Origin of the sequence: Tardiphaga robiniae (genome assembly GCF_013359755.1) — a bacterium.
Classification (GTDB): Bacteria; Pseudomonadota; Alphaproteobacteria; order Rhizobiales; family Xanthobacteraceae; genus Tardiphaga; species Tardiphaga robiniae.
Genome location: NZ_JABMCJ010000085.1, coordinates 1 through 53,841 on the forward strand (window position 1 = coordinate 1; position 53,841 = coordinate 53,841).

Here is a 53,841-nt window from a genome sequence, read left to right on the forward strand (position 1 = left end):
CCTCAGCGCCAATGGTACTATGGCTTAAGCCCTGGGAGAGTAGGTCGCTGCCAGGCCTGCAAAGGACAAAGAACCCTCAACTACGATATCAATACAAAAAACGCCGCTTCCTTCGGGAAGCGGCGTTTTTTGTTGTCTGGACCCACAGGCTAGTCGGCGCAAACTCGTCATCTCGGATCATCGTAACAGCGTCTCCAACGTCGATGCTCATCCCAAGAGCCGAGCGCCGAGAGAGCGCATGCGCGCGCAACGCGAGGGGCGATAGAGGCTTCTGCAGAATATTACCGTTACCGCTGAACCCTTCTTTTCCAATGCGAGACTTAGTCAGGATATCTACCGATAGGAACTCGGCATGCATTTCGTTTTTCGTCCCGTTGTCGCGCTGCCCCTGGTTGGTGCGACTTTTTGTTTTGCGATACCGGCCAGCCAGATCGCCTTGGCGCAGACACCGAAACTGGAAGCGTCCGCCGCCAAGCAGCTAGCTCTCAGTGAAAAGCAGGTGGTGGCGTTGCTCGCAGCGCAGAAAGATCTCGACGGCTTTGTCGCCACTCCCGGAACGAACGCAGCGGTCCTTGCCCAGATCGATGGTGTCGCCAAGAAGCATGGTTTTGCAAATTACGCCGAGTATACGATCTTGTTCGACAATATCGGTCTCGCAATGGCGGGCATCGATCCGAAGACGAAGATCTATGTGGGGCCGGTTGCCGTGATCAAGCAGAAGATCGCCACCGTTCAGGCGGACAAGAGCCTGTCAGCCGAAGACAGGAAGGAGGCGATCGACGATCTCAATGCCAAGATGGCGTCGCCACCGCCAGCTGTTGAAAACAAGGGCAATATCGATCTCGCGATCAAGTATTACGACAAGCTCGCCGTCGCGCTGAAGGACGACTGATCGTCGGAATGGCGGCCTGCGTTGTTGGTCGTACATGCACCATAAGCGGGTAATGGGCGGAAGATCGGCAACCGAGCAGCCGGGGTAAGGGACGACCCGCCGCTGCGATCATTCAGCCACGATTCAGCTGCAGCATTCCATCCTCTGCCAACCGGGCTCGTTGAACCGGTTTCGCTCCGCGATCGACTTTCCCTGGTCGCTCCAATTTGCCGAGGAGATCTTCATGCGTTCCATCCTTCGCCCCGCCATCGCCGCCCTGACCATCGCAGGCCTTGCGACGATTCCCGTCACTGGCGCTGCATATGCGCAGGCGCAGAAACAGCCCGCCGCAAAACAGACGCCGCCCACGCCGGCACCCACCGCAGCTCCCGCGCAAAATGCGCCGGCGCCAAAGCAGATTGCGCTGACTGACAAGCAGATCGAGCAGGTGCTGGCCGCGCAGAAGGATCTCGATGCGGTCACCGCCAAGCTGCCGCAGCAGGCACCTGACAAGCCGGATCCCAAAGTGGTCGCGCAGCTCGATGACGTCGCCAAGAAGAACGGCTTTGCGAACTACGGCGACTACAACGACGTCGTCGAAAACATCATGCTGGTGCTGGGCGGCTTCGATCCGCAAACCAAGAAATATGTCGGCCCCGAAGTGGTGTTCAAGCAGCAGATCGCGGCCGTGCAGGCCGACAAGAAGATGCCGGCCAAGGACAAGAAGGCCGCGCTTGCCGATCTCAACGCCGCGCTCAAATCGCCGCCGCCAGCAGTCGAGAACAAGGGCAATATCGACCTCGTCGGCAAATATTACGACAAGCTGGCCGCAGCGATGCAGAACGACGAGTAAGTCCGCCATTGCCATCGCACGGCTTGGACTTCTGAAGATCGGGGCCGCAGTGCGGTCCCGATTGTCGTTGGAAGGCAGGCCAACGCTACGAAATAACGCCTTGGCGTGCTCCGAATTGTTGTCTAAGCCCTCGTTATTCCGGCTTTCACGAGCCTTTCACTGACGCGGGAGACCGACATGTCGAATCCGAAAGAAGTTCCCGCCCTCCCGCTGAAGGGCTACAGCCTGTTGGACTTCCAGCCCGATCCGACCGTGGTCGGCATCTCCTTCGACACCGAGGCGGGTGTGTTCATGTTCGTGGCCACCAAGGAAATCCTCGACATGCTCGGCCAGGCTTTCATCCACAAGGCAGCCTCAATGCCGTCGCGCGAGCAGAGCTGAGACAAAGCTGTTTGCCGCTCCGGAATCGGGTGGCGAATGGCTGAAGATCGTCGCAAACTCCGGACCTCACCACATCGGATGCTGATGCGATCGATGGAGGCTCATATGACCGACGTTCAGTTCACTCTCTTCGACACCGCCATCGGCCGTTGCGGCATCGCATGGGCCGATCGCGGCATCGTTGCTGTGCAATTGCCGCAGCCGGACGAAAAGCAGACCCGCGTGCGCATCAAGCAGCGCCATGCGGATATCGTAGAAGCTGCACCGCCGCCGGCGGTACAGGCAGCCATCGACGGTATCGTCGAACTGATGACCGGCAAGCCGGTCGATCTTCTCGATATCGATCTCGATCTCACCGACGTCCCCGAATTCAATCGCAACGTCTATGCGATCGCCCGCCAGATCCCGCCGGGCGCGACGCTGACCTATGGCGATATCGCCAAGAAGCTCGGCGGTGTCGAACTTTCACGCAATGTCGGGCAGGCGATGGGGCAGAATCCGTGTCCGGTGATCGTGCCGTGTCACCGGGTGCTGGCTGCCGGCGGCAAGCCAGGCGGATTTTCGGCCAATGGCGGCGTCGAGACGAAGCTCAAGATGCTCGCCATCGAGGGCGCGTATGTGAATCACACGCCCTCGCTGTTCGATTAGACCTGCCGCAGGCCTGACGCAGGATTTTCGCAAGCTGACGTGAAATTGCGTCAGGCCGCTTTTCGACCTTAACCCTTTGGCGGAACGGAGATCTTGACCGATTCCCGCTGCAGCATCTTGTTGTGGAAAGCGTCGAGTTTCGGGAACGCCTTGTGCCATCCGCAATCCGGGAAGCGGAAGTCGGCATAACCGAGCACGCAGACGAGCGCGATCTGCGCCGCATCCAGCGGACGCGTCAGAATGTCCGGATGGTTTTCGAAACGCGTCAGACCCTGCCAGGCGCGATCCCACTGATCGTCATACCAAGCCTGCCACAGAAGCTCTTTCGGGCGCACGCCGACTTCGTAGCGGCAGAGCAACATCGCATCCGTCATGCCCTGCAGCATCGAATGCTCGCTCTTCACCTTCCAGCGCGCCGGACCCGCGGCCGGGATCAGCTTGTTGCCGCCGGCGAGCTCGTCGAGATATTCGGTGATGACATATGAATCCACGATGACATTGCCGTCATCGAGGATCAGCGCCGGCAATTTCCTGACCGGGCTGATGTCATGCGAATAGGTCTCATTCTTCTGCGTCGGTGCGACCGAGGCGGGCGTGAGTTCGATCTTGTCGATCAGGCCGAGTTCGATCGCGGCAATGCGAACCTTGCGTGCGAAGGGCGAGCCCGGAGAAAAAGTCAGCTTCATTTTTGGTCCTTTACTCAGTTCTATTGGTCGTCATTGCGAGCGCAGCGAAGCAATCCAGTCCTTGCTTTGTGGCCTTCTGGATTGCTTCGTCGCTTTCGCTCCTCGCAATGACGAGGAGAGTGATACGCCTTAAGCCGCAACCACTTTCTGTTTCTGCTCGCCGAGCTTCTCGATGCCGAGCGTCATGACGTCGCCGACTTCGAGGAATTTCGGCGGCTTCATGCCGAGGCCGACGCCGGGCGGCGTGCCCGTGGTGATGATGTCACCGGGCATCAGCGTCATCATGCCGGACAGATACGACACGATCTGCGGCACATTGAAGATCATGGTCGCGGTCGAGCCGGTCTGGCAGCGCTTGCCATTGACGTCGAGATACATGCTGAGCTTGTGCACGTCGCCGACTTCATCTGATGTTACCAGCCACGGGCCGAGCGGGCCGAACGTGTCGTGCGACTTGCCCTTGGTCCACTGGCCGCCGCGCTCGATCTGGAAGAAGCGCTCGGAAACGTCATTGCAGACGCTGTAGCCGGCGACATGCTTCAGCGCATCGGCTTCGGTCACATATTTGGCTTTGGTGCCGATGACGATAGCGAGTTCGACTTCCCAGTCGAGCTTGGTCGAGCCACGTGGCTTCTCCACGTCGTCATTGGGGCCGCACAGGCTGTTCAACGCCTTCATGAAGACGATGGGCTCCGACGGAATTGGCATGCCGGATTCCGCCGCATGATCCGCATAGTTCAGGCCGATGGCGATGAATTTCGGCTTGCCGCCAACGGGCGAGCCAATGCGCGGCGAGCCGCTTACGGCAGGCAGCGACGCCGGGTCGAGCGCAGCGAGCTTGGCAAGATTGGCAGGCGCAAATGCATCGTCAGCCAGATCCTTCACTTGGCCGGAGAGGTCACGCAGCTTGCCGTCCTTGTCGATCAGTCCCGGCTTTTCGCTGCCGAACGCGCCGTATCTTACGAGCTTCATTGTCGTCTCCCTTGGGGCTTGCCTGAAAGGTTGTGGAACAGGGCGCGGGGAAATTCAACCGCGCGACAGAAAGGTCAGAGCCGCAAAAATCAGTGCTGCAGCGCGGCAAATCTGAAAGCATCGCCCTCGCGCATGATGTGGCCGGCGCCGAAGTGACCGCCGATCACCAGTGTCGGCGTATCTGTGAAACGTGAGAACAGTGCGCGCCGCGATACGGCGGATTGCAGGGGATCGGCATCCGCCGTGGACGACCAGTCCAGATGCGCCATCTGCACCGGATGATGTGCAGCGTCGCCCGTTAGCAGCGCTTCCTCGCCTGCGGATTTAATGTGCACGCTCATATGGCCGGGACTGTGGCCTGGCGTCGGGATCAGCGAGATCTCGTCCGAGAGCTGTGCGTCACTGGCAACGAGATCCATCAGCCCGGCATCGGCGATCGGCTTTACGGAATCGTTGAACACGGCGAGATGCGACGCCGTATCGCTATGCGCCGCCCAGTAGTTGTATTCGTGCTGCCCGAACACATAGCGTGCATTAGGGAATGTCGGCGTCCATTGGCCAGCGACCAGTTTTGTATTCCAGCCGACGTGATCGACATGCAGATGCGTGCACAGCACCGTGTCGATACTGTCCGGCGCGAAGCCCGCCGCCGTCATGTTTTCGAGGAACGGCGTGTGCAGATTATTCCAGGTCGGCACCGAACGGCCCTGCTTGTCGTTGCCGAGACAGGTATCGACTATGATCCTTTGCGTCGGCGTTTCCACCACCAGCGCATGGATCGACATTTTCAGCCGGCCTTCAGGAGTTGCAAATTCCGGCATCAGCCACGGCAGCGCATGGACCTCATCGGGGCCGACCTGCGGGAGAATGAAGCGCGTGCTGCCAATCGTCTCGCCTTCGATGATCTGCGTGATCCTGACCTTGCCGACCGTCCATTGCATCAGGCGTTCACCCCATTGTTCTTTTTAGGGCTGGAAAGATGCGGGTTTCCGCCTTTGCGTGCAATGGATCATCTCGCGGGGCTGCGCGTTGTCTGGGTGGAACATCAAGCCCTGCAGGGAGGAGCATGCGATGCCAGAACTAGCGATTTCATCCGAGAAAGTGGGCTTCCTGATCGAGAAGGCCCGGCAGTTCGATGCCAAGGATATCGCCTCGGATCCCGATTCCGGTTCGAACGGCGCCGATGACGATATGATCGATGTGCTTGAGGACAATGGCGAAGATCCCGTGGCGCGGGAAATCGCGGGCTTCATCAGCGCGCTCACCGAGGACGAGCAGATCGACCTCGTCGCCCTGATGCGGCTGGGACGCGGCGACGCCACCATCGATGAATGGAGTGACTTGCGCCGCGAGGCCGCAGAGGGCCGCAACGGGCGCACAGCGCGCTATCTGCTAGGCGAGCCATTGCTCGGTGATCTTCTTGCCGAAGGCCTGGAAGAATTCGGCGTCGATTGGTCGAGCGAACGCACCACACCCGTCCACTGATTGCGCAACCCAAAAGAAAAGGCGATCGGCCGTGCAGCCGATCGCCTTTTTGCGTCTTGAGATGCTGGCGACTTACATCGTGCCGGGGAAGGCGCCGCCGTCGAGCACGATGTTCTGGCCGGTGATAAAGCCGGACTTCGAACTGCACAGCCAGGCGCAGGCCTGACCGAATTCATCGGGATGACCGAACCGGCCCGACGGATTTTCGGCGGCGCGCTTGGCCAGGATTTCGTCGACCGAAAGACCTGTGGCCTTGACCTGTCCGGCGGCGACGCCCTTCAGGCGGTCGGTGTAGAACGGGCCTGGCAGCAGGCCGTTGATGGTGACGTTCGCACGTACCGTCTTGCGCGACAGGCCGGCGATGAAGCCGGTGAGGCCGCTGCGTGCGCCGTTGGACAGGCCGAGCACATCGATCGGCGCCTTCACGGCGGCCGAGGTGATGTTGACGATGCGGCCGAACTTGCGCTCCATCATGCCGTCCACCGTCGCCTTGATCAGTTCGATCGGGGTCAGCATGTTGGCGTCGATGGCCTTGATCCAGTCGTCGCGGGTCCAGTTGCGGAAATCGCCGGGCGGCGGGCCGCCGGCATTGTTGATGAGGATGTCGATCTGGCCGGCTGCCTTCAGCGCAGCTTCGCGGCCTTCGACCGTGGTGATGTCACCGACGACTTCAGTGACCTCGACGCCGGGATAGGCCTTGCGGATATCGGCAGCGGCTGCAGCCAGCACGTCGCCGCCGCGTGCAGTCATCGTGACATGCACGCCTTCTGCGGCCAGCGCTTCGGCGCAGCCACGGCCGAGGCCCTTGCTGGATGCGCAGACAAGCGCGCGGCGGCCTTTGATTCCAAGATCCACGATGTCACTCCTGAAGTTCGATAATCCGAAGGCCGCGTTATAGCGGTTCCGGCGGGGTCTGATAAGGGCGCTCCCGTCAGAGCCGGTGCGCGCGTTTCCATTGCTCGATGGTGGCCGTCACGTCCGGCGGCAGCGATTTGACGCCCTTCTGCCCGGCCAGCGACAGCAGGGGCCGCAGCTGTGAGCCGGTCATATAGGCTGGCTGCCTGTCGGCCGGCACCAACTGGTCGAAGATCAGCACCAGCGTCACCGCGATCAGGCCGACGCGAATGGCGCCGAGCAAAGCGCCGCCGAGCCGGTCGCCGATGCCGATCTCGTGGCCGATCACGTCGTTAATTGCCATGCGCAGCAGCGAGCCGAGTACGATGCCTGACACGAGAAAGATCGCGAAGAACAGCAGTGAATTTTGCGTGGTCGAAGCGGCGGCGGCGCCGGACAGTTGCGGCGCGATCAGCCCGGTGATCCAGACGGCGATCGGCATGGCCAGCAGATAGCCCAGGATGGTCACGGCGCTGCGCAAGAGGCCGGCGCGGAAGCCGATGACCATGGCGACGATCAGGCCGACATAAACGACGACATCGAAACTGTTCATCGCGGCTTCGTCCCCATGCGGCAATTCCGCGTCAAAGAAATCGGCGGAGCGCGCCGGTTTGCGATCGCGGCAAGGCCGGGTATCACTAGGGCAAAATCAAAGGGAAATGCCATGTCCGGGATATTCGACGTCAGTAAAGAAACCATCCTCATCACCGGAGCCTCGCAGGGCCTCGGCCGACAATTTGCGCGCGTGCTGTCCGCGCATGGTGCAGCTGTGGTGCTCGCAGCGCGGCAAATGGGCAAGCTAGAGAGCCTGCAGAAGGAAATCACGGTCAAGGGGGGCCGCGCTGTCGCGGTGTCGATGGACGTCACAGACAATGCCTCGATCGCAAACGCGTTCGATGCCGCTGAAGCTGCGCTCGGGCCGGTCCGCGTGCTGATCAACAATGCCGGCATCGCGGTGGAGAAGATGGCCATCGATCAGACTGAGGCGGATTGGGACGCGGTCATCGGGGCCAATCTCAAGGGCGCCTATTTCGCGGCGACCGAAGCCGCGCGCCGCATGATCGCGCATAAAGTGGAGGGCAATATCGTCAATATCGCTTCGGTCCTCGGATTCGGGCTGACCAAGGCGGTGTCGCCTTATGCGATCTCCAAGGCGGGCATCGTGCAGGCGACCAGGGCACTGGCGCTGGAACTCGCCGCGCACCGCATTCGCGTCAATGCGCTGGCGCCGGGCTATATCGATACCGACATCAACCACGCCGCGTGGGACACGCCCGTGGGCGAGAAGCTGATCAAGCGCATCGCGCAGCGCCGGGTCGGTCATGAGAGCGACCTCGACGGTGCCATTCTGCTGCTGGCCTCGCAGGCCTCGCGCTACATGACCGGGAGCACCGTGACTGTGGATGGTGGCTTTCTGCTGAACTAGGCCGCCAAAGGGCGTCCAGCGGGTCTTTGAAGGCTGTTTGGCTCTGTGCGGTTCGTCACTGGGCCGGACTGTGCCGAAACAAAGCAGATTGGTGCGTTTCCGGACCGTCATAAAAGCGCAAAAAGATCGCCGCAGCCCCTTTCCAAAGCAGGCTGGCATTGGTACATACCCCTCGCACCGAGGGCTTTGCCCCGGTTGCCTTCTCAGGAAGCCTCCGGACTGGGATCGATCGACGCCTTGGCGTTGGCCGACTTCGTTTCGTCTCTGGTTTTCCGAAAGGTTTGGCGCGGGGTGGAGCAGCCCGGTAGCTCGTCAGGCTCATAACCTGAAGGTCATAGGTTCAAATCCTATCCCCGCAACCAACTCAAATTGCGAAATCCCGGCCCTGGTGGCCGGGATTTTCGTTTTGAGGGAAATCGCCAGGATTCCAGCTAGATCGCCCCGGACGTCGATCTTCAATTCGCCGGCCTCGGGAGTAAGGATGATCTCCTTCACGAGGGAACGCAGGATCTCGCCAGCCTTCAGCCTAGTTGCCTCGGTATCGTCCTGTAACGCCTCGTGGAGGGCGCCCACCTGTTCGCGGTAGAACGTCGCCATCTCGGGATGAAGAAGGGGCGGCGGCGCCTCTGCATCGTTGAGCTGCTGCTCAAGTTCGGACTTCCGGCCCTCAAGCTGGACCATCTTGGCGTTGATCCTGTCCGCCGCGCCGCCCTTGAGGATCAGATTAAGCAGCGTATCCAGCTCGCGCTCGATCCGCTTCAGCTCCGACCGCGCAGCCTCGATCGACGCCGAGCCTTTCATCCGAAGACGATTCATCTCGCGCGTGAACTCGTCGCAAAACTCCTTGAACAGCGCAGGGGCCATCAGGTGATATCGTAGAGCGTTCAGCACTCGCGCCTCCAGTCGGTCGCGCTGGATGCTCTTCCGATTCTCGCAAGTCCCCTTGTTCCTTGCCGTCGAGCAGCCGATGAGGTCAGCCGAGATCATGGCGTATCCGCCACCGCAGCATGCGCACTTTATCAACCCCGAGAATATGTATTTCGGACGCCGGCGGTCGCGGAAGCTGTTTTGCTCTTCGCGGCCATCCTCCCCGCGCTTTGTCTTGATGGCAACTTGTCGTGCTTTTGCGGCGTTCCAGAGTTCATCGTCGATGATGCGCAACTCCGGTACATCTTGAACTATCCACTCAGCCGACGGATTCGGTCGCGCCTGGCGCCTGCCTGTCTCGGGATCCTTGATGAACCGCTGCCGGTTCCAGACGATCCGACCTATGTACATTTCGTTGTTCAGGACGCCATTGCCGCGCTTGGCGTTGCCGTTGATGGTGCTGAAGCCCCAATCGCTACCGCCAGGCGCCGGGATGCCATCCTTGTTCAGCTCGGCAGCGATGCGCTTCGCCGATTTGCCAACGACATAGTCGCGAAAGATGCGGCGAACCACCTCGGCTTCTGCCAGATTGATGGCGCGATCGCCGCGAATCGGCTCTCCATTTGCTTGGAATTGCTTGACGACGTCATAGCCGTAAGAATTGCCACCGCCTGATTTGCCCAACTCGACGCGGCCGCGCAACCCGCGGCGCGTCTTGTCGGCGAGGTCCTTCAGAAAGAGCGCGTTCATCGTGCCCTTGAGGCCGACATGGAGATGCGTGATCTCGCCTTCGGACAAAGTAACGATCTTCACATTGGCGTAGGCCATTCGCTTGAACAGGCCGGCTATGTCTTCTTGGTCTCGCGAGAGCCGATCCATCGCCTCGGCTAGCACCACCTGGAATCGACCGCGCAGAGCGTCGGCGATCAGCGCCTGAACACCAGCGCGCAGTAGTGACGCGCCCGAAATCGCATGGTCCGAATATTCCTCAACGATTTGCCAGCCTTGTTTCTCGACATAGGTGCGGCAAATGCGAAATTGGTCCGTGATCGAAGCGTCACGCTGATTGTCAGTGGAGTAGCGGGCATAGAGCGCGACCTTCATGAAACGATCTCCTGCAAGCTCAGGAGCATTTCGGACGGTGCTCCTCGGCAATTTGCTCGTACCATTCTTGTGCCGCGCGGCGAGCCAGTAGACGCACGAGTTCGACGAGGCGCGGATCGGGCGCGTTGTCGCTCGCTGGTGCAAGCGTCAACTCCGGCTCGCTGAACCGGGCGATACCCTCGGATTTCTGAGCAACCGTCTCCTTCATCGTAACACTTACTGTCGATTGCACGGTGATGATCCCGAGCAACATCAGCATTACGATGGACAACAACAATGGAAATCAGACTCCAAGATCTGGATAGAGCCGGCGCCTTCGGTCGGAAGACTTCGGGCTCTGGCGTGCCGGGTCGCACTTCATCGTCGCGTGAAAACTTGCGCGCTTCGGTTGGATTGGAGACTGACGATACCCGCGTCGTCGTCATTTGCGCTCTGCCGCGTTCACGTTGGCTTCAAAGTCGGCGACCCGCTCGAGGATTTGCGCCAAAGGTGGAGCTTCGCCGAAGATCATGCCGGCCATGGCGGTGTAGTCGCGCGCCAGATCGGCGGTCATTTGGCGGCTGGGCGACAGCGTGAAGGAACCAGGCGCAGCCGTTGCCAAATTCAGATCCGTGCTGTTGAAGAACATCCGAGCATGCCTCACGCAGTCGGTCGCCAGGTCGAGGTCGCTTGCAGCGCTGCGCCCGGTGTCCGACTCCAATAGTCGATAGATATCGTAGTAGTGGCGGGAGACCCGTTGTCCGCCACCGCGCAGTACGCCGCGCCTTTCGAACCATTGCCGCAGGCCGTGCAAGATCACTGCCTTGTCCCAGAACGTGCGTTCGGCGACGACAGTGGTGACGTTGGCGACGCTGAGGTCCGTGTTGGCCACGTCGTCGGCGACGTAGGGACGGATGACAGCCGGGCGGTTTGGATCGAGCGCGGATTTCGCGCCTGATTCTATCTTCACCGCAGGTCTGATGTAGCCATCAGCGGCTGACGTGACCTGCGGATACCAGATGAGCAGACTTTGCTGGTCAGGATCGTCTGGATCCGGCTCAATACGCGCGGAGGTCTGCGGCAACCCCGCGGCTTGCAACGCATCGTTAAGTTGGGCGGCCAACTGCGCCCGCATCGGCTCCTTCACGTAGATTTGGCTCGCCGCCTTGATTGCGTCGAGCCGCGTGCGCCGCTTTTTCCCGCTGAGTGTTTCAAGCTCCTCGACACTCGCGCCCTGACCCAAATCGTCACGGAAAATCGTGATGTCGATGTCTTCTGAGAATCGGGAGATCAGCCCGAATGCTTTCGAGAGCGATGTCCCACCTTTGAACAATAACCGGGGACCGTTAGCTTCCGCGCCATTAAACAGGGCGTCGAGAGTCCAGCAGACCCAGAAATCCTTCTCGACGTTTTGCTCGGCCGTGCCCAGTCGCCGTGCTGCGCCGAGGAAGGCGTCGCGGCGATCCTCGGCTGCTGCCGAAAGGAAGGTAGTGAAAGCGGGATTCATGGGCGCGTCTCTGTTTGGCGCTTGGAGTGCTTTTCCTGGGAAGGACCTTGGCCTGATTGATCCAGCAATGGCCGCAGAAAGCTCTGCATCCAGCCCGGGAGGGTGGTCAGACCCTCACGCAAATCCGCCGTGATCGCTTGACCATGCTTGGGATCGGCCAAGATAGAGGCGAGGCGGCGTGCGATCCGTTCGTGATCGCTGTTCAGCATGTCGCGAAGCCAGTGAAGCGCCTGAACGACGCGCATACCGGGGCGCCCGGCCCAATACAGTCGGCTGGGGGCGGTTGGTTTGAAGGTGATGGTCTGTGCGCCCAGCTTGATCGCGCGTAGGCGTGCGTCGGTATGCACGGCGATCCTGGCGGGAACAGCGTCAGAGAGACCAAGATCGTTTGCAGCGGTTAGGCCATCCACCAACATGCGTGCTTGGTCGCGGCGGGCTAGCGCATCAATGACCCGACGCGGATCGGGGTTGGTTGGTTTACCGGTAAGCGTGTTGGGGCGTGGCAGATCATATAGACCGCGTGTAATCCGGCGGATATCGCCGCCAATCGTCATGCGCGAAAGCGCTTGGTCCACGGCGTCGCGTGAACCGAGGTCCAGGAAGTCCGTCGGCGTCCAGACGCCGAAAGGGCCCTGTTCCGCCATGCGGCTGCGAATTTCGGACTTGAGATCCAAATTGTTCCCGATCTTTGTCAGAAAAATGTATACGATATTCTGACACCAAATTCAAGTCCTTCTCTGTCAGAAATATGTTGTGACTTTCTGACGCTAGATCGAGAACAACCGGAAGGCGCCGAACAAGGCTTCCTTGACATTCCGGTCCGTAAGATTATCTTACCATCTGTAAGATTGAGGAGACTCAAATGGACCAAGCCGATGTTACGAACAAGCTCATCGCCGTACTTGAGCAAGTTCAAGCCATAAGTGGAGAGGCATGCCCGACTTTGGATGGCTCCCTGAAACCGGCGGAAAGCCTGCCGAAATTCGACAGCAAAGTATGGCCGGTCGCGGCGGGTATGTTGGCGGCTGCAATCGGCGAGCACATTCCCCCAGAAGCCAATATCTTTGTCGATGAGACGACGAAGCAGGCGCTGACGATCAATCAGACCGTCGCCCTTGTCTGCTTCATCATCGAAAATCAGAAGAAAGCATTGGCTGCGGCCGCGGCATGACCGATCAAGCTCCCGACAAACGCACTCAACTCACTGGCCGACTACGTGAAGCCCGCAAGCTTGCCGGTCTCTCACAGGGGCAGGTCGCGAAGTTGCTCGGACTGCATCGCCCTTCCGTGTCGGAGATGGAGGCCGGCAATCGTCGGGTTTCCTCCGAAGAGTTGTCTCAACTTGCCGGACTATATGACGTGAGCGTCGCCTGGCTCGTCGGTGAAGTAGCCGACACGTTGGACGCCGCCGACCCAAAGCTCCAACTTGCCGCCCGCGAACTGAGCAAGCTCAAACCTGAAGACCTTGAGCGCCTGCTGAAGCTACTCGCCGCTATGAGGGACGACGCCCCCGACACGAAGGGAGCCTGACACCAATGATGCTCAGGAGTGTAACCAAAATGCCAGACCGTCGCGCCATGGCGAATCAGGCCATGCTGGCCTCCCTCACCGCGCGCTCAAAGGCGGCCATGGACCTCCAGAGCCCCATCTGCATCTACGCACTCAGCAAGGCGCACCGCGTGCAGGTGCGTTTCAACAACATTAATATGGAAGGCATGTACCAGCGCGGGGCGGCACCTCGCATCCATCTGTCGGCCCGCCGGCCGCTTCCCCGGCGGGCTTTCAACTGTGCCCACGAACTTGGCCATCATGTCTTTGGTCATGGCTCGTCCATTGACGAGCTTCGGGAGGACGCAAAGGCCAAACCATGGGAAGATCCAAAAGAATTCCTCGCCGACACTTTCGCAGGTTTCGTCCTGATGCCCACACTTGGATTGCGCCACGCATTCGCCTCGCGAGGATGGAAGCCGGAGACGGCGACGCCGCGTCAGATCTTTCAGGTCGCTTGTGAATTTGGCGTCGGGTACGCGACATTAATCACGCATCTATCTCAAGCGGTCGGCATGCTCTCGCGTTCGCGAGCCGCAGTACTGCATCGTGCTGCGCCGAAAGCAATTCGAGCTGAGATTCTTAACGCCTTATCGCCCAACCCACTCATCATTGCGGATCAGGCTTGGGCGTCGCCGGTTCTCGACGCCGAAGTCGGTACGCATCTGTTGCTGCCAGCGGATACTCAAACGGCGAACGATGCCATCGTACCCGTGCGGGATCTGCCGGATGGGCGGCTTTTCGAAGCTGTTCGCCCCGGCATCGCCCGCATCACGCAATCTGGCTCATCCTGGGCCGTATTCGCCCGCATCGCGCGGCGAGAATATGTCGGCATGGCCGACTTCCGGCATCTGGAGGATGATCCTGATGAGTAAGTCCAAAAACGTCGTAGCGCCAGAACCGCTGCTCATTTCGGAAACCAGCATCTCTCGAGCCTATGCTCGGATTTTGCTTCGCGTCGTCGAGGAGCCAGGGAAAGAAATCTCTCCCCTCGTCATGACGATCAACGGCTTTGGTCCGAACCGGGAAATTCCAGAAGAACCCGTGCTTCGTGCGGCCCTCGATGCTCTCCTTGTCCGCAAGAGCAAGAGTGATGTCGAAGACGTCGCCTATACCATTTTTCCGCAGCGCCTATGGGACATGGCGCAAGGAGACCGTGCCCAACTGTTTACCTTCTACAAGATGGCGTTTCCTGCCTATAAGGCGATGAACCGAAAGGCGAACGGTCGCGGCCTCTATTTCGAGAGAATGATGATGTACGGCCGCGGTCCGTGCGACGGCAACCAATTGGAGTACGTTTTGTCCCAATACAATTCTCGACCTGGCGTCCGGCGATCGATGTTACAGGCGACCACTTTTGATCCTGAGCGTGACCATACCCCTAGCGCCCAGCTCGGCTTCCCGTGCCTGCAGCAAGTCAGCTTCGTCCCGACTGACACAGGCTTGATCGTCAACGCTTTCTACGCAACGCAGCAGATCTTCGATAAGGCTTATGGCAATTATCTTGGACTTGCGCAGCTTGGTGCGTTCATGGCGCACGAGATGAACATGTCGCTGAACCGACTTAACGTGAACGTGGGCGTTGCCAAGCTTGAGCGTATCACCAAGACCGATAAAAGTCTGGCTCCCGTCATCGTCGCGGCGAAAGCCTGCTTGGCCGCTGTCCCCAACTATCCTGCCGTCTCGGCGCCACCTCTGTTCGCGGAGGCCGCGCTTTGAAAAAGCGCGATCATCCTGCCAAAATCCCCGTTTCTCCGAAGCGCCGTGGACGACCGCTAAAGGACCGCTCCGCTCAGGTGGTTGCACAATTGCCTCTGAATCTTGCCGCTGCCGCGGACGCTCAGCTTTGGAAGGGGCGTGTGGACAAGGACGGCCGTTTGGGCAACTCAGCCGTTGCCTCCCCGACCATGGTCACGCGCCACCTCAGTCCTGCGCAGGTGACGCCCGTTTATGACAGCTATTGGCGATTTGCCGCTGAACGGCAACATGTGTTCTTTAACCGCATTGTCGGCACAGCCCGGCCATGGACCGCGAATGCTGTGCTGGCGACCTACAAATTCACGAATGCCTATAGGGCATCCGATCGCGTTAGCCAGTATCTCATCCGACATGTCATTTATCGTGACGACCTGCCAGCGTCAGAAAAGGAAGTCTTCTTTCGAATTCTTCTGTTCAAACTGTTCAACAAGATCGAAACGTGGGTGTTGCTAGAGTCTGAGCTAGGACCGCTGACTTTTTCTGATTACAGTTTTCGTCGCTATGATGCCGTGCTTGCTCGCGCCATGAAGCGCGGCACGCGCATCTATTCGGCTGCCTACATCATGCCGCCAGGAAGCTCAGCCTTCGGGCATCCCGCGAAGCATCAGAACCATTTGTGCCTTCTGGAACGAATGATGGCGGACGAACTGCCAAAGAAACTTACAGATGCACACAGTATGCAACAAGGCTTCGAGCTCCTCCGCGCCTATCCGACGATCGGCGACTTTCTGGCCTACCAGTTCGTCACCGACGTCAATTACAGCACGATCACCGATTTTTCGGAGATGGATTTCGTCGTGCCTGGTCCCGGTGCGCGCGACGGCCTTCGCAAGTGCTTCGCCGATCCGGGCGGTCTGAACGAGCCCGAGCTGATTAGGTTGATGGCTGACATTCAAGAAGCCGAGTTTGAGCGCCTCGAAATCAGCTTCCCATCGCTCTGGGGCCGCCGGTTGCAGCTAATCGACTGTCAGAACCTCTTCTGCGAGGTCGATAAGTTCGCGCGTGTTGCACATCCGGATATCGCCGGAAGAACAGGGCGAACGCGGATCAAGCAGAAATTTTCACCAACTTCCAAACCTCTCGTCTTCTGGTACCCGCCCAAATGGGGGCTGAACGACCGCATCGCGAGCGGGTTACTTCCGAATGAGATTGCTGTGAGTGAATCTGACAACGAGCCAATCAGCCGTATGCCGGAGGCTCGCAGGGGCTAGCCGCAAGGAGAGCGACCGTCATGGAATTTCGTTCATACCAGCTTGAAGCTCTCCGCACCGATCAGGTACCGAGCGCCGGCGATGGCGATATTGCAGCCTCTTTGGTTGTGCCGATGCTCGGGCTCGCGGGTGAAACTGGTCAGCTTCTCAGCGAATACAAAAAGCACTTGCGCGATGGCGAAGCCCATCGCCTGTTCAAGGAGCGGGTCGCTGAGGAACTGGGAGACCTTCTTTGGTACGTCGCCAACGTCGCCAGCAAGTTCGACTTGAATCTCGATGATATCGCTACACGCAATCTCAGCAAGGTGCAGGAAAGATGGGCCGCTCCTTCGGACGAACCACTCCAATTCGATCAAGGGTTTCCCGAATCCGAGCGCTTTCCCCGACGCATTGAGGTCGAATTGACCGAAGTGCTTGTTGATGGGCGGCCGAAGGTGCGGGTGTCCATGAATGGCGAGCTGCTCGGTTCTCCGCTAGGTGACAATGCTTACGATCCCGATGGCTATCGTTTTCACGATGTCTTCCATCTGGCATATGCAGCAATACTCGGCTGGTCACCGAACCTGCGCGCTTTCCTCAAGTGTAAGCGAAAGAGCAATCCGCTGCTCGACGAGGTTGAGGACGGTGGCCGTGCCCGCGTTCTGGAAGAAGGTGTTTCAGCTCTCGTTTTCGACTATGCCCGCGTTCATGGATTTCTCAATGGTGTCACCGATATCGACTATAGATTGTTGCGCACCATCAAGAGCATGACTACCCATTTGGAGATCGGCAGCTGCACGATTAGTGATTGGCAGCGGGCTATTCTCGATGGCTTTGCCGTGTGGCGTGAGGTCTTACGTGACAAGGGCGGTCGTGTGTTGGGAGGTCGTCGTCATGAGCACCCTTCAGAGCGATGACACTAACAAGCAGCCCGGCGAGCCGAACAGGTCGGAAGAATTGGCGCACGGGTTCCGGTTGCGGGCAGATCATCCACGCGTCACGCGGCTGTCCCGTAAGGTCCTGGCGGGAGGGAGTGCTGTTGCGTTGGTCCTTGTTGGAGGTGCCGTGCTTTGGGCCCTCCAAAACAACCGCTCCCGCGGGCCTGCGCCGGACGAACTCTACAGCACCGATCACCATAACGTCGCGGATGGCCTCGCCGGATTGCCGCGGGACTATGCTGGTGTTCCGCGTCAGGTGCCCTCGCTGGGCCCACCGCTTCCTGGTGACCTCGGCAGGCCAATCCTTGCCGCTCAGGGACAGCCACCAACCACAACCACGACTGGCTTCGATCAGGAGCAGCAGCGCCGTGACCAGGAGATCGAAGCCGCGCGCGTGAGCCGTTTGTTCGCCTCCACCAATGTTCGCGAGACGACGCCCGCCGCAGCCCAGGCCTCAAACGTGGACCGAACCTCTCCATCGTCCATGCCGGGAACTGACGACGGCTTTGCGCAGAACGGGCAGGATCGAAAACTTGCCTTCGTTAATGCATCGGCCGACCGCCGTACCACAAGCTCCGATCGCATCACGAAACCAGCTTCTCCGTATGTGGTTCAGGCAGGAACGGTTATTCCTGGGGCACTCATCACCGGCATCCGCTCAGATCTGCCCGGGCAGATCACGGCGCAGGTGACCGAGAATGTTTTTGACACCCCTTCCGGTCGCTTGCTGCTGATCCCGCAGGGCGCTCGTTTGATCGGAACCTACGACAGCCAGGTCGCATTCGGTCAGTCACGCGTCCTGCTGGTCTGGACGCGCTTGATCATGCCCAACGGCCGTTCGATCGTGCTCGAACGCCAGCCAGGCGCGGATTCGGGCGGCTATGCTGGTCTGGAAGACGACGTCGACAATCACTGGGCCGCTCTCTTCAAGGCGGCACTCCTGTCGACGTTACTCTCAGTCGGCAGCGAAGTGGGAGCCGGCTCCGACACCGGCAACAACGGTGACATCATCCAGGCCTTTCGCCGCGGATCGAGCGATAGCTTCAATCGAACTGGTCAGAAGATCGTTGAACGCAATCTCAACATCCAGCCAACACTAACGATCAGGCCTGGTTTCCCGGTCCGCGTGATCGTCAATCGCGACCTCGTATTAGAGCCTTACAGAGGGTGAGGAATGAAAATGGCCAAGCTTAAGATCGGGGCGCTTCCAAATGACAAGCCCGTCAAGGTCACCGTTGAATTGCCGGCTGCGGTGCATCGAGATCTTGTTGCTTATGCGGGAGCCCTCGCACGTGAAACCGGCCAGCCGGTCGATGATCCGTCAAAGCTGATCGCGCCTATGGTGATGCGATTCATGGCAACGGATCGGGGATTTGCGAAATCACGACGCGCGGCTCATTCGCCAGTCGCTGGCAACGGGTAGCGCTCGGCCAACAGTTTCAGAAAGCCATGAAGGGCGGGGTTCTCGTTGTCGCCTCGCCAATGCGCCGAAAAGCTGATGTAGCTCGGCCGTATCCCGTCGCGCAATTCGCGATAGACCAAACCGGCAAAGGTGGCGCCGATATCCGATTCCATGACCAGGCTGATCCCGAGCCTCATACTGATCAGGCTTTTGATGATGCCCCGACTGACGTCGTGGCGCTCTATTTGAGGCCTGTTCCCAGGCAAGGGGAGCTTTGAAATCAGGACGTCCTCAAGTTCGTGTCCGGGGTCATATTGGCTCAGCAAGACTGTTTGATTCCGAAGCTCGGTCCACAAAACGGGGTCACGCGTCGTCAAGGGATGATCCTCTGGCAAGGCGACCAGGATCCGCTCGCTCCAGAGCGGAAGGGTCTGACTGTCTAAGAGAGGCGTAGCGCCGGTCACGATCAGGATATCGAGTGTTCCATTTTGCAGCGCAGTCGTCAGGCGCGCTCGCGATCGTTCGACGGTGACGAGTTCGATATGCGGAAAATGTACCTTGAAGTCGAGCAGGGTCTCACGCAAGTTCCCCGCCGAAAGAGACGTGCAGAAGCCGACCGCAAGTCTACCGGCCTCGCGGCGCCTGGTTGTTTCTGCGCTCGCAACGAGCGTATCAACCTGCTCCAAGATTATTCTTGCCGTCCTGAGAAACTCGCGGCCGCCGGGTGTAGGCTTCACGCCTCCGCTCGATCGCTCGAACACGACGATGCCAATCGAGTGCTCGAGCTGGCGGACAGATCGGCTCATCTGCGATTGACGAAGCCGCAACACATCCGCAGCTTGCCGAAAGCTACCGATATCCGCCGCGGTCACTGCAAATCGCAACTGCTGTAGATCAACGGCTAGCGGTCGGGCGTCAGGTCGCCGCTTGTCGGTTGCCATGGTTTTCTCCGCCATGTTTTGATGTTCGATAAGTCGTGAAGGAAAGTGCCCGACGCTTGCGTGCAGACGTCGCCAGGGAAACCTCGCGGAGGCTCTATTAATGTGTCTCAAGCAGCCAGAATCGCGACTGGCGCCCACAGCACGGGTCCGTGCAGCCCGCCAGCGGTCTGCACGCGTGCCAAGGCAAGTGACGAAACCTCCAGATAGCCCGCAACGGCCACGGTGCTGCCGAGCGGGCGGGGCTGACCTATCCGCCGCAAAGGCCACCCGGCGCGGCGCAAGATCCGCTCCATCCGGGCATCTGTGACGGTGACGATCTCGGTGAGCTGTCGCGACAGACCGAACTCGATCATGCCCGCGAAAAGTTCGTAGGTCGCGACTGCCAGGCCGTGAGCGCCCTTTCGCGCGTCGGCCGGAATATCGAGCGCGAAGCGGCTGCTTTCCCAGATGGTCGGACTAGCGGGAGCGCATGCGCCGTCCAACAGAACGGGGAAAGTATCGCGAAGCATCGTGGACCCGGTGGAAGGAAGCAAGCGCACGCAGCCCTGGATGCGCCCATCGCCCGCACGCTGGAGCAAGTAGCAGGGCTGAAGGGCGTCGAACGCGTCGATCTCCATATCGCCGCTGACCTGGACGTCCCAATCCAGTCGTTCCCTGAAAACGCGGTAACGCAGCCGGTGCATCTCCGCAATCTCACCAATAAAGCTACCGAAGTAATCGGCCGTTATCAGCTGTATCATGATCGCCTCCTCAATTGCTGACCTTTCAGTATTGGAGACGAATTGTTGCGCCGACACACCCTGTACAGATGTACAGGATGTGCTGGGAGTGAGGTCACTGCATCGTTGACCTTGAAGCGACTAACTGGGCGACTGCTTGACAGATCGAGTGCACGCCGAATTTGGTTTTGGCATTTTCCAAGTGGAAAGCAGCCGTGCGACGTGTAATGCCGAGGATGCGCCCGATCTCCCAAGCAGATTTACCCTGCGCGGCCCATTCGAGGCATTCGAGTTCGCGCGGTGATAGAGCCACGCCGTTGATGAGGCGATTGGGAGCAAGCTTGCGGCGAGCATGTGCATGAAAATACATTGCCATGAGTTGAAGCACTCGTGCATGCACGGTGATGGTTCGTTCGAAGTGCGGTTTGCGCTCGTCGGTAGCAAAGGTCACTGCTGCAAGGGCACCACGATTGTCGTGGATCGGGACAGTGAATCCACAGCGAATACCAAACTCTGCGGCTTCTTCAAATAACTCTCGCTGCGATTCGGATGGCGGAGGCGATCCTGCGCCAATACCCCACTCGAAAGGTTCAGGATGGCTAATCGCCTGGATGATTACAGGATCACAACGCTCGTAGTGGCGTTGCATATAGTGCTCTGTCCAGGCCGACGGGTAATTTGAAATTAGCCCCGCGGAGGCGCTTGGTCGATGCGGTGCAGAGAGGTACGCGAAGCAGGACAGGTCGAGTGCGGCGGCTGCTTCTTCCATAGCATCGCAAAGATCCTCGGACTTCCGAGCGCTCGCTAGACGATCAATAAAATTTTGAAAGATTCGATGCATGATGGCGCTCGAGCAGTTCTGCCTACGAAGGGTCAGAAAGAGACGTGAGCATGGCGGTATCCGTACGCGACGTTGCAGCTCCGTGAAGAGACAAAGTGGGATTCTCCGGGAATTTGGAGTTAAATCGCCGCATTTACGCAAGCGTCGCAGTGGCTGGCTGACGAACCGGTGTCGGCCATGACAATCACCTCTTTGATTCGGCGTGGTGACCTCGTCGCCCCGCTTATCGGATTCAACTACCGCCTCTCTTCAAGGTTTTCGCGCCCGCTGTGCAAGTCGAAATCGCGAACGGGGCCGATAGGGACGATGCCGCTCGGATTGAGCCACGGATGGCTACCGTAGTAATGGCCCTTGACGTGGCGGAGATCGACCGTCGGACGTATGGCCGGATGCTGATAGAGATCGCGCGTATAAGCCCAGAGCGCGGGATAGTCGATCAGCGCACGGCGATTGCACTTGAAGTGTCCGTGATAAACCGGATCAAAGCGCACGAGCGTCGTGAACAGCCGAATGTCGGCCTCGGTTAGGTCTCCGCCGACGAGGTAGCGTTGCCGCGCCAAGCGTTGCTCGAGCCAGTCGAGCGTCTCGAAGACCTCGCCGGCGGCTACCTCGTAAGCGGCCTGTGTCGTGGCGAATCCGGCCCGATAGACACCGTTGTTGAGGGTGGCGTAGACGCGCGCATTGACGGCATCGATCTCGACGCGATGTTCGATTGGGTAGTAATCGGCGACAGCAGCGCCGCAGCCGTCAAAGGCCGTGTTGAACATCCGCAAGATTTCCGAGGACTCGTTCGAGACAATTCGACCGGTGTACTTGTCCCACAGTACTGGCACCGTCGCGCGCGACGTGCAGATCGGATCGGCGATCGTGTAAAGCTCATGCAAAAACTTCGCCCCCTTGACCACGTCGGGGATGACACCCGGACCGGGGGAGAAGGTCCAGCCATCGTCGCCCATCAGCCAATGGACAACTGAAAGGCCGACAAGCTCGGTCAATCCCTTGATGTTTCGCATGATCAGGGTGCGATGCGCCCAGGGGCAGGCGAGCGAGACGTAGAGGTGATAGCGGCCCGGCTCAGCTTTGAACGGACCGTCGCCCTCGGTGGTGATCCAGTTGCGGAAGACGGACGGCGGACGACGCAGCTCTCCGTCGGCCAGCACGCTCTCCAGACCGCTGCGCCGCCAGGCTCCGGCGATCAGCTCACCCATGACGAAGCTCTTTGCTGAGCGCGGCTTTGACCGCAGGGGCAACCTCAGTCCCGAGCAGTTCGATCGAGCGTTGCATTGCCTCGGTCTCCAGCATGGCTGAGCTCATCTGGAAGGTGAGGCGAGAGATGCCGCCGAGCGCTTCGTTGGCCGCGAGGATTTTGTCGCGCACCGTCTGCGGATTTCCGATCAGGAAGGCGCCTTGCGGCCCGCGCATCGCGTTGAACTGGGCACGCGTCGCTTTCGACCAGCCGCGCTCGCGGCCGATCTCGGTGGCCATATACGCCCATCCGGGAAAGAAGGCGTCGGCGGCGGCCTCGTCCGTGTCACCGACGAAGCCCATCGCATGAATGCCGACCTTGAGCGTCTCCGGTGCATGGCCAGCGCGCTGGCCCGCCTCCCGGTACAGGTCCACCAGCGGACGGAACCGATCGAAGCTGCCGCCGATGATGGCGACCATCAGGGGCAGGCCGAGGGTTCCCGCGCGAGCAAAGGATTGCGGTGTTCCGCCAACGCCGAGCCAGATCGGCATCCTGGCCTGCCGCGGGCGCGGATAGACGCCCTGACCGGTGAGCGCCGGCCGGAAGCGGCCCCGCCACGTCACGTTTGTCTCTTCACGCAATTTGAGGAGAAGATCGAGCTTCTCGACGAAGAGGGCGTCGTAATCGTTCATGGCAAAGCCATAGAGAGGATAGGCTTCGCCGAAGGAGCCGCGCCCGACGACGATCTCGGTGCGACCTTTCGAAATCAGGTCGATCGTCGCGAAATCCTGAAACACCCGTACGGGATCTGCCGCGCTGAGCACGGTGACCGCGCTGGTCAGCCGGATGCGCTTCGTGCGGGCTGCCGCTGCCGCGAGAATGATGGCCGGCGCAGCATCGAGGAATTCCTTGCGGTGATGTTCGCCGACGCCGAACACGTCGAGGCCGACGCGATCGGCGGTTTCCACCTCCGCCAGCAACGTCTCCATTCGGTCGGCAGCCGGGACGGTATGACCGGTTGCCGGATTTGGAATGGTTGCCGCAAAACTGTCGATACCGATTTCCATGCTCATACGCTCGCTTCCAGTTGGTCGTTCTTGATCTGGCTCTGTTAAGGTCTTGGCCGCCTGCTGCACGAGGCGACGTCTAAGCCTGAATTGACGTCAACCGGATCAATGCACAGTAAGTTTTGATCACGCGCCCATGTCGCCACGTCGTGATCGCGAATTGACTTGTTAGCCGAACTTCGGGTTCAGGAAGGCATACAACAGCTTGATCTTGCCCTCATGGACGACGACGACGTCAAGGCCCGTGTAAGCCGGTGCTTCGCCTTTCGGTCCCGCGTCCCAGGTCAGGATCCCGCCATCATGCATCACCTGGGCTTCGCCGCGCGGGGTGTAGACGATCTGGGGGTTCATCGCCCGCAGATCCGCGCATAGCTTGTCGAGCGCCTCGTGCCCTACGAAAACACCCGGCATGACTTTGACGATGCAATCTTCGGTATACAGCTCTGCGATGGCGGCGCGTCGACGCGCTGCGTCGTTCTCGCCAAAGACTTCCTGAAGATTGCGGTGAAGCACTTCAATAATGTGGTCGGTCATACTGATCTGTCCTTTCTTTGCGCGCCGCGCTGGCAGCGACAGGCTTCGCAAAGGAGCCCGCGCCACGGACGCTGAAAATCGTCGTCTGGTGCCGGCGTGATGGTCTTGATTACAAGCGCCACGGAACCACGAACTCTTGCCTCAGAGCGGAAACAGCTCGGCCAACGTCGCCAGAAGCCGCTTCACATCGCTGGATTCACATCGATAATAAATCGTCTGTGCATCGCGCCGAAAAACAACCAACTCTGCACCGCGTAGCTTGGAAAGATGTTGGGACAGAGCAGATTGGCTTAACCCTATCCTTTGGCTGAGCACGCCCACCGATATCTCTTCTTCGACCAGGATCGACAGGATTTCCAGGCGCTGAGGATTTGCCATTGCTTCCAGAAGCCCCGAGCTGAATTGGACATAGGGCAGACGAGACTGCAATTCATTCATGTTGCTCCGATCTACCGGCTCATTCGCTATATTGGGCAGCCCCCAAACAAGGCTGAAACATAAGCGCTGCTAACATGCCGAAACTCTTTCCAAACAAGCACCTCATGCAGTGTCGTCTGTCGGTGGCGGACAAAGTGGTCCCGTTGTCGGCTGAATACGACGACGACGCTCGACCTATGCGGCCCGTAACCGCCGCGCGTCGAGACTGACAGCGCCACCCCCGAACGCCACCACCTGCAGAAGACCGCCGGTAATCGCGATGTTCTTCAAGAAGTGGATCATCTGGTTCTGGTCGGCCAAATTGCTGTGGAAGACCACAGCCGTCGCGAGCGTGAAAACGGCCATCACCAGGCTCACGATGCGGGCGTGGTAACCGAGGATGAGCAGAAGACCGCCGCCAACTTCAACAACGATCGCCAAGAGATAGGAAAGCAGTGGCAGCGGCAGGCCCACAGAGGCGATATAGCCTTGGGTAGCTGCCGGCGCCGCGAGCTTGCCGATTCCGCTCAGGATAAACAATACGGCGAGCAGCAGACGCCCAATGGTTGGAAGATATTTGTTGTCCGTCATTATGGTCCGCTCTCGGATTCGGTTCTTGAAAGGAAGCGAACTAGGCCGCGAGCGCTTCGATCTGTGCCTTGGCGCTGGCGACGGCTTCCGCCTTGGCGGCCTCGCCGATCGCAAGCCCTTCCGCACGGATGATGGTGATGTCAGTCAGGCCGATGAAAGCCAACACGGCGCCAAGGTAAGTTTCCTGGTAATCGAGGCCCGCCGCCGGGCTCTCGCCGGTGTAAACGCCGCCGCGCGCCGAGGCGACGAAGACCTTCTTGCCCGTCACCAGTCCTTCAGGACCATTCGGGCCATACTGGAAGGTGCGACCGGCAACGCAGACGCGATCGACCCAACCCTTCAGCTGGGTGGGGATCGTGAAATTGTACATTGGCGCGCCGATGACGATGATATCGGCGGCGAACAGATCATCGATATAGGCGCCGCCCGTGGCGAGGTCCTGTCCGAGCGCAGGGTTCGCGACCTCACCGCCCTGGAACACGGCCATATGGGCATCCGAGAGGTGCATCGCCGCATCGACGACGAGATCGCGCCGGATGACACGCGCGCCGGGATGCAACGCTTGCTGCTTGGCCACGATCTCGGCCGTGAGCGTGCGGCTCACCGAATAGCCACCAAGGATGCTGGAATCGATATGCAGAATGGTCGTCATGGGCTGATCCTCCGGCCGCCCGATCGCAGGGGCTTTAACGGTGCGGGAAATGAACTTCTTGATCGCGGTTAACATAAATTGAGAAGTGCCACGCGCGCGCGCCGGAAAATAGCCGGTGTATTACGATACTACCCATCGGTTCAGCCGATGCACTCTTCCAGGACTGGTGTGAACGGAAGTATCGCGGGATCAAGCCTGAGCGGTTGTCGCTTATGAACGCGCGAAAAAACAGTGGCTGGTCGCATCCGCGCAAGCTTCCCGTCCAGGCCTTGGTGCGCGATAGCGCAAACGCTTAAGCGGCTGGCAATGCCTGCCTCGCGCGTTCATGCGAGGGTTTCCTCTAAAACTTATAGTCTACGACCGCTGACAGGTACTGGACGTTGCGTCCCGGCGTGGCGCTATGGGTCAGGAACGGCCCCGCAGCGAAATAGGCATAGGCCATCGAGAGGTCGAGATGCGGCGTGGCATGCCATTTGACGGACGCTGAGGGCTGGCTTCCGATGTATCGCTCGCGGTTGTCGTTACCGCTTCGGAGCAAATTGACGCCCAACCCATAGACGCCGTCGTCAAGGCTGTTCCGCCAGAACCAGTCAAAATCAATTCCGACCTGAACGGAGGGCGTCAGGTGCGCCTGCAACGAGCCGCCAAGTCGCAGCATATTGGATGGACCGTTCAAGCTGATGGCCGCTTGCCCGAAATAGATGCCGCTCGGAAAGAGCGGGCTGAAGGTGCCAAAACTGCCGCCTGCCCGGCCGCTATCGCCGCTTGTTGCGCCCGCCCTGACGCTTACCCGCGGTGCGAAGCGCAGCGAATCGAAGCTGTAGCCGGTGTCGGCGCCAAAGCCGTAGGCGCTGAGCGGCAGACCTGCGAAGCTGCCGGCCTGATAGCTCAGCTCCCAGTCATAGTCCCAATGTCCCTTGCGGCCGAAAACCCGGGCACCGAGCGTGTGGCGTATCTCGCGACCGGCGTCCCGATCGAACGTGGCCTCGCGATTGTTGATGCCCAGATAGTAGAGGTCGAGCCCGCCACCGATCGACGCGATCGTTCTGGTCGAATAGAGTCCCCAAAACGTCGTGCGCCTGTCCGTCGGATCGTCAAATATCTGCGGACGGTTCAGCACCGGCTGGGTGACGAAAGCCGTTGCGTGCCAGGGGCCATCGTCGAGGATCGCGGAGAACCCATCGAACGCCAACCGGACATTCGGTCCTTCGCGCACATCCACCAACCTGCCGGAGCCAAACTGAAACTGCTGTCGGCCGACGCGGAAGGCAACGTCCCCATTGGAGAGCACGGGCAGTTTGATTTCGGCAAACGCCTCTTCGACCCACAGCCGGTCTTCATCAATCGGACGGGGACCGCCGTTACGGCCGCTTTCGATGGCGCTTGAGACCTGGCCGAACAGACGTATCCCGTTGCCGAGGTGCAAGTCCGCATAACTCGAAAGACGCTGAAGCAGATAGCCATTGGAGTCCTGCGGCCCGGCTCCCCAATTGGCGTTGCGGAATCCTTCGTACCATTCGCGCGCCTCGCCGCCCAACGTCAGGTATTGATCTCCCAGGGCGTTCAAGGGAATGAACTTGATGGCGTCCAACGGCTCGCGTCTGCAGGCAGTATCTCGAAGATAGCTGTAGTCTTCGTCCTGACGCAGCAATTGATAGGATGGCGGTGCAGGACATGGCGTTTGCGCCAAAGCAGGCGTCGCCACCATGCCGAGGAAAACCACCGAAAGCGACGAGGGAACCCAATGCTTCGTCTGTGGGCTCATGGGACCCCCCATTCTTTCTCTCAGGAGGTCAATTACCCAAATGGCGGGTCGAGTTCGAAACAGAGTTCAGCAAAAGCGTTGTCCAGGCGGTGCTCAATGCTCAACCGATCTTGGTCATCACTCTCCCGCAACAGTAACACGCCTGCATGAACAGGATTAGACTGCATTCCACGATGGAACACATCGGCTTGTCCGATGGTGATGAACTTCCGCGAGCGCAGCAAGTCTCGGATTGACGCCCGGGAGGCGCCGCTGCACGCCCGCGAACCGCGATGAGGACGCCTTATTTCGCGCGGTTGCGGCAGCGGCCCAGTAAGGCAGTGTTACCCCCGGAAAACGGGGGGCTGCCCCGAAGCCTGCTCCGCCGGCAAACGGGTGCGCAGTTCCGCGATCCGCGCTTCGCCTTCGGCTAGTGCCGCGCGATTGGTGCGAACCGAATAATAGCCCGTCACCAGATCGAACGGGTGCGCGATTGCGGAAGCGATGACGAAGCGCGCACCGTCGGACGACGCCTGCAGCCCGATATCGCCGGTGCCTTGGAAGATCGCCATCTCGCCCCTTTGCACGACGTTGACGCCCACCAGCCCGCCGTGGCTGACCGCCAGCCAGGCCACGCCCTGCCCGGCGGGTGCGTCATAGGTCCAGGTCTGACCCGGCGTCAGGGTCACCATCAGATAGGTGATCCCGGCCGGCGACCGTACGGGGCTGGCCTTGCCCTCATAGTCGCCGAGGATCACGGTCGCCGGTCCTGTCACCGGCATCGCCGCCCGCGCGCATCACTCGACCCCGCCATAGCCGAGCGTTCCCGACCCCGACACGGGATCGTCAAACCGGAAATCACCCTCGGTCAGCTCAGTGACGGTCGCGATCCCGGAATGCGGATGCACCGGCATTTGTCCGGCAAAGGCGCCAGGCGCCGAGAACAGGTCGAGAAAGACGAACGCTTGACGATCTCGCCAAGGTCGCCGGGGCTCATGAGGCGGACGATCGGGCCATGTCCCTGTCCCAACGTCTTGTACCGGATCCGGCGTTGCGCGAGGACGGCGGGTTGCGTGTTCATGTCACTTATCGAGAATGCCGGGCGACGATACGCTCGCGCTCGCTCACTTGAATATTGCCGCCCGGGCTCTACAGACACGTGAGCCGGGCAGCGTAATCCGGGTTAGAAGCAGCGTAATCCGGGTTAGAACATGCCGTTTGAATTGGCGCGCGGAATATTGGGAGCAAGCCATGGGGCCGAATTCTTCGGATCACCAACCGGCTGCAGCGTATCCCAATGCTCGATGGCCCGTCCTTCGGAATCCATCTTGTAGATATCGACAGCAGCGATCCCTGTATCTTCTGGATCGTCGTTGAACAGGTTCAGGAAATTCACGTGAGCAAACACATAGTCGCCGACCGCGATGATCTTATGGACGACAGCGCGGGCCTTTGCCCGCTCCTTGTTGACCTGGCCGAAGAACTTTCCCAACGCTTCAGCGCCATCGGCAACCAACGGGTTATGTTGGATATAGCCGGGAGTCATAAATGTGGCGATGGATTCTACCGACTTCTTCTGGTTAATCACCAGATCATAGAATCGAAGGATGTTGTTCTTGTTGCGGACGGCACGGCTGTCATTGGGGTCTACAAGCTCGATCATGGATTCTCCTGCTGGTTGAATGTGGCTTTTGGTCTTCAATTAGCTCAGCCCGACAAGCTTTAGACGGAGCGCATCCTGTTCGGCGTCGGATTTTTCACGAACGAACCGGAGTATCTCTTCCGCGTCTTCGCCGACAGGAGCGCGGCTTGGCGCAGGCACCTGTTCGGCGATTTCAATGACCCGTTTCGCGGCAGAAACAGAATCAAGTCCACCTTTCTGCATGGCGTTGAGACCCTTCGCGAAGGTTGCAAACGTTTGTCCGTACAGTTCGCGTTGTTCCGGCGTCATGCCGTCCGCAATTCGCACAAGAGCTGCATCAGTTTTCGCCGGTCCGCCGGTCCTCATGATGCCTGCCGGAACGACCACGACATCGACGCCGAGATGTTTCAACTCGGCCCGGTAGACAGCGGCGAACACCTCGGTGGCTGCTTTCGATGCGCCCGAAGCTCCATTGAAAGGAAGCGGCAAGCTGGCGGTAAAGGTACTGATCTGGACGATGCGTCCGCGCGCCTTCCGGAGTGCCGGAAGGAAAGCGTTCATAACGGACAAGGCGCCGAACACATTAACCTCGAACTCGTGCCGGATAGCATCGAGCGGCAGAATTTCCAGGGGGCCAGGGGTAAGGATTCCGGCGTTGTTGATGAGCAGATTGAGACTGCCTTCAGTGTGGGTCGCAACCTCACGGGCCCAATTCTTGACCCCAATCGCGTTCGTAATGTCACAGACGGTCAGCGTTACCGCCCCACTAGACGCTCGCTTGAGGTCTTCGATCTCCTCTGGAGTAAAGGCTGTTCCGAAAACGCGATAGTTCTTGGCGGCGAGACCTAGCGCAATATCTCGCCCGAGCCCGCTGCCCGCTCCCGTCACTGCCACCGTACGTTGCTTCGTATTAGCCATAATAGCCTCCTGTTCCACTGCTCCGCGCTCCGAGGATCACCGAATAGCCACCGCGACTGCCGGGCTGTCCTCCGGCCGCCCGTTCCCGGGAGCTTGAACGGTGCGGGAAAAGGAGTTCCTTGATCGCGCAGAACATGGGGCGTTAGGTGCCACGCGCACGTATCCTTGGGAAAGCCGGTATATTGCGATACAAAATATCGGATCAGCCGATGGGTGAATTCAGCCGAATTCGAGACGGAAGCCGCCTGCCGGCAGTGGCGCTCAGCACACCTGAATAAACAGGAACAACCTGAATTATCTGATGTAATCTATCGGTCTGTCCGATAGAAGGAAAAGACATGCTTGACGGTGTATCTCTCGATCAATTGCGAACCTTTGTTGCCGCAGCCGATGAAGGCAGCTTCTCCGCTGCGGCCCGACGCCTGAAGCGGACTCAGTCCTCCGTCAGCGAGGCCATCGCCAATCTGGAGGCACAGCTTGCAGTCACGCTGTTTGATCGCAGCGGTCGATATCCGAAGCTGACGACGGAGGGCGGCGTCCTTCTTGCCGATGCGCGATCCGTCGTCCTGGGCGTCGATTGTATGAAGGCGCGCGCGAAGGGAATATCGGGCGGGCTGGAGGCGGAACTTGCAGCGGTGATTGACGTCTTCGTTCCGATCACGGCGATTGCCGAGGCGGCTCACGCGTTTCGTCGACAATTCCCTACCACGCCCTTACGGCTCTCTGTCGAAGCGCTCGGCGGCACGGTGCAGCCTGTGATGGATGGCCGCGTAAGTTTCGGCCTCGTCGGATCCTTGCCTACACTGCCCGCGGGCCTTCTGGCAGAGCGCGTCACGAACGTTGGTTTTGTCATGGTCGCGGCGGCCAGCCATCCGCTTGCCGTGCTCAGTGGCACAATTCCACGTGACGAGCTGGCACGCCACGTTCAACTGGTGTTGACGGATCGATCCGACCTTTCGGTCGGGCGGGAATTCGGCGTCATGTCGTCTCTGACCTGGCGATTGGCGGACCTCTTTGCCAAACATGCCTTTCTACTCAGTGGCCTGGGGTGGGGCGGCATGCCGCTCCACGCTGTCGCGAAGGACATTGCCGAGGGACGGCTGGTCGAACTTTCGATCCAGGATATCCCACCGGGCGGGCTCCAGCTTCCGATCTCAGCAGTCTATCGGATCGATGCGCCTCCTGGACCCGCGGGCCGTTGGATGATCGAGCACCTTAAGCAGTGCTCGAACGAGGTACCTGTCAGGCCGCCTGTTGACGGGGGCATGAAAGTGTAATAGTGACGATTACACATTAACGGGTTCGACTATGCCAACCAGCACGCGTTTTGCCGTTGCCGTACATATCCTGACCGGTCTTGCCGTGAGCGACGGAAAGCCTTTGCGTTCTGAGGATCTGGCTTATTCGGCGAATACCGGCGCGGTCGTGATCCGCGGACTCTTATCCCGCCTGAATGATGCTGGACTGACGCATTCGCAGCTTGGAGCTGGAGGGGGTGCCTTGCTGGCGAAGCCGGCCGCGAAAATACGGCTGCTCGATGTTTATCGAGCAGTTGAGGACACCGAGTTATTCTCGATGCACCGCACCCCGCCTTGTGAGAATTGCGCAGTCGGCGGCAACATTCTTGAGGCGATCCAGCCCCCGTTGGCTAAGGCCCGCAAAGCCATGGAGAATGAACTGGCGAAGACCACTGTCGCGGACATAGCAGTGGAAGTGGCGAGGCTGGGGAAGTTCTCCATCCCGCTCGTCTGGTGATTCATTTACAAATAAATGTCATCGTGTCATGGACATACAGACTTTTCATATAAGTCATGCGCCACGATGACACGGAATAGCCGCCCGGTTTCGGGGATGCCGGCGGTTTCCATCTTCGAAGCCCCGTACAAAACAGGAGTACAATATGACAATTGGTATTATCGGTTCCGGCGCTCTCGGCTCGACCTTCGCACGGGCTCTCGCCAAAAATGGGATACCGGCCACAATTTCTAACAAACGCGGGCCAGAGTCGCTGGCATCGCTCGTGCAGGAAATCGGCCCCTTCATCAAGGCGGGCACGGTCGAAGAGGCCGCAGGTGCGGATATCGTTCTTGCAGCGATACGCTGGGTCGATGCTGAGAATGTGTTGAGCAGTCTGCCGGCCTGGAACGGGCGCATCGTCATCGATGGCACCAATCCAGTGGAATTCCTCGCCCCCGACTCGCCCGATGCGAAAGACCCCAACAATCCGCTCGCGGCCTACGGCCTCAAGGCGGCTGATCTGGGGGGAAGATACTCAAGTGAGATCGTCAAGCAGTATGTGCCGGGTGCGCGGGTCGTAAAGGCGTTCAACCATAACGGCGTCGAGGCGCTTCTCGAGCCGGAAGTGGCTGGTGGCCAGCGGGTGCTGTTTTATTCCGGCGACGACATCGCCGCAAAAGCCGAGGTCCGCAAGATCATCGAAGCCATCGGTTTCTTCCCGGTTGATCTTGGCTCTCTCGACGTTGGCGGACCGCTGGCATCACTCCCGTTCGGTGCCTTGTCGTCGCACAACTTTATCAAGATCTAGCGAAGAAGCTTACGAAAGAGGGGAGCCCGCCATTTCGTGGGCTCCCAGTGGCCGATTGGCAATCTCGTTCGCTCGACCAGCGACGTGAGCATTCCCAACGAAAAACAGGAGCATATTCATGACCGACCAACAAAACGATGCGGCCGTCGATTACGATGGCCTGATGCAGGCTCACCTCTACCGCGTGTTCGGCGAGCGTGATACAATAAAGCGCACGGCGGCGATCCGCGAACTCTATGCCGAGGACGTCGTGGTGTACGAAGAGGGTGTCGAGGCAGTCGGGTACGCTGGCGTCGATCACGTGGTCGATGCGGTGTTGTCGAAGGCACCGCCGATCTTCGTTTTCGGCACGTACGGACCCGCCGTCGGCCATCACGGGGTCGGCCGCATGCGCTGGCATTTCGGCCCGGCCGACGGGCCGCCCGTCGTCACCGGTCTCGATGTCGTCGAGATCGTGAACGGCCGGATCACGACGCTGCATGTTTTCATCGATCCGCCAGCCGCATGATCCTCCTACCCTCGTCGCGAAGGAGCGTATCCTTGTTCACCGGCAGCGTTGCCGAGCCCAGTCTGGGCTCGAACGTGCTGCGCGCCGAACGATGCGCGGACGGAAGTGGCAGCCGCACTGCGGTCCAGCACCGACACCGCCCACGATATCGCGAAGGCGAGCGGAACCGAGACCAGGGCCGGATTGTCGCAAGGGAACGGCGCGGTTCCGAGCTTCAGCGAGGCGGTCCATACTCCCGGGTTGAGAGCGACCAATCCCACCGAAGTCAGCAAGCCCGCGATCGATCCGCTCACCGCGTGCGGAAGCCTTCGCGCGTTAGATAGGCGTCGAGAATATCGCCGATTTGCGGTACATCTTCAGCAATGAGGATCAGTGCGTTCATCGGGTTCACAAGGTCAAATAAAGCTGGTCAATGTCCCATGGCACGGGGGGACGCTCGCCGTCGACCTATTATCAGGCCTCTCCGCCAAACCTCCACACATTCTCCATTGTTCGCCAACTGTTGCTGGCGATGGCACAGCGCGTTGACCGCCCTCAGTTAGGATCTTCCTTACACACGTGCGAGGTGGCTGACATTTTTGAAAAGAGGATGTTCTTCGAGTGCAGCAGTCTTGTCAGTAAATCGAACGAGTAGTGATGGCACGGCCGGAACCGTATTCAGCTATCTGTCGGATCCGGTGCTGATAACTTCACCGAACAATTCCCACTTAGTGCCCTGGAACCTCATCATCTGAAGTTGCTCGATCGGAAAGAAATCTGCCCCGCTAGTGTTGATCTTGATGCCGGGCAGCAGCGTGTCTGGTTTAAAATCCTTCAGAGCTGCAGCCTGGTGCATGACGTTCTCGCGCGTCAGGTTATCCCCACATTGCTGCAGCACCTTTACCATAGTCTGCGCGGCGCCGTAGCCGTAGACGACCGAGCTATCGGTCTTGTTCGCGTCGGGAACGTACTTCTGCAAGAATGCGAAGAATTTTTGCATGCCCGCATCATTGTTCCAGCGCGAATCCGCGCCATCCTTGGCGTAGGCTGCCGACAAGATGCCTTGTGCATTATCGAAGCCTGCGGGCTGCATGACGCCGCCTATTGACGCCCCCGCATTGATCTGGAGGTAGAGCGGTTTCCATCCGAGCTCAGCGGCCTTTCGGATCGCCTGAGCGGCAAATTTGGGGGTGGTTATGCTGAGAAACACATCCGCTGCGGTAGACTTCAATTTGACGATATGAGACTCGATGGTCGGTTCGGAAACCTCATAGCTGTCTTCCGCAACGATCATGGAGGTCTTTTCGCCAAGGCCATCCTTCAGGCCGGTCAGCAGATCTTTCCCAAAATCATCATTCTGGTAGAGAACCGCAATTTTGGCGTCGGGCTTCTCCTTTAGGAGATATTTTGCGTAAATTCGCCCTTCGCTCTGGTAGGCAGGCTGCCACCCGATCGTCCAAGGAAAATCTTTGGGATTGCCCCATTTGCTCGCGCCCGTGGCAACGAATAGCTGCGGTACCTTCTTGGCGTTCAGGTATTTCTGGATCGCGGAGTTGGACGGAGTTCCGAGCGTGCCGAACAGGAATAACACTTCGTCGCTTTCGACCAGCTTTCGCGCCTGCTCGACGGCTTTTGGAGGACTGTAGCTATCGTCATAGGAAATAAACTTGATCTTCCGGCCAGCGATGCCGCTCTGTTCGTTGATCATGTCGAAATAGGCGGCCTCGATTTTTCCAATGACACCATAGGAAGAAGCTGGGCCACTGTAGGCCATGATGTTGCCAATCTTGATTTCTGTATCGCTTGCACCGGGATCATATTTGCCTTGTGCGCGAAGGGCATTGCAGCTCCACCCCAATATGAAAAACGAGGCGAGCAGTGTTACGCAATTTCTTTTCGTAATCATGATCGAGTTAGCCTTTCGAGCAATCTGTTGACGAGCAATGATCCGTTCTCTCGGAGGTCTTTCCGAAAGAGAGCCGCACTAAATATTTTGACTTGGCGCGAGGCCTCTCTTCTTGACCGTCCATGCGTTGAGCTTCTCCCGAGCGTGGTGGCTCTCTTTTTCCATGTAACCCTCATCGACTGTCCACGTCGTCAGTTCGACGCGGAGGCCGTTCGGATCGAAGAAATAAATCGAGTTAATGATGTGATGATCGGTAACTCCCAATACTTCGATACTGTAATCCTCCAGTCGTTTTTTTGCTGCCAGGAGCTGGTCGCGGTCGGAGACCTCGAGCGCGATGTGGTTGACCCACGCGGGAGTGTTGGGTGACGGCTCCGGCGCGATGTTATCGCCTAGATCGAAGAACGCGATGCACGATCCGTCGGCCATTTGGAAGAAGATATGCGTATAAGGGTTATACTCGCCCGTTGAGGGAACGTGATCCTCCTGAATGACATGCAACAGGGGGAGGCCAAGAATGTCCTCGTAGAAGTGTCGCGTTTCCTCTGCGTCCTTGCAGCGATAGGCGAAGTGGTTGAGTTTTTGAATCGCAAAATTCATGTCAGGTCCTCCAGTGCAATATCGACCAGGCGTTCCACTTGTTGCCCGTCGTTCAATTCTTTCGAAGCGAGAATGGCGAACTTCGAAAGGAAAAGGACTTCCTTTCCGGAGCCCGCGGCATCGATGGCGTTCGCCAATTTTTCCCAGATGCGCTCGAGATCGAAATTTTGTGAGGGTGGTGACATGGTTCAGTCTCCGCGTGCGAGGGAAAGCGCAAAGATCGCGTCGAATCGGGTCGGATCAAACCGTCGCCACCGTGCGGCCACGTGGCCGTCGGGTCGAATGAGGTAGCCCGCCCCTGGCCTGTCGAGACCAAGCAAGTCCCGCGCTCGATGGCGATGATCGACGACGACGGTGGGCCGCGCATCCGCGCGGTCATTCTGCTCAAGAATAACTACGTTGAGACGATCGCGAGAGGCGACCTTGCACAGGTGCATTTCCACTGCCTCGTCGCCCCCCGCCACGACAACCGTCGGATCGAGGCCGACGAGGTCGATGAGATGTCCGTCGTAAAGCTGATGCCCGCGCCGCATTTTTATTGGGAAGGTCGGCAGCGTTGCTCCCACGACCGGTCCGCTTTCCCAGCTTTCGTCCTCCGTCGTCTGGATCGGCGACGTGGCGAAGGTGATGGCAGTGGTCTGGCGCGGATTAACCAGGGCCCGTGCAAAGGCATTCGAGACAGCGAGACTAAGCGCCGCTTGGCGCATGAGCTCGAATCCGCGCGACGGTGGCGTCATGAACAGCGTGCTCTTGCGCGCCTGCTCGATGTTCTCGCGCGCGGCGAAGACGCGTTCGTGCGAATAGCTGTCGAGGAGTCCGTCTCCGCCCCAACCCTGGATGACCGCGGCAAGCTTCCAGACGAGATTGCCGGCATCATCGATGCCGGAATTCAGGCCTCTCACACCGAAGATCGGCACCAGATGCGCCGCATCGCCGGCAAACAGGATACGGCCATGTCGATAGTGCGGAAGCGTGAGGCAGTGGGCCTTATATAGACTGATCCAGATCAGCTCATAGTCCGGTGCCTCGCCAATCATTTTGAGATGTGCATCGACCCTGGCGCGAACCCGCTCCTCCTGGAGTTCGATGGCCGAATCCTCGTCGTCACGAAGCTGATAATCGATCCGCCACACGTCATCCGGCTGACGATGCATCAGTACCGTCGAGCCGGGATTAGACGGAGGATCGAACCAGGCCCGACGCTCGGTCGGATACTCGGAACTGAATTTGATATCAGCAATCAGGTAACGCCCCTCATAGGAGTTGCCCTCAAGCTTGAGACCGACTGCCTCGCGGACGAAGCTCCGTGCGCCGTCCGCGGCCACGACCCAGTCCGCTTCCAGATCGTAAACGCCATCAGGTGTTTCGACCGAGAGAATCACACAGTCATTGGTCGACTTGACCGCCGTGAGTCGGCTGTGCCAGCGGATATCGGCTTCGGGACATTCGTTTAGCGCATCGACAAGGTATTGCTCCGCGAAGCACTGCTGGAGGTTAACCATCGGGGGATACTTCTGATCTTCATCGTGAGGCATCTGGAAATCCAGCACTTGGTGACCGTGCCAAAAGCTGCGGCCCCCGGTCCAGGGAAGCCCTTTCGCAAGGGGACGCTGTACCGCGCCGAAGCGGTTCCAGATTTCGAGGCTCCTTCGCGAGATGCAGGCGGCACGGCTTCCGAAGCTCACCGAGTCGCGTGGCTCGAGCACGACCACCGGAATGCCATACCGGGCCAGACCAATGGCCGCCGTTAATCCGACCGGACCGGCTCCGACAACGACCACCGGCCGCTGCTCCGGCCTGCCATCGAGGCCAGGCGGGCGTCGGAACGGATAGGATGGGAAATCGTCATACATACTGCGACCGATGGCCATGGCGGTTTCCAAAGTCCTGATCAGTTGGTCGGATGCCAGTCGCCGTTTTTCACGACGGCGATGATGAAGGCCGAGCTGTCGAGACCGAGGTGATCCTTCGGGCTCATTGTGAAGATGCCGTTGATACCGACAAACTCTTTCGTTTTCTCAATCTCGTCGCGGATCGCTTCGGGCGTGACCTTGCCGCCTTTGTCGATCGTTCGCTCGATCGCTCCGATCAGCATCATCAACCCATCATAAGCGGCGCCACCGCCATAGGAGGCCGGCTCCTTCTGCGCTTCCTCGTAGGTGCGCTTGTAGTCCAGCGCGACCTTCTTCTGCGGTGCGCTATCCGGCAGCTTGTCTGCGACGAGAAGCGAGGCAACGGGAACGAATACGCCTTCAGCCGCCGCTCCCGTGTTGTCGAGGAATGTCTTCGAGGCAATCGCGGGTGACAGATAGAGCGGGATGTTGAGACTGAGCTGCTTGACGTTACGGGCAATGATGCTCGGACTGGCGCCGATCCCGAAATTGAGGATTGCCTGTGCGTTGGCATTGCGGATGCGGGTGAGCTGGGCCGTCATGTCACTGTCGGTTGGCGCGTAGACCTCGTCAGCGACGATTTCGATGCCAAGTTCTTTTGCTGCCTTCAACGCCTGCTCGCGACCAGACTGACCGTAGCCATCCGAGCCGTTGAGCATGCCGATCTTGGCAATACCGTTCGTCTTCATATGTTCGAAGCCACGCAGCACAGCCGTTCGATCGGTCGCGGGGGTCTTGAACACCCACTTCTTCACCGGCTCGACAATTGTGATTGCGCCGGCGAGCGAGATGAGGGGGATCTCGTTGTCTTCGAAGACCGGAATAGTCGCCATGGTCGTGCCTGTGCTTGAGCCCCCGATGATGGCCACGACTTTGTCCTGATTGACGAGGCGCAGTGCAAACGAACGTGCCTGCGACGTGTCGCCCGCGTCGTCATAAGCCACAAGCTCGAGCGGCCGACCTTTGACGCCGCCGGCCTTATTGATGCGGTCGACATAGAGTTTCAGTGTCTTCATCTCGGGGTCGCCGAGGAATGAGATTGGTCCGGTCGATGAAAGAAACGCGCCGATCTTGATTGGTTGCTGCGCCGCCGCAGGCCCGGATGCGCAAGTAGCTACGGCTGCCACCGCGGCAATAATTACATTTCGCATGAGTAATCTCCCCCTGTTTGCTCTTTGCTCTGATTAAAGACGCTGTGAAAAAGCAGCGATCCTGTCTGCCGCCTCCTGAACGAGGTGCGGCTGACCGGCAAGGTAGTGATTGCCGCCGCGCAAGACGTGCCGCTCGGCTCGGCCGGCCGCGGCGCTCGCCCAGGTATCGTTATCGGACGGGAACACCGATGCGTCGGCCGTGTGTTCGAGCAGGAGGACCGGCACCGAGGTGTGCGCGAGGTTAGCGGGGCCATCGCCGCGGCTTGATTGCGACCATTGGCTCAAATAGCCGGTCAGAGAGGTGTAGCGGCCCATGCTGTTGGCGGCGTAGTTCTGCGCGCGGGGCGGCCCCCACACGGTCGTGCCGGGGATGCGATCGTTCGGATCGAGTGCCGGGTCAAGGCAGCGCGGGTCGGCGAGTGTGCGGTGAATGATGAAGGCCATGTCCCGCGGCCCGTCGTGCGCTGCCCTGATCTGGCGCAGCCGCTGTCGTGCCCAGATCTCGATGCGTGCGTTGCGGGCCTTCTGCGCAGCGCGGTAGCGCATCATGAATTCGGCAGAATAGGCCGGGCCGTTCTCGGGATTGAACATGTCGAGGGCTGGATCGGAACCCAGCGCATCACTTTCCTCGATCAAGGCCGGATCGAGCCAGGTGTCCATGAGACGTGAACGTCCGAGATGAGCCGCGTTGAGGGAGATTGCATCGGCAGGAGGGAGATCTTCGGGCAAGAGATCGATCGGATCGCCAGCCGGCGTGTCTTCGATCGTAAGTGCCTCGGCCTGCGCTTGATAGAAGCTTACCAGCGCTCCGCCCCCAGAATTGCCGAGGAGCAGGATTCGCTCAAAGCCTTGCTGCCGCAGCCACTTGACGCCAGCACCAAGATCCTGGATGGCGCGTTCGAGCACGAGAACGGCATCGTTGCCGAGATAGCGCGTGTTGAGACCGAGCATCGCCACGCCGCGCTCCGCCAGGGCACCGATCAGATAGTGGCCCATGAAATTGCTGGTAGGATGGATCACGATTGCTGCGACCTTGGAGCCGGCGGGTCGCGCGAAGGCACCCCAGATGCGCGGCCGCAGCATTGCGAGGCCCGACTGGCTCTCCATTGCCGCGCCGGCGCGGACATCGATCGTGACGAGTTCCGGTGTGACCATGTGTGCTACACTCCCAAGTAAGCTTCTTGGACCCGCCGGTCCTCGAGAAGATCCAAGCCGTCACCTGCCAGAACGATCCGGCCGGTCTCGATGACGTAGCCGCGATCGGCAAGTGCGAGGGCGGCGTTCGCGTTTTGCTCGACCAGCAGGATCGTGGTGCCTGAAGCTCGGAGCTCGTCGATGATGTCGAAGATCCGTTCGACGACGACGGGAGCCAGCCCCATCGACGGCTCGTCCAGCAGCAGCAGCTTGGGGGCTGACATCAACGCGCGCCCAAGAGCCAGCATCTGTTGCTGACCGCCCGAGAGCGTCCCTGCTAACTGCCGCCTGCGCTCCGCGAGGATTGGGAACATGGCGTAGGCTCGTGTGAAGCCTGCGGATACGGTGGCCCGGTTACGGCCGTAACCGCCGAGCAGCAGGTTGTCCTCGATCGTCAACTGCGGAAAAACTAGCCGCCCCTCCGGCACCTGCGCGATACCAAGCGCAACCCGTTCCGACGCGCGCAGGTGATTGATGTCGTGTCCACCGAATCGAATTGTCCCGCCATCGATCGGCTGGACACCGGACAGGCAACGCAGGAGCGTCGTTTTTCCGGCTCCGTTTGAGCCTACCAAGGCGACGAGTTCTCCGCGTCCGATTTCGAGCGACACGGTAGAGAGCACGCGAATACGTCCATAACTTGAGCTGAGATCCTGAACCTGAAGCAGTGGCACAGCGCTCATGATCGCCTCCGCCTGATGCCGCCACCGAGATAAGCGCGGATGACTTCCGGGCTGCGTCGAATCTCGTCAGGGGTTCCTTCCGCCAGCTTCTGGCCCTGATCGAGGACGACGATGGTCTCAGCAATGCTCATGACCAGCTTCATGTCGTGTTCGACCAGGAGCACCGTCACGCCCTGCAGCGCGATATCGGCGATGAGGTCGCGCATCGTGGCGGTCTCAGCCGGGTTAAGGCCCGCAGCCGGCTCATCCATCAGAAGAAGTTTCGGTTCAGCCGCGAGCGCGCGAGCGATATCGAGCCGCTTCAGCGCGCCGTAGGGCATCGCGTCAGAACGTGAATCGCGAAACGTGTCCAGACCGACACGCTGGAGTAACATCTCCGCGCGATCGCGCGCTTCGGCATTGGCCTGGCGGATAGCTGGCGTGTTGAACAAAGCCTTGAGGAAACTCGGTTCCGAGCGCAAATGGGCTCCGACCATGACACTCTCAAGCGCAGTCAGCTCAGAGAAGGTCTGCAGGTTTTGGAATGTGCGTTGCAGCCCCGCCTGGGCGCGTTCGGCGGTGGGTAGATCCGTCACATCGCGCTCGTCGAGCAGAACCTGACCGGCGGACGGCCGGACAACCCCCGCCACAAGATTGAAGAGGGTCGTCTTGCCAGCGCCGTTCGGTCCGATGAGGGCATGAATGCGACCTGCAGTCACCACAAAGCTGACGTCGTTGACGGCTTTGACGCCACCGAATGCCCGCGAAAGATTGCGGATCTCGAGCAGCCGATGTGATGGTTGTGGCGCAATCATCGGCTCTAGCCTGAGACGGACAATGGATGACGTCATCGGCCCACCCTCCGTCCGAACAGGTCGGCAAGAGTCGGAACAATGCCGCGCGGCATAAAGATCATGGTCGCAATGAGGACGATACCGATCGCGACGTGCTTGTATTCAGCGAAGGCCGCCACGAGCTGAGGCAGCGCAGTCAGGATCGCGGCACCGACCAAGGCGCCATAAGTTGAGCCGAGGCCGCCGAAGACGATCATGGTCAGGAACTCGACCGACCTCAGGAAGCCGGCATCCGCAGGCGTGATGAAGCGTTCGGCGAAAACGAAGAACGCCCCCGCGATACTTGCCAGGACAGCAGAGAAAGCGAAGACCAGTGCCTTGGCGCGGGGGACGTCAACGCCGGCCGTTGCCGCTGCGATCTCGGACGAGTGCAGCGCGCGCAGCGAGCGGCCGGCCGGCGAATTGACGAGGTTTTCGGCGAGCCAGACCGCCACGATCAGGAAGGCCGCCACGATCCAGTACCAGAACTCGATCGCACGGAGTTTGAATTCGCCGAGCCGCATAGCTGGCACGCTCAGGCCGTCCGGGCCACCAGTGAGCCAGATCTCACGATTGAGTACGATCGAGATGATGATCCCGAGCCCAAGTGTCGCCATCGCGAGATAGTGGCCCTTGAGCTTCAGGATCGGACGCGCGATTACGTGGGCCAACAGACCGACGACGGTAGCTATGACGGGGGCTGCGATGAGGCCGTGAACACCGAGCTTTATAGAAAGTAGCGCGGTGCCGTAGGCGCCGAGCGCGAAGAAGCCGGCATGACCTAGACTAATTTGGCCCGCGTAGCCCGATAGAAGATTGAGCCCAACGCATACAATAGCGCTCAGCCCGACCTTCACCGCGACATCGAAGAAGAACGGGTTCGGAAAGCTCAGCGGCAGAACGATGAGGATCGCCGAAAGAATTGCCAGCCGACCGAGGGGCGCGCCGAGCGAGATCGCTGCTGAGAGGGTGGTGCCAGTGGCCATGATCACACCCGATCCATGGCAACGCGGCCGAACAGACCGCCGGGGCGAACCATCAACACAGTGAGGATTAGAAGGAAGGCGATCGCGTCCTGGTAGCCGGAAGAGACATAGCCGCCGGTGAAGGCCTCAACGAGACCAAGCACGAGCCCGCCCGCCAGCGCGCCGAACGGATTGCCAAGCCCGCCCAGCATCGTCGCGGCGAAGCCCTTGAGGCCGAGCATGATGCCGATATCGTACCGTGTCAGCGTAATCGGCGTTGTGAGAACGCCGCCAAGCGCCCCCAACGCCGCGGCGAGAGCGAAGCTGACGAGCAGCACGTGCCGTGTCTCTATCCCGACCAGTTGTGCGGCGAGGGGGCTCTGCGCCGTCGCGCGCATGGCTTTGCCGAACAGGGTTTTTTCGAAGAACCACCAGAGCAGTGCGGCCACGATGGCGAGTGTACCGAGTACCCAGAGACTCTGGCTTGCAATCGAGGCACCGAGTACCTGGACGTTGGATTCGCCCGAGAACGCCGGGAAGACGAATTCGCGCTTGCCGAGTGTGACTTCCACAATGCCGCGAAGCAAAACCGAGCCGCCGATCGTGATGATAATGAGGGTGGCAAGACCCGCGCGCTGGGCGGGCTCAATCGCAAGCCGGTAGAAGGCGACACCGGCTATCGTCGCAGCCGCGATCGCTACCGGCACGGCGAGCCAGATCGGCAGCAGGCCGGTAGTCGTGAACAGGAAGGCGGTGAGCATGCCGCCCAGCATCACGAACTCGCCTTGGGCAAAATTGATGATATTGCTCGCGTTGTAGATGATCGCGAATCCCATGCCCACGAGAGCGTAGATCGCGCCCCGGGTCAGGCCCGACGCGGTGAATTGGGCGAAATCCGCCAGCATGTTTCCCTCCCAAATGGCCGGGCGCTGCCTGCGCCTTCTGTGGCGAGGTCTAGACTGGGTGGACGAACTGGTTCAGAACATCCCCCTAGAAGGGGACAACGGGGAGTTGCTCAAATGGCCGAAAGGGACAATGCCCGATCGTTGGACGCATTTGCCGACACGGTTGGCGCGATTGGCACGCTGGGTTTTGACGAGATTCTGCTTAAAGCTGTGAACTCAGTCGTGACTGTTGATCATCTGACGGTGCTCACCTATCGGGCGAACGAAAAACTGCAGACCCTATCCATTGCTAGTCGCATTGATCTCGCGCAGGCGCGCTCGCTGACGCGCGACTACGTTGCACATCTCCACGTGTTCGATCCGAACTTCCCCGATATCACCAAGCTGAGCCGGAGTCGGAGTCGACGGATTATCGTGAGAAGGCATGATCGATCGCGACTAAGGACCAAGGCCTATCAGCAACGCTTCTATTCAACGGTGGGAATCGTCGATAAGGTCTCTTACCTCTGGCGTCTCGGCGACGTCGCTTTTTATGTCAATCTGTACCGAACGCTGCGCACCGGCCACTATGCCGAGAATGAGTTACGCAAGTTGAGCGAGATCGCTCGCATGGTTGCGAGTTTGGTACGTATGCATGGCGGCCGGAAACGCCTCGAGACCGCGCTCGCCACCGGAAATTTTGGTGAACTCTCAACTCGCCTCGTCGAATTGCTTGGACCGCACTTGACGGCACGGGAGCAGGCGGTCCTCTCCTGCATCCTTATGGGTATGCATACGGAAGGCATCGCACTGAGTCTGCATGTCAAACCGTCAAGCGTCATTACCTTTCGAAAGCGTGCCTATGCAAAACTCGGCATAGCAAGCCAACCCGAGCTATTCGCCAGGTGCCTGCGCGTGCTTCCACAATTTCCGATCGAAGCTCAACTTTGAGGTAGCTGCGGGGGAACCGAAGAAAAACGCGGGATTAGCTTTGTACCTTCAGAAGGGGACGTCCGTAAAATGCGCCGGATGGCTCAAATCCGTTATTGCTCAAGCGGACACGGAAAGTTCTTGCCCGCATCATGTCGCTGGAGGAGGAGCTCGCGGTTTCGGTTCAGTCGATGCGCTGCAGGCCTGCTTGGTTGATCACACCGGTCCAGCGCTTGATCTCGCTGGCGATGGAGTCGCGTGTCTCTATGGGCGAAGTGGCTTGGGCCTGAATGCCGAGCTGATCGAGCCGGTTCTGAAAGGCGACGGTACCGATCGCCGCGCGCAGCGTTTCGCTCAGCTCTCAAGCGCAATTTTCGCAATTGGAAAGTCTATACCTCCGAGTAACTCGCTCATCGGGACTATCACTGGGGCCAAGATCTCTCGGCCATGTTGGAGGGGCTGGACAGTCAATCCCGATCAGAGCTGCATTTGGCGGTCTCTGTTCGCTCAATTCGGGCAGAGAAATTATCAGTGATGCCCGATCATCGGGCCGCACCGATGCCGATGACGCTGCTCTTTCCGCATCGCCAGCACCTTTCCCGGAGGCTTCAGTTGCGTTTTGTTGCGCAATTGCAGGCCTAACTTGCGATAGATGCGCCGAGTCTTGTTCTGGCCGAGCCGCCAATACGTACCCGAATTTTATTGTGTGGCAGCACCAGTGTTGGATCAGGACAATCGGATGGTCGCAGCCATCGGAATTGGCGTCACGGCGAGCGACTTTGAGATGAACAAGTCGAACTTGGTTCGTGAAATGATAAGGGCCGCGCAGCAAGCTTCGCGAGAATTGGGATGGCAACATTCTAGTTAGACAAGGACGATCGAAACAGAGAAGTTGGGGCGGGGGGAACGGTGGCATGGGTCGCCCGATGGGCGGCATCGAGTACTGCGCGATTCTGATGAATTGTATGATGCCGAGGCCATTTCCCTATTGTTTCGCCAGCAGAGCGACATAATCAGAAAATGCGCGTTTGATCTCGACCTTCGCAGTCTTCTTCGACCAGTTCATCGAACCGGAAATGAACAAGGCGGCATTGCCGATACAGAAGGCGAGGATATTGGCGGAAAGAAAGCGGACGTCATTATGGTGAAAATGGCCGGACGCAATGCAGTCTTCGACGCACCCATGCAGCATGCGATAGGTAGGACCGGATATGCGCTTGGCCGATTCGCGCCCGCGGAGACCGGACATTGTGCGGCCGGAGAGAAATATCAGTTCGAAGTACGGACTCTTTTCCAGGGCGAAGTCAAAAAAGCCATCGGCCAGCAGCAGCAGCCTCTCTGGCGCAGAATGGCCTTCGCGGTACCGCTCGAGGTAGGCGGCAAAGATCCCATAACCGGCTTCAAGCAAGGCCAGTTGCAGCTGCTCCTTGTTTTCAAAATGGCGATAGATCGCCATCGGCGTGACGCCGACGTCGCCAGCGATCTGGCGCATGGACACATGGTCGGGTCCGTGAGTCAAAAAGCGATCGAGCGCCGTCTCGAGAATACGGTCCCGGGTTGACGGCTTTGCTGGAGGCGACATGGGCATCAGTGACCTGTGGGCTGGTGCTAAGCGAGATATCGCTTTCGAATTTCCGTCATCATGTCGATACCCAATATCGTAGAAGCCGCGATAACTCCACCGACGAGAGCACCGATGACGCCGTCCGTCGAAATGTCCTGCCCTGTGAGATAAAGGCCTTTGATCGGAGTCCGCGCTCGGAGCCAGCGTTGCCGGAACCGCTGCGGCGACGACTCGATGCCCATGAAGCCGCCGCGCTCGCGTTTGACGAATGTCTCGTAGCTGAGTGGCGTCGAAACTTCGACGCAGTCAAGCGCCAAACGTGCCTCGGGTACGTGTCGAAACAGCTCCTCAAGCAGCCGTTCCTTTATTTCTTCCTTCAGCGCCAGATAGTCATCGCCGCGCTTCATCCAGCGGGAGCCCCGCCACTTCTCGAAGTGGCGGAAATCGGTGTAGCCATACATCTCAACCGTCGATTTGCCGGGATACGCCTCGTCCCAGGACGGATCCTTGGTCGATGGGAAGGTCGTGAACGTCCACGGAAACGGGGCGCGAAAATCCGCCCTGTGAGCCTCGAGGTTGGCCTGCAGGTCGTTGGTTGGATGGGCCCATATGTTCGCCGCGCCGAAACCCAGTTCCTGGCTCGGCTTGTTGAACCCGATATTGAGACCGACCACGGCGTAGGTATCCGCGACCTTGCCGATCTGGTCGAGCAACCCGGTGGGGACGAGGTTGTCGCGGGCGATAAGTCGCCCGTAAGTATTCTGGACTCCGGCATTGCTGATCACGACCGGACACGCCAGCTCTTCGCCCGAGGATAGACGAACCCCTTTGGTCTTGCCCTCATCGATAAGGATTTCAGCGACTTCCGCGCTGTGCAGCACCATTCCGCCCGCACGTTCGATGATCGGGACGATCGCCTCGGAAAAAGATTGCCCGCCGCCGGCCGGATAGCTGCCACCGTTCAGGTAATGTTTGACAAGCATGCAGTGCATCGCAAACGAGCTCCTGCTCGGCTCGAGGCTGTAGTCACCCCAGTTTGCGCAGATGACAGCGATGAGTTCCTTGTCAGAAGTCAGTTTCGACAGGACGTCGATGGTCAGTTCGTCGGAAAATCCGTGAAACTTCCCGCACAAGGCATCGTAGGTCGCGTCAGCTTGATTGTATGGGAGCGCTTTCTCCGCAAAATATCCCGATGACGACTTGGTCACCTCCTGAACAAGGTTGAGATAGCGGTCGATCGCATCGCCTTCGCGGGGAAAGTAACGCTTGAGGGCAGCCGCGTAGTTCGCAGCGCCTGCGGGAATCTCATAGGCCTTATCGCCAATGACCATCCGATTGTAGATGTCGGGAAGCTTGGCCCATTTGATGCCGCTTCCGGTCACCGCATCGAACAACCGCCATGTCGTGGTCTGTGACGAGCCGACATCGCCTATGTAGTGCAGGCCGACGGTCCATCGATAGCCATTGCGCGAGTAGGACTGGGTAAGTCCTCCCACGACATTGTGCTGCTCCAACAGCAGCACTTTCCATGACTTCTGCGCCAGCAGCGATGCAACGCTCATGCCGCCCATGCCTGATCCAACGACGATGGCGTCGAAATCGCCCTCGATCCGTTTCGCCGGCCGGTAAACCTGCCCCATGGTCTTCATATTCAGCTCCGCACACCAAAAGTATACACCTGTATACTTTTAAGACCATGAGACCTCATCGACGTCAAGCGGACTCGCGCTCGGTCTGGGCGAATTGGCATTGGGTGAACCATGAAGATCTATGCCTGGCTCACGCCGCGCTCATCGGGCTTTGGGCCCGGCGGTAGCGCTTGCAGGCTGGACGCCGCGTCTCAGCGACTGAAGGCCCCCGGTGTCAGCGCCATGCGGGGCCAGCTTTCGATGTAGTCGAGCAAACGCTCAGTGGCGCGAGCGGCGGCCTCGATGTCGCCACGCGCGATAGCACGGGCAATATCGACGTGGCACTCGACGCCCTCAGCGGGCAAGGTTCGCCCATGATGCATGAACCAGTAGCGGCGGTTGAGTGTCGTGATGAGCTGCATCATCGATGCGGCGACCGGGTTGCGGCAGGCCACGAGGCAGAGCTCGTTGAATTCCGCATCAAGGCGGGCGAAGCTTGTGAAGTCGCCCCCCGTGAATGCAGCGGCCATGGCATCCGCAATCCGCTCGAACGCTTGCCGCTCATCCGCACTGGCGCGGCGCGCGGCGGCGCGCACCACCAGAAGTTCGATCGGCCGGCGGGCCTCGATGACGCTTAGCTCCTCCTCCGGCCGGCTGTTGGCGACGATACAGCCCCGCCTCGGCAGGATTTGCAGCAGACGCTCGCGGGCGAGCCGCTGCATCGCTTCACGGACCGGCGTGCGACCGATGCCGAGCTCCTTCGATAGTGCCGCCTCGGACACCAATGTGCCGGGTGCAAGCACAAGCGTCGCGATCATCTCCTCGAGTTTGCGGTAGGCGTGTTCGGTCAGATTCGCGAGGTCGCCTCGCTTCGCGGAAGGCTTTTTGGGACGACGCATAACCTCTGACCTAGCACGGCGGTTGACGGCCGTCGAACTGTATACTAATTGATATACTAACTGATATATCAGAAACGTACGAAGCAGGGGAGCCGGAACATGACGCTTCGCCCGCCAGTCGCGGACTGGACCAGCGACTGGGATCATCTCGATCCTTCCTGGCTGTCCGACCCCTATCCGATCTGGCGCGAATTGCGCGAGACCTGCCCGGTCGCTCATACCGATCGATATCGCGGCGTGTATTTCCCGACCCGTTATGGCGACATCCGCGAAATTGCCTACGATTTCGAACATTTCTCCTCGCGCCGGGTCGTGGTGCGCGAGGGCGACTATCGCGTCAACTCGCCGCCGATCACATCCGATCCACCGGATCATCGTCCGCTCCGGATGGCGCTGGTCCCGCCTTTCACTCCCCAGGCAGTGGCCAAACTTGAAGGTCAGACCCGTTCCATCTGCAATGAACTGATCGATACCTTCATTGAAACCGGCCGCTGCGATGGTGCGGTGGATTACGCGCAGAACATCCCGGTGCGGATCATCACCCACATGCTCGGCATTCCCGCTGACGATGGCGACCGCTTTCGCGGCTGGATCACCATGGCGCTGCAGGACGGAATCACCAACCAGGCGGCGCTGCAGCAGGCCGAAGGCGAGATCGCGGCCTATTTCGCCGAGCAGATCAAACTTCGCCGCAGCCAATTGGGAGACGACCTTGTCAGCTTCCTAATCCAGGCGCGGCAGCCGAATGGCGAACCGTTTTCAGATCATCAGGTGCTCGGTGCCTTGCGCCTGCTGCTGGTCGCCGGCATCGACACGACCTGGAGCGCGATCGGCTCAGCGATCTGGCACCTGGCGACCGTGCCAAATGATCGCGAGCGCCTGGTCCGGGAGCCCGAACTGATCCCGACCGCAGTTGAGGAATTGCTGCGGGCCTATGCGCCCGTGACCATGGCGCGCGAGATCGTCGACGATGTCTCAGTCGGCGGCTGTCCGTTGAAACGCGGCGAAATGGTGCTGCTGTCGTTCCCGGCAGCCAACCGCGATCCCGAAAAGTTTTCCGACGCCGACAAGGTCGTGATCGACCGCACGGAAAATCCGCATGTCGCATTCGGGCTCGGCATCCATCGCTGCATCGGTTCCAATCTCGCCCGCATGGAGATGCGGATAGCCGTGGAGGAATGGTTGAAGCGGATGCCGGATTTCCGGCTCGACCCAAGCCGGCCAATGACGTGGTCGCAGGGCACTGTGCGCGGGCCGCGGCTGCTTCCCATCATATTCGGCTAATGTGTTCGGTTAGTTCTTGTTGTCTGAATTGGGGAGTTCGATGCCAATCTCTTTCGATCGTAGCCACGACATCTATATTGAGGCGCCGCCAGAGGCTGTTTTCGACTATGTCTGCAATCCGAATTCGTGGCCGAAATGGCTGGCGGCTTCGCACCGGATCGACAGCGTGGATCGTGCGCTCAAATCAGGCGAGACGTTTCGCGAGCAATGGCATATCCGGCGCGGCGAGGTGGTGCTGAACTGGAAGGTGACCGAGAGCGATCGCCCACATGCCTGGACCGTACAGGCCGATACCGATTTCATCGGGCCGATCGTGATCCGATACACCTTCGAGCGCGCAGGAGACGTCACCAGATACACGCGGCATTTGAGCAATCCGGGCCGACCCACCGCGCCAAGCGACGAACAGGTCCGGCGCACTGACGAAGAGGCGGTCATCGCCCTCGCCAATATCAAGCGGCAGGTCGAACAGCGCCTCGCGCAATCTGCGGACCAACGCGTATGAGTTCGCGCATCGTCATACGGGTCGACCGCGATAAGTGTCAGGGCCATGCTCGTTGCCATGCCCTGGCGCCGCAGCTGTTTGAACTCGACGAGTTCGGCAGCGCAACGGAGAAAAGCCGCGGCCCGGTGCCTGTCGAACTCGAGGATAAGGCATTCACGGCGCAGTCCAATTGCCCGGAGGGCGCCATCGTCATCGAAAGTAGTGACGCGGGGATTGAGGGCACGCGGGCTTGATGACGACGGCTATCCCGGCTTGAACGCCGACATCGCATCCAGCGTGGCATGTCAGGGCAGACGTGCATGATTGCTTCCCGTTCGCGCGTCCAAAGCCTCAGAGCTGACCTACTTTAGCCTGCGGGTTGGCGCCGCGCTCAATCGTGAATTCCATGTCTATCAACCCACGTGAGTGATTGAGGTCCGATTGGGACATTAGCAAAGTCAAATCCTTGCCTTTGAGCGATGCAAGCACCTCCGATAGCCGCTCCGATAACGCCGGCGCGATGCCTTCGAATGGCTCGTCAAGCAGCAGGCATTTGGTGCCAACGGCGAGAGCCCGGCCGAGCGCGACCAGCTTTTGCTGGCCACCGCTCAATAAGAGCGCTTTGCGCTGCCGCATCTCGGTGAGTTCGCCAATCACCTCATACACGAAGTCGAGCCGGGCCTTGCGATTGAGATCTCCCGAGACCCACAACGGCAGCATAATGTTCTCTTCCACCGTCAACTGAGGCACCAGGCAACGATCTTCAGGCATATAACCGATCCCAAGTGACGCGCGCGCATGACGTGGACTGGATGAAAGGTCGCTGCCCTCAAACCGCACCACACCCAAGACCGGCTTGAGGTGCCCCATGATCGAGCGCATGAGTGTCGTCTTGCCGGCGCCGTTGCGACCGACAAGGCTCACCATGGCACCCTTGGCGACGCGCATCGAAAAGCCGCGCAATGCGGGCATCGACTGGATCTCGACGACCAGATTGTCGATATCGAGCAATGGCGTTGCTGTGGTCATTGCAGGCCCCCGGTGACGTAACGGCGAACTGCCTGATCCTTCAACACCTCCGAGGGCGCTCCGTCGGCAAGAATCCGGCCCTGATAGAACGCTATCACACGGTCGGCATAGCGGCTGACGATCTCCATGTCGTGCTCGACAAAGATAAGGGTTGCTGCATCCGGCGCGACGGCGTGGATCACCCGCTCCATGGTGGCGAATTTGTCTTCGGCGGAGACCCCGGAGGTTGGCTCGTCTAGCAGCAGTAGTTTCGGCCGGCGTACCAGCGCCATGGCAATATCAATCAGTTTGCGCACCCCGCCCGCAAGCTCCGAGATGGGACGATCGGCCAGGTCGCCAAGCCCAAAGCGCTCGAGCAATTCGATAGCATTATCATGACGGCCGTCGGCTTCCGCAGGCGCGCGAAGCGACATTCGCGTGCCAACGCCGGAGATTGCTACGGACAGATTTTCGGCGGCCGTGAGTTCAACAAACAGCTGTGGAATCTGGAAGGAACGCGAGATGCCGAGCCGGGCCACGCTTCTGGGCGAGTGCCTGCTGATGTCGATGCCGTCGAGCACGATCGAGCCGCGGTCGGGCTTCATATAGCCGGTGACCATATTGACGAAGGTGGTCTTGCCGGCTCCGTTGGCTCCAATCAGGCTGATCTTCTGGCCCGCCGCGATATCGAGAGTGAGTGCGTCGGCCGCAACCACCGCACCAAATTTTTTTTCGAGCCCGCGCACTGAAAGAACCGGGTTCACGACGCGGCTCCTGTCTCGGCAGCAATCGGCGCGTTCGCCGCGATAGTGCTTCGTTTGCGCCGCTTCCTGATCCAGAGCGAGCCGATGCCGCGGGGCAGAAACAGGATGACGCCGAGGAGGAATACGCCGAGCACGAGCTGCCAGGTGTTCGGCAAGTAGAGGCTCGAGAACGAACGGACCAGTTCGAGCGCCATCGAGGCCACGAACACCGCGGCCACGCTCTGGGTGCCGGCAAGGACCGCAACGAAGACGAATTCGCCCGAGGTCGTCCAATACGCGAATTGCGGGTCGATATGCCGCTGTGCCATCAGCGCAAATGCTCCGCTGGCGCCTGCGAAGATCGCAGCGATCACGAAATTGATGGATATGACCCGGTTGGCCGAGATGCCCAGATATTCAACGCGGAGATTGTTTTCACGAACCGCAAGGCTGGCAAGACCGAATTCGGACCGGAACAGGATAGTGGCGCCAATGCCCGCAAAACCAGTCACGATCACCGAGACGGCGTACAGCATGAAGTCGGCTTCTCGCGGATCGGTGAAGCTCAGTCCCAACAGGGTCGGTCGACCCACATTGAATCCGTCGGAGCCCCCGAGCGCCGTCGACTTCACCAGCGCGCCGTAAAATACCATGGACAGAGCCAAGGTCAGCATACCGAAGAAAATGCCGCTATAGCGCGCGATAAATGGGCCAACGATGAGGCCGAGCAGGCCGCCGCATGCCGCGCCGATGATCACCTGCGCCACGGCGTCGGTGAGGCCCCAGGCGTTCGCGATCAGTGCCACGCCATAGCCGCCGGCAGCGAAAAACAAGCCTTGGCCAAAGGACACGTTGCCGGTGCGCGCCAGCACAACTATGCCAAGCGCTATGAGCGCATTGGAGGCGGCAATCGTTGCCAGCGACAGAGTCCAGGTCGGCAGCGCGCGACCCAAAAGAGTCACCCCTGCGACGAGGGCGATCATGACCAGGGGATGGAGGCCATTCTTCATCAGATCCGCCTTGCCATCTCGCGCTTGAACAGACCTTCTGGGCGAAATACCAGCACGGCAGCCATGATGAAATAGATCATGAACAGTTCAGCCTCCGGCATCAGATGTACCGAAGCCGCGCGCGCCAGTCCGATCAGGATTGCGCCGACTGCGGCGCCTTCGATGCTCCCCAGCCCACCGATGACCACAATGGCGAAGCTGAGGATAATGACGTCCGAACTGAGACCAGGTTGCATCGATATTTTCGGCGCGGTCAGGGCGCCCGCAAGGGCAGCCAGCAAGACACCGAACGCGAATGCGACAGCATAGACACGGTTGACTCGCACGCCCATGCTGACGCTCATTTCCTCATTGTGTATGACGGCCAGCACGATCTTCCCGATGACAGTGCGGTTGAGGCCGAACCAGACCGCGAACCCTATCAACGCCGAAATCGGTATCAGCACCAGATCGTAGCCGACGTAATACAGCCCGGCGAACTCCAGGTTGCCGAACAGCTCATAGGGCTGCGTCGCATAGATCGGATTGACGCCCCAGATCAGTTTGGTGAGGTCTTCGAAGATCAGAAATACGGCATAGGTGACGAGCAGAAGCACGACCTCGTCGCGGCCGTAGAACATCTTCAGGAGGCAGCGCTCCAGCAGCAGCCCGACCGCGGATGCGATCAGCGCTACAGCGACCAGCATGGCAACGAAGCCGATGCCTGGATGGAAGCCACGTGCGGCGACCATCGTTACTGCGCTGGCCGCGATATAGGCGCCGAGTGCGTAGAAACTGCCATGGGCGATGTTCAGTATCTTCAATACGCCGAACACCAGCGTTAGGCCGAGAGCCACGATGAACAACCACGAGGCCTGAATCAGGCCATCGAGAACGATCGTCAGAAAGAAATTCATGGATTTAGGTCACGCGATCATTGGGGCAGGAATGGGCGGCACGAGCTCGCGCTCGCGCCGCTTTGTACGCTCATCGAGCGCAGATGCTGCCTAGTTGCACTTCGCGCCCTGCATCCCGCCCTTGATCCAGTCAATCGACTTCACGCCTGGAGGAGGGTTGACGCATTCAGCGGCGAAGTACTCGATATCAACCAGGTCAACCCGCTTCAGATCCGGATTGTATTTGGTCCGGCTGATTGCGATCGGCTGGATCGCCTGATGGCCGTCGGCGAGCTTCATCTGAATGAGTCCGCCGGGCGATGGCCACTCCAGGCCGGTCATTGCCGCGACCAATTCATCGGTCGAAGGCTTCTTGCCGCCGTTCTTGCTCATCGCCTTCTCGGCTGCGGCCTTCAATCCCAAGATAGACTGGGTCATGCGGTAGGCCGCCTGAACCGGATAGACACCGTTGGCCGCCTCGTACCCTTTGAAAAGCCAATCGTTCAGCGGTGATTTCTGCGACATGAGACCATAGG

64 protein-coding genes, 1 tRNA gene and 1 pseudogene (1 of these 66 only partly in view) are annotated in these 53,841 nt (G+C 59.6%); 25 read left to right on the top strand and 41 right to left on the bottom strand.

Annotated features, from left to right (window positions below; translation table 11 throughout):
- Positions 1-352 precede the first annotated feature (352 nt).
- The 4 genes from HP556_RS15540 to HP556_RS15555 all read left to right on the top strand — a co-directional run bounded on the left by HP556_RS15540 (position 353) and on the right by HP556_RS15555 (position 2,753).
- Positions 353-892, top strand: a complete 540-nt coding sequence (locus tag HP556_RS15540; protein ID WP_175367640.1) for a hypothetical protein — start codon at positions 353-355, stop codon at positions 890-892.
- Positions 893-1,115: 223 nt separating this feature from the next.
- Positions 1,116-1,724, top strand: coding sequence for a hypothetical protein (locus HP556_RS15545; RefSeq protein ID WP_120288019.1), 609 nt, complete (start codon positions 1,116-1,118; stop codon positions 1,722-1,724).
- Between the two features lie 177 nt (positions 1,725-1,901).
- Positions 1,902-2,105: a hypothetical protein gene (locus tag HP556_RS15550; protein WP_068729147.1), complete on the top strand. Its 204-nt coding sequence runs from the start codon at positions 1,902-1,904 to the stop codon at positions 2,103-2,105.
- Positions 2,106-2,210: 105 nt separating this feature from the next.
- The gene (locus tag HP556_RS15555) at positions 2,211-2,753 is read left to right on the top strand and encodes a methylated-DNA--[protein]-cysteine S-methyltransferase (RefSeq protein ID WP_175367641.1); all 543 of its coding nucleotides are present in this window, start codon (positions 2,211-2,213) and stop codon (positions 2,751-2,753) included.
- A 68-nt stretch (positions 2,754-2,821) separates the two neighbouring features.
- Here HP556_RS15555 and HP556_RS15560 read toward each other — a convergent pair whose 3' ends face one another.
- From HP556_RS15560 to HP556_RS15570, 3 genes are all read right to left on the bottom strand, one after another.
- The gene (locus HP556_RS15560) at positions 2,822-3,439 is read right to left on the bottom strand and encodes a glutathione S-transferase family protein (protein WP_175367642.1); all 618 of its coding nucleotides are present in this window, start codon (positions 3,437-3,439) and stop codon (positions 2,822-2,824) included.
- Positions 3,440-3,568: 129 nt separating this feature from the next.
- The gene (locus tag HP556_RS15565; RefSeq protein ID WP_175367643.1) at positions 3,569-4,411 is read right to left on the bottom strand and encodes a fumarylacetoacetate hydrolase family protein; all 843 of its coding nucleotides are present in this window, start codon (positions 4,409-4,411) and stop codon (positions 3,569-3,571) included.
- 89 nt (positions 4,412-4,500) lie between these two features.
- Positions 4,501-5,352 (bottom strand): MBL fold metallo-hydrolase, encoded by an 852-nt coding sequence (locus HP556_RS15570; protein ID WP_175367644.1) that lies wholly within the window; start codon positions 5,350-5,352, stop codon positions 4,501-4,503.
- 130 nt (positions 5,353-5,482) lie between these two features.
- Here HP556_RS15570 and HP556_RS15575 point away from each other — a divergent pair, with 130 nt between their 5' ends.
- A complete protein-coding gene (locus HP556_RS15575; RefSeq protein ID WP_175367645.1) occupies positions 5,483-5,896 on the top strand; it encodes a DUF3775 domain-containing protein in 414 nt (137 codons plus the stop codon).
- Between the two features lie 72 nt (positions 5,897-5,968).
- Here the strand turns inward: HP556_RS15575 and HP556_RS15580 are convergent, their stop codons facing one another.
- Together HP556_RS15580 and HP556_RS15585 are read right to left on the bottom strand one after the other, a co-directional pair.
- Positions 5,969-6,751: an SDR family oxidoreductase gene (locus HP556_RS15580; protein ID WP_175367646.1), complete on the bottom strand. Its 783-nt coding sequence runs from the start codon at positions 6,749-6,751 to the stop codon at positions 5,969-5,971.
- A 76-nt stretch (positions 6,752-6,827) separates the two neighbouring features.
- The gene (locus HP556_RS15585; RefSeq protein ID WP_175367647.1) at positions 6,828-7,343 is read right to left on the bottom strand and encodes a CvpA family protein; all 516 of its coding nucleotides are present in this window, start codon (positions 7,341-7,343) and stop codon (positions 6,828-6,830) included.
- A gap of 111 nt (positions 7,344-7,454) precedes the next feature.
- Here HP556_RS15585 and HP556_RS15590 point away from each other — a divergent pair, with 111 nt between their 5' ends.
- From HP556_RS15590 to HP556_RS30480, 3 genes are all read left to right on the top strand, one after another.
- On the top strand, positions 7,455-8,216 hold the full coding sequence (locus HP556_RS15590) for an SDR family NAD(P)-dependent oxidoreductase (protein ID WP_175367648.1): 762 nt from the start codon (positions 7,455-7,457) through the stop codon (positions 8,214-8,216).
- A gap of 285 nt (positions 8,217-8,501) precedes the next feature.
- Positions 8,502-8,578: transfer RNA gene (locus HP556_RS15595), tRNA-Met, on the top strand.
- Between the two features lie 196 nt (positions 8,579-8,774).
- The gene (locus HP556_RS30480) at positions 8,775-9,095 is read left to right on the top strand and encodes a hypothetical protein (protein ID WP_338117575.1); all 321 of its coding nucleotides are present in this window, start codon (positions 8,775-8,777) and stop codon (positions 9,093-9,095) included.
- 54 nt (positions 9,096-9,149) lie between these two features.
- Here the strand turns inward: HP556_RS30480 and HP556_RS30485 are convergent.
- The 4 genes and pseudogenes from HP556_RS30485 to HP556_RS15615 all read right to left on the bottom strand — a co-directional run.
- Positions 9,150-10,187 (bottom strand): annotated as a pseudogene (locus HP556_RS30485) (recombinase family protein); the annotation flags it as partial.
- Between the two features lie 19 nt (positions 10,188-10,206).
- Positions 10,207-10,464: a hypothetical protein gene (locus HP556_RS15605; protein WP_246297741.1), complete on the bottom strand. Its 258-nt coding sequence runs from the start codon at positions 10,462-10,464 to the stop codon at positions 10,207-10,209.
- Between the two features lie 144 nt (positions 10,465-10,608).
- Positions 10,609-11,673 (bottom strand): nucleotidyl transferase AbiEii/AbiGii toxin family protein, encoded by a 1,065-nt coding sequence (locus tag HP556_RS15610; RefSeq protein ID WP_175367649.1) that lies wholly within the window; start codon positions 11,671-11,673, stop codon positions 10,609-10,611.
- Positions 11,670-12,347, bottom strand: coding sequence for a DUF6088 family protein (locus HP556_RS15615; protein WP_246297743.1), 678 nt, complete (start codon positions 12,345-12,347; stop codon positions 11,670-11,672). Before HP556_RS15615 ends, HP556_RS15610 begins: the two co-directional genes overlap by 4 nt.
- A 188-nt stretch (positions 12,348-12,535) precedes the next feature.
- Between HP556_RS15615 and HP556_RS15620 the strand changes: the two genes are divergently transcribed.
- The 8 genes from HP556_RS15620 to HP556_RS15655 are packed head-to-tail and all read left to right on the top strand — an operon-like array spanning position 12,536 to position 18,530.
- A complete protein-coding gene (locus tag HP556_RS15620; protein ID WP_175367650.1) occupies positions 12,536-12,844 on the top strand; it encodes a hypothetical protein in 309 nt (102 codons plus the stop codon).
- Positions 12,841-13,203, top strand: coding sequence for a helix-turn-helix domain-containing protein (locus HP556_RS15625; RefSeq protein WP_175367651.1), 363 nt, complete (start codon positions 12,841-12,843; stop codon positions 13,201-13,203). Before HP556_RS15620 ends, HP556_RS15625 begins: the two co-directional genes overlap by 4 nt.
- A 29-nt stretch (positions 13,204-13,232) precedes the next feature.
- Positions 13,233-14,096, top strand: coding sequence for an ImmA/IrrE family metallo-endopeptidase (locus HP556_RS15630; RefSeq protein WP_246297746.1), 864 nt, complete (start codon positions 13,233-13,235; stop codon positions 14,094-14,096).
- The gene (locus HP556_RS15635; RefSeq protein WP_175367653.1) at positions 14,089-14,940 is read left to right on the top strand and encodes a thymidylate synthase family protein; all 852 of its coding nucleotides are present in this window, start codon (positions 14,089-14,091) and stop codon (positions 14,938-14,940) included. The genes HP556_RS15630 and HP556_RS15635 overlap by 8 nt, the downstream gene beginning before the upstream one ends.
- Complete coding sequence (locus tag HP556_RS15640) at positions 14,937-16,190, top strand: nucleotide kinase domain-containing protein (RefSeq protein ID WP_246297749.1); 1,254 nt, start codon at positions 14,937-14,939, stop codon at positions 16,188-16,190. Before HP556_RS15635 ends, HP556_RS15640 begins: the two co-directional genes overlap by 4 nt.
- Before the next feature lie 20 nt (positions 16,191-16,210).
- Entirely contained in the window at positions 16,211-17,086 is an 876-nt protein-coding gene (locus HP556_RS15645; RefSeq protein ID WP_175367654.1) for a nucleoside triphosphate pyrophosphohydrolase family protein, read from the top strand.
- Positions 17,064-18,278 carry a TraB/TrbI/VirB10 family type IV secretion system protein gene (locus HP556_RS15650; protein ID WP_175367655.1) on the top strand — a complete coding sequence of 405 codons (1,215 nt, stop codon included), beginning with the start codon at positions 17,064-17,066 and terminating at the stop codon, positions 18,276-18,278. Before HP556_RS15645 ends, HP556_RS15650 begins: the two co-directional genes overlap by 23 nt.
- Positions 18,279-18,287: 9 nt before the next feature.
- Positions 18,288-18,530, top strand: coding sequence for a DUF2274 domain-containing protein (locus HP556_RS15655; RefSeq protein ID WP_175367877.1), 243 nt, complete (start codon positions 18,288-18,290; stop codon positions 18,528-18,530).
- Here the strand turns inward: HP556_RS15655 and HP556_RS15660 are convergent.
- The 14 genes from HP556_RS15660 to HP556_RS15720 form a co-directional block, all read right to left on the bottom strand.
- Entirely contained in the window at positions 18,503-19,450 is a 948-nt protein-coding gene (locus HP556_RS15660) for a LysR family transcriptional regulator (RefSeq protein WP_175367656.1), read from the bottom strand. The two genes, HP556_RS15655 and HP556_RS15660, sit on opposite strands and share 28 nt — an antisense overlap.
- Positions 19,451-19,557: 107 nt before the next feature.
- On the bottom strand, positions 19,558-20,190 hold the full coding sequence (locus HP556_RS15665) for an acyl-homoserine-lactone synthase (RefSeq protein WP_175367657.1): 633 nt from the start codon (positions 20,188-20,190) through the stop codon (positions 19,558-19,560).
- 94 nt (positions 20,191-20,284) lie between these two features.
- Positions 20,285-21,010 (bottom strand): helix-turn-helix transcriptional regulator, encoded by a 726-nt coding sequence (locus tag HP556_RS15670; protein WP_175367658.1) that lies wholly within the window; start codon positions 21,008-21,010, stop codon positions 20,285-20,287.
- A gap of 236 nt (positions 21,011-21,246) precedes the next feature.
- A complete protein-coding gene (locus HP556_RS15675; protein ID WP_175367659.1) occupies positions 21,247-22,218 on the bottom strand; it encodes a glutathione S-transferase family protein in 972 nt (323 codons plus the stop codon).
- Positions 22,211-23,263 (bottom strand): LLM class flavin-dependent oxidoreductase, encoded by a 1,053-nt coding sequence (locus HP556_RS15680; RefSeq protein ID WP_175367878.1) that lies wholly within the window; start codon positions 23,261-23,263, stop codon positions 22,211-22,213. Before HP556_RS15680 ends, HP556_RS15675 begins: the two co-directional genes overlap by 8 nt.
- Positions 23,264-23,431: 168 nt before the next feature.
- On the bottom strand, positions 23,432-23,797 hold the full coding sequence (locus HP556_RS15685) for a nuclear transport factor 2 family protein (protein WP_175367660.1): 366 nt from the start codon (positions 23,795-23,797) through the stop codon (positions 23,432-23,434).
- Between the two features lie 141 nt (positions 23,798-23,938).
- On the bottom strand, positions 23,939-24,235 hold the full coding sequence (locus HP556_RS15690; RefSeq protein ID WP_175367661.1) for an ArsR/SmtB family transcription factor: 297 nt from the start codon (positions 24,233-24,235) through the stop codon (positions 23,939-23,941).
- 174 nt (positions 24,236-24,409) lie between these two features.
- Positions 24,410-24,805 carry a DoxX family protein gene (locus HP556_RS15695; RefSeq protein ID WP_175367662.1) on the bottom strand — a complete coding sequence of 132 codons (396 nt, stop codon included), beginning with the start codon at positions 24,803-24,805 and terminating at the stop codon, positions 24,410-24,412.
- 40 nt (positions 24,806-24,845) lie between these two features.
- Entirely contained in the window at positions 24,846-25,457 is a 612-nt protein-coding gene (locus HP556_RS15700) for an FMN-dependent NADH-azoreductase (RefSeq protein ID WP_246297751.1), read from the bottom strand.
- A gap of 340 nt (positions 25,458-25,797) precedes the next feature.
- Positions 25,798-27,048, bottom strand: coding sequence for an alginate export family protein (locus HP556_RS15705; RefSeq protein WP_210269206.1), 1,251 nt, complete (start codon positions 27,046-27,048; stop codon positions 25,798-25,800).
- Between the two features lie 497 nt (positions 27,049-27,545).
- Positions 27,546-27,977 carry a cupin domain-containing protein gene (locus tag HP556_RS15710; RefSeq protein ID WP_210269207.1) on the bottom strand — a complete coding sequence of 144 codons (432 nt, stop codon included), beginning with the start codon at positions 27,975-27,977 and terminating at the stop codon, positions 27,546-27,548.
- Between the two features lie 21 nt (positions 27,978-27,998).
- Positions 27,999-28,148 (bottom strand): cupin domain-containing protein, encoded by a 150-nt coding sequence (locus tag HP556_RS30105; RefSeq protein WP_210269216.1) that lies wholly within the window; start codon positions 28,146-28,148, stop codon positions 27,999-28,001.
- 257 nt (positions 28,149-28,405) lie between these two features.
- Positions 28,406-28,864 carry a nuclear transport factor 2 family protein gene (locus tag HP556_RS15715; RefSeq protein WP_175367665.1) on the bottom strand — a complete coding sequence of 153 codons (459 nt, stop codon included), beginning with the start codon at positions 28,862-28,864 and terminating at the stop codon, positions 28,406-28,408.
- Positions 28,865-28,903: 39 nt separating this feature from the next.
- The gene (locus HP556_RS15720) at positions 28,904-29,761 is read right to left on the bottom strand and encodes an SDR family NAD(P)-dependent oxidoreductase (RefSeq protein ID WP_175367666.1); all 858 of its coding nucleotides are present in this window, start codon (positions 29,759-29,761) and stop codon (positions 28,904-28,906) included.
- A 338-nt stretch (positions 29,762-30,099) separates the two neighbouring features.
- Here HP556_RS15720 and HP556_RS15725 point away from each other — a divergent pair, with 338 nt between their 5' ends.
- From HP556_RS15725 to HP556_RS15740, 4 genes are all read left to right on the top strand, one after another.
- Entirely contained in the window at positions 30,100-31,038 is a 939-nt protein-coding gene (locus tag HP556_RS15725; protein ID WP_175367667.1) for a LysR family transcriptional regulator, read from the top strand.
- A 31-nt stretch (positions 31,039-31,069) separates the two neighbouring features.
- Positions 31,070-31,516, top strand: a complete 447-nt coding sequence (locus tag HP556_RS15730) for an Rrf2 family transcriptional regulator (protein ID WP_175367668.1) — start codon at positions 31,070-31,072, stop codon at positions 31,514-31,516.
- A 145-nt stretch (positions 31,517-31,661) separates the two neighbouring features.
- Positions 31,662-32,306 (top strand): NADPH-dependent F420 reductase, encoded by a 645-nt coding sequence (locus HP556_RS15735; RefSeq protein WP_175367669.1) that lies wholly within the window; start codon positions 31,662-31,664, stop codon positions 32,304-32,306.
- A gap of 118 nt (positions 32,307-32,424) precedes the next feature.
- Complete coding sequence (locus tag HP556_RS15740; RefSeq protein ID WP_175367670.1) at positions 32,425-32,814, top strand: nuclear transport factor 2 family protein; 390 nt, start codon at positions 32,425-32,427, stop codon at positions 32,812-32,814.
- 661 nt (positions 32,815-33,475) lie between these two features.
- On the opposite strand, the gene HP556_RS15750 is transcribed toward HP556_RS15740, so the two are convergent.
- From HP556_RS15750 to HP556_RS15795, 10 genes are all read right to left on the bottom strand, one after another.
- The gene (locus HP556_RS15750; RefSeq protein WP_175367671.1) at positions 33,476-34,699 is read right to left on the bottom strand and encodes an ABC transporter substrate-binding protein; all 1,224 of its coding nucleotides are present in this window, start codon (positions 34,697-34,699) and stop codon (positions 33,476-33,478) included.
- 78 nt (positions 34,700-34,777) lie between these two features.
- Positions 34,778-35,299: a VOC family protein gene (locus HP556_RS15755; protein ID WP_175367672.1), complete on the bottom strand. Its 522-nt coding sequence runs from the start codon at positions 35,297-35,299 to the stop codon at positions 34,778-34,780.
- Positions 35,296-35,484, bottom strand: coding sequence for a DUF2783 domain-containing protein (locus HP556_RS15760; RefSeq protein WP_175367673.1), 189 nt, complete (start codon positions 35,482-35,484; stop codon positions 35,296-35,298). The genes HP556_RS15755 and HP556_RS15760 overlap by 4 nt, the downstream gene beginning before the upstream one ends.
- Before the next feature lie 3 nt (positions 35,485-35,487).
- Positions 35,488-37,170, bottom strand: a complete 1,683-nt coding sequence (locus HP556_RS15765) for an FAD-dependent monooxygenase (protein WP_175367674.1) — start codon at positions 37,168-37,170, stop codon at positions 35,488-35,490.
- Positions 37,171-37,190: 20 nt separating this feature from the next.
- Positions 37,191-38,342, bottom strand: coding sequence for an ABC transporter substrate-binding protein (locus HP556_RS15770; RefSeq protein WP_175367675.1), 1,152 nt, complete (start codon positions 38,340-38,342; stop codon positions 37,191-37,193).
- 33 nt (positions 38,343-38,375) lie between these two features.
- A complete protein-coding gene (locus HP556_RS15775; RefSeq protein ID WP_210269208.1) occupies positions 38,376-39,425 on the bottom strand; it encodes an alpha/beta hydrolase family protein in 1,050 nt (349 codons plus the stop codon).
- A 77-nt stretch (positions 39,426-39,502) separates the two neighbouring features.
- Positions 39,503-40,204: an ABC transporter ATP-binding protein gene (locus HP556_RS15780; protein ID WP_246297781.1), complete on the bottom strand. Its 702-nt coding sequence runs from the start codon at positions 40,202-40,204 to the stop codon at positions 39,503-39,505.
- Between the two features lie 11 nt (positions 40,205-40,215).
- Entirely contained in the window at positions 40,216-41,049 is an 834-nt protein-coding gene (locus HP556_RS15785) for an ABC transporter ATP-binding protein (protein ID WP_246297753.1), read from the bottom strand.
- Positions 41,046-42,017 carry a branched-chain amino acid ABC transporter permease gene (locus HP556_RS15790; RefSeq protein ID WP_175367678.1) on the bottom strand — a complete coding sequence of 324 codons (972 nt, stop codon included), beginning with the start codon at positions 42,015-42,017 and terminating at the stop codon, positions 41,046-41,048. The genes HP556_RS15785 and HP556_RS15790 overlap by 4 nt, the downstream gene beginning before the upstream one ends.
- Before the next feature lie 2 nt (positions 42,018-42,019).
- Complete coding sequence (locus tag HP556_RS15795) at positions 42,020-42,898, bottom strand: branched-chain amino acid ABC transporter permease (RefSeq protein ID WP_210269217.1); 879 nt, start codon at positions 42,896-42,898, stop codon at positions 42,020-42,022.
- A 117-nt stretch (positions 42,899-43,015) separates the two neighbouring features.
- Between HP556_RS15795 and HP556_RS15800 the strand changes: the two genes are divergently transcribed.
- Together HP556_RS15800 and HP556_RS30580 are read left to right on the top strand one after the other, a co-directional pair.
- Positions 43,016-43,831 carry a helix-turn-helix transcriptional regulator gene (locus tag HP556_RS15800; protein ID WP_175367680.1) on the top strand — a complete coding sequence of 272 codons (816 nt, stop codon included), beginning with the start codon at positions 43,016-43,018 and terminating at the stop codon, positions 43,829-43,831.
- Between the two features lie 631 nt (positions 43,832-44,462).
- On the top strand, positions 44,463-44,678 hold the full coding sequence (locus tag HP556_RS30580; RefSeq protein ID WP_420878671.1) for an IclR family transcriptional regulator domain-containing protein: 216 nt from the start codon (positions 44,463-44,465) through the stop codon (positions 44,676-44,678).
- Between the two features lie 117 nt (positions 44,679-44,795).
- On the opposite strand, the gene HP556_RS15810 is transcribed toward HP556_RS30580, so the two are convergent.
- The 3 genes from HP556_RS15810 to HP556_RS15820 form a co-directional block, all read right to left on the bottom strand.
- Positions 44,796-45,398 (bottom strand): TetR/AcrR family transcriptional regulator, encoded by a 603-nt coding sequence (locus tag HP556_RS15810; protein ID WP_175367682.1) that lies wholly within the window; start codon positions 45,396-45,398, stop codon positions 44,796-44,798.
- A gap of 20 nt (positions 45,399-45,418) precedes the next feature.
- Positions 45,419-47,023 (bottom strand): phytoene desaturase family protein, encoded by a 1,605-nt coding sequence (locus HP556_RS15815; protein WP_175367683.1) that lies wholly within the window; start codon positions 47,021-47,023, stop codon positions 45,419-45,421.
- 191 nt (positions 47,024-47,214) lie between these two features.
- Positions 47,215-47,901, bottom strand: coding sequence for a GntR family transcriptional regulator (locus HP556_RS15820; protein ID WP_175367684.1), 687 nt, complete (start codon positions 47,899-47,901; stop codon positions 47,215-47,217).
- Positions 47,902-48,000: 99 nt separating this feature from the next.
- On the opposite strand from HP556_RS15820, the gene HP556_RS15825 reads away from it, so the two are divergent.
- The 3 genes from HP556_RS15825 to HP556_RS15835 are packed head-to-tail and all read left to right on the top strand — an operon-like array spanning position 48,001 to position 49,923.
- Positions 48,001-49,185 (top strand): cytochrome P450, encoded by a 1,185-nt coding sequence (locus HP556_RS15825; RefSeq protein ID WP_175367685.1) that lies wholly within the window; start codon positions 48,001-48,003, stop codon positions 49,183-49,185.
- A gap of 40 nt (positions 49,186-49,225) precedes the next feature.
- On the top strand, positions 49,226-49,690 hold the full coding sequence (locus tag HP556_RS15830; RefSeq protein ID WP_175367686.1) for an SRPBCC family protein: 465 nt from the start codon (positions 49,226-49,228) through the stop codon (positions 49,688-49,690).
- Positions 49,687-49,923: a ferredoxin gene (locus HP556_RS15835; protein WP_175367687.1), complete on the top strand. Its 237-nt coding sequence runs from the start codon at positions 49,687-49,689 to the stop codon at positions 49,921-49,923. The genes HP556_RS15830 and HP556_RS15835 overlap by 4 nt, the downstream gene beginning before the upstream one ends.
- A gap of 97 nt (positions 49,924-50,020) precedes the next feature.
- On the opposite strand, the gene HP556_RS15840 is transcribed toward HP556_RS15835, so the two are convergent.
- The 5 genes from HP556_RS15840 to HP556_RS15860 form a co-directional block, all read right to left on the bottom strand.
- A complete protein-coding gene (locus tag HP556_RS15840) occupies positions 50,021-50,698 on the bottom strand; it encodes an ATP-binding cassette domain-containing protein (RefSeq protein ID WP_175367688.1) in 678 nt (225 codons plus the stop codon).
- Positions 50,695-51,441 carry an ATP-binding cassette domain-containing protein gene (locus HP556_RS15845; protein WP_175367689.1) on the bottom strand — a complete coding sequence of 249 codons (747 nt, stop codon included), beginning with the start codon at positions 51,439-51,441 and terminating at the stop codon, positions 50,695-50,697. The genes HP556_RS15840 and HP556_RS15845 overlap by 4 nt, the downstream gene beginning before the upstream one ends.
- The gene (locus tag HP556_RS15850) at positions 51,438-52,430 is read right to left on the bottom strand and encodes a branched-chain amino acid ABC transporter permease (RefSeq protein ID WP_175367690.1); all 993 of its coding nucleotides are present in this window, start codon (positions 52,428-52,430) and stop codon (positions 51,438-51,440) included. Before HP556_RS15850 ends, HP556_RS15845 begins: the two co-directional genes overlap by 4 nt.
- Positions 52,430-53,326, bottom strand: coding sequence for a branched-chain amino acid ABC transporter permease (locus HP556_RS15855; RefSeq protein WP_175367691.1), 897 nt, complete (start codon positions 53,324-53,326; stop codon positions 52,430-52,432). Before HP556_RS15855 ends, HP556_RS15850 begins: the two co-directional genes overlap by 1 nt.
- Before the next feature lie 90 nt (positions 53,327-53,416).
- Positions 53,417-53,841, bottom strand: partial view of an ABC transporter substrate-binding protein gene (locus HP556_RS15860; protein ID WP_175367880.1) — the 3' portion only. It continues 883 nt past the right edge of the window; the window shows 425 of its 1,308 coding nt (coding positions 884-1,308); its start codon lies off the right edge, out of view — the gene reads right to left on this strand; it ends in the stop codon at positions 53,417-53,419.

What these genes read in the sequence shown, in the direction of transcription:
- HP556_RS15540 (WP_175367640.1), top strand. Translation starts at nt 353, where the DNA reads ATGCATTTCGTTTTTCGTCCCGTTGTCGCGCTGCCCCTGGTTGGTGCG.
- HP556_RS15545 (WP_120288019.1), top strand. Translation starts at nt 1,116, where the DNA reads ATGCGTTCCATCCTTCGCCCCGCCATCGCCGCCCTGACCATCGCAGGC.
- HP556_RS15550 (WP_068729147.1), top strand. Translation starts at nt 1,902, where the DNA reads ATGTCGAATCCGAAAGAAGTTCCCGCCCTCCCGCTGAAGGGCTACAGC.
- HP556_RS15555 (WP_175367641.1), top strand. Translation starts at nt 2,211, where the DNA reads ATGACCGACGTTCAGTTCACTCTCTTCGACACCGCCATCGGCCGTTGC.
- HP556_RS15560 (WP_175367642.1), bottom strand. Translation starts at nt 3,439, where the DNA reads ATGAAGCTGACTTTTTCTCCGGGCTCGCCCTTCGCACGCAAGGTTCGC.
- HP556_RS15565 (WP_175367643.1), bottom strand. Translation starts at nt 4,411, where the DNA reads ATGAAGCTCGTAAGATACGGCGCGTTCGGCAGCGAAAAGCCGGGACTG.
- HP556_RS15570 (WP_175367644.1), bottom strand. Translation starts at nt 5,352, where the DNA reads ATGCAATGGACGGTCGGCAAGGTCAGGATCACGCAGATCATCGAAGGC.
- HP556_RS15575 (WP_175367645.1), top strand. Translation starts at nt 5,483, where the DNA reads ATGCCAGAACTAGCGATTTCATCCGAGAAAGTGGGCTTCCTGATCGAG.
- HP556_RS15585 (WP_175367647.1), bottom strand. Translation starts at nt 7,343, where the DNA reads ATGAACAGTTTCGATGTCGTCGTTTATGTCGGCCTGATCGTCGCCATG.
- HP556_RS15590 (WP_175367648.1), top strand. Translation starts at nt 7,455, where the DNA reads ATGTCCGGGATATTCGACGTCAGTAAAGAAACCATCCTCATCACCGGA.
- HP556_RS15610 (WP_175367649.1), bottom strand. Translation starts at nt 11,673, where the DNA reads ATGAATCCCGCTTTCACTACCTTCCTTTCGGCAGCAGCCGAGGATCGC.
- HP556_RS15620 (WP_175367650.1), top strand. Translation starts at nt 12,536, where the DNA reads ATGGACCAAGCCGATGTTACGAACAAGCTCATCGCCGTACTTGAGCAA.
- HP556_RS15625 (WP_175367651.1), top strand. Translation starts at nt 12,841, where the DNA reads ATGACCGATCAAGCTCCCGACAAACGCACTCAACTCACTGGCCGACTA.
- HP556_RS15630 (WP_246297746.1), top strand. Translation starts at nt 13,233, where the DNA reads ATGCCAGACCGTCGCGCCATGGCGAATCAGGCCATGCTGGCCTCCCTC.
- HP556_RS15635 (WP_175367653.1), top strand. Translation starts at nt 14,089, where the DNA reads ATGAGTAAGTCCAAAAACGTCGTAGCGCCAGAACCGCTGCTCATTTCG.
- HP556_RS15645 (WP_175367654.1), top strand. Translation starts at nt 16,211, where the DNA reads ATGGAATTTCGTTCATACCAGCTTGAAGCTCTCCGCACCGATCAGGTA.
- HP556_RS15650 (WP_175367655.1), top strand. Translation starts at nt 17,064, where the DNA reads ATGAGCACCCTTCAGAGCGATGACACTAACAAGCAGCCCGGCGAGCCG.
- HP556_RS15655 (WP_175367877.1), top strand. Translation starts at nt 18,288, where the DNA reads ATGGCCAAGCTTAAGATCGGGGCGCTTCCAAATGACAAGCCCGTCAAG.
- HP556_RS15660 (WP_175367656.1), bottom strand. Translation starts at nt 19,450, where the DNA reads ATGGCAACCGACAAGCGGCGACCTGACGCCCGACCGCTAGCCGTTGAT.
- HP556_RS15665 (WP_175367657.1), bottom strand. Translation starts at nt 20,190, where the DNA reads ATGATACAGCTGATAACGGCCGATTACTTCGGTAGCTTTATTGGTGAG.
- HP556_RS15670 (WP_175367658.1), bottom strand. Translation starts at nt 21,010, where the DNA reads ATGCATCGAATCTTTCAAAATTTTATTGATCGTCTAGCGAGCGCTCGG.
- HP556_RS15675 (WP_175367659.1), bottom strand. Translation starts at nt 22,218, where the DNA reads ATGGGTGAGCTGATCGCCGGAGCCTGGCGGCGCAGCGGTCTGGAGAGC.
- HP556_RS15680 (WP_175367878.1), bottom strand. Translation starts at nt 23,263, where the DNA reads ATGGAAATCGGTATCGACAGTTTTGCGGCAACCATTCCAAATCCGGCA.
- HP556_RS15685 (WP_175367660.1), bottom strand. Translation starts at nt 23,797, where the DNA reads ATGACCGACCACATTATTGAAGTGCTTCACCGCAATCTTCAGGAAGTC.
- HP556_RS15690 (WP_175367661.1), bottom strand. Translation starts at nt 24,235, where the DNA reads ATGAATGAATTGCAGTCTCGTCTGCCCTATGTCCAATTCAGCTCGGGG.
- HP556_RS15695 (WP_175367662.1), bottom strand. Translation starts at nt 24,805, where the DNA reads ATGACGGACAACAAATATCTTCCAACCATTGGGCGTCTGCTGCTCGCC.
- HP556_RS15700 (WP_246297751.1), bottom strand. Translation starts at nt 25,457, where the DNA reads ATGACGACCATTCTGCATATCGATTCCAGCATCCTTGGTGGCTATTCG.
- HP556_RS15715 (WP_175367665.1), bottom strand. Translation starts at nt 28,864, where the DNA reads ATGATCGAGCTTGTAGACCCCAATGACAGCCGTGCCGTCCGCAACAAG.
- HP556_RS15720 (WP_175367666.1), bottom strand. Translation starts at nt 29,761, where the DNA reads ATGGCTAATACGAAGCAACGTACGGTGGCAGTGACGGGAGCGGGCAGC.
- HP556_RS15725 (WP_175367667.1), top strand. Translation starts at nt 30,100, where the DNA reads ATGCTTGACGGTGTATCTCTCGATCAATTGCGAACCTTTGTTGCCGCA.
- HP556_RS15730 (WP_175367668.1), top strand. Translation starts at nt 31,070, where the DNA reads ATGCCAACCAGCACGCGTTTTGCCGTTGCCGTACATATCCTGACCGGT.
- HP556_RS15735 (WP_175367669.1), top strand. Translation starts at nt 31,662, where the DNA reads ATGACAATTGGTATTATCGGTTCCGGCGCTCTCGGCTCGACCTTCGCA.
- HP556_RS15740 (WP_175367670.1), top strand. Translation starts at nt 32,425, where the DNA reads ATGACCGACCAACAAAACGATGCGGCCGTCGATTACGATGGCCTGATG.
- HP556_RS15750 (WP_175367671.1), bottom strand. Translation starts at nt 34,699, where the DNA reads ATGATTACGAAAAGAAATTGCGTAACACTGCTCGCCTCGTTTTTCATA.
- HP556_RS15755 (WP_175367672.1), bottom strand. Translation starts at nt 35,299, where the DNA reads ATGAATTTTGCGATTCAAAAACTCAACCACTTCGCCTATCGCTGCAAG.
- HP556_RS15760 (WP_175367673.1), bottom strand. Translation starts at nt 35,484, where the DNA reads ATGTCACCACCCTCACAAAATTTCGATCTCGAGCGCATCTGGGAAAAA.
- HP556_RS15765 (WP_175367674.1), bottom strand. Translation starts at nt 37,170, where the DNA reads ATGGCCATCGGTCGCAGTATGTATGACGATTTCCCATCCTATCCGTTC.
- HP556_RS15770 (WP_175367675.1), bottom strand. Translation starts at nt 38,342, where the DNA reads ATGCGAAATGTAATTATTGCCGCGGTGGCAGCCGTAGCTACTTGCGCA.
- HP556_RS15775 (WP_210269208.1), bottom strand. Translation starts at nt 39,425, where the DNA reads ATGCTGCGGCCGCGCATCTGGGGTGCCTTCGCGCGACCCGCCGGCTCC.
- HP556_RS15785 (WP_246297753.1), bottom strand. Translation starts at nt 41,049, where the DNA reads ATGACGTCATCCATTGTCCGTCTCAGGCTAGAGCCGATGATTGCGCCA.
- HP556_RS15790 (WP_175367678.1), bottom strand. Translation starts at nt 42,017, where the DNA reads ATGGCCACTGGCACCACCCTCTCAGCAGCGATCTCGCTCGGCGCGCCC.
- HP556_RS15800 (WP_175367680.1), top strand. Translation starts at nt 43,016, where the DNA reads ATGGCCGAAAGGGACAATGCCCGATCGTTGGACGCATTTGCCGACACG.
- HP556_RS30580 (WP_420878671.1), top strand. Translation starts at nt 44,463, where the DNA reads ATGCGCCGAGTCTTGTTCTGGCCGAGCCGCCAATACGTACCCGAATTT.
- HP556_RS15810 (WP_175367682.1), bottom strand. Translation starts at nt 45,398, where the DNA reads ATGCCCATGTCGCCTCCAGCAAAGCCGTCAACCCGGGACCGTATTCTC.
- HP556_RS15815 (WP_175367683.1), bottom strand. Translation starts at nt 47,023, where the DNA reads ATGAAGACCATGGGGCAGGTTTACCGGCCGGCGAAACGGATCGAGGGC.
- HP556_RS15820 (WP_175367684.1), bottom strand. Translation starts at nt 47,901, where the DNA reads ATGCGTCGTCCCAAAAAGCCTTCCGCGAAGCGAGGCGACCTCGCGAAT.
- HP556_RS15825 (WP_175367685.1), top strand. Translation starts at nt 48,001, where the DNA reads ATGACGCTTCGCCCGCCAGTCGCGGACTGGACCAGCGACTGGGATCAT.
- HP556_RS15830 (WP_175367686.1), top strand. Translation starts at nt 49,226, where the DNA reads ATGCCAATCTCTTTCGATCGTAGCCACGACATCTATATTGAGGCGCCG.
- HP556_RS15835 (WP_175367687.1), top strand. Translation starts at nt 49,687, where the DNA reads ATGAGTTCGCGCATCGTCATACGGGTCGACCGCGATAAGTGTCAGGGC.
- HP556_RS15840 (WP_175367688.1), bottom strand. Translation starts at nt 50,698, where the DNA reads ATGACCACAGCAACGCCATTGCTCGATATCGACAATCTGGTCGTCGAG.
- HP556_RS15850 (WP_175367690.1), bottom strand. Translation starts at nt 52,430, where the DNA reads ATGAAGAATGGCCTCCATCCCCTGGTCATGATCGCCCTCGTCGCAGGG.
- HP556_RS15855 (WP_175367691.1), bottom strand. Translation starts at nt 53,326, where the DNA reads ATGAATTTCTTTCTGACGATCGTTCTCGATGGCCTGATTCAGGCCTCG.